Source organism: Gottfriedia acidiceleris, assembly GCF_004138285.1.
Taxonomy (GTDB): domain Bacteria; phylum Bacillota; class Bacilli; order Bacillales; family Bacillaceae_G; genus Gottfriedia; species Gottfriedia acidiceleris_A.
Genome location: NZ_SCFN01000005.1, coordinates 115,343 through 173,013 on the forward strand (window position 1 = coordinate 115,343; position 57,671 = coordinate 173,013).

Consider the following 57,671-nt stretch of genomic DNA (forward strand, 5'->3'; position numbering starts at 1 on the left):
GTTTATCCTGAAGGATTTGCTGCTTTTATTAACTTAGTTATGGACAATCATTTAAACATAATTAATAAAGAGCTTATAGATAAAAAAATCCTTATTCAAGACATCGGAGGGTTATCAACTGATATTGCGGTCATTAGGAATCGAAAGGTAGATGACGATAAAGCTCAAGGTTTTAATCTTGGCGTGGCGGAATCCCTAGAAGCAATTCGTGAAGAGATACGTTCTAGACATGGAGTTGAACTTGATAGCCGAAGAGATGTTGTAGAGATCATTACTAAGAAAAGTGATCGAAATCATATAATGGTTAAAGGTAGTCGGACAAGCGTTCATGATATTGTAGACCGAATTCTATTAGAATTAGCAAAAAAACAATATCGCCATTTAAGAAATATTTGGCAGAAGAACTCTCAAACTGAAATATGCTATTTCATTGGTGGAGGATCGCTAATCTTAAAAGAATATCTTAAGACACTTAATAATAACCTAGATGGCTATAATATTGATTTCTTTGAGGATGAGAAGGAAAGTATCTGGATGATGGCGAATGCTTATTATAAGCTAATCGCTGATTTCGAAATAAAAAGAGTAAGAGAATCTAGAAGAGAAACACAACAAACTCAAAGAGAAGAACAAAAAATGTCTAAAGCAAAATAAGGTGATTCCATGAAGGAAAAAGAATTGACGAGGGGACAACCTATTACATTTCGTATCCCTTCCGACACGCCTGATCAGATTATAAAACATTTGCAACAGCTTAAACAAAGCGAAAGGCGAAACTTTTCAAGTAAGATTGCTGAGTACGTAATAAGCGGGGTTAATGACTCATTATCAAAGCAAAGGCAAACAATAACGATTCCACTTCCGAAAAGCCTAGATAAAGCTCAAAGAGATTGGTTAAAACATGAACATTCTGAGGCACTATTAGGTAGTATTGTGTACCAACTATTATCGAACCCAATTCGAACTGCTTCTCTTATTACATCGCTAAATAGTAATAGTCTAGCGATTGAAGAAGCTCTATATCTTCAAGAAGAAATGAATGAGCTAGAGCCAGAATTGGAACCAGTTCAGACAAGCGAACGGAATGTACCGAGTTTGGATACTATTAGAAGAAAATCCGACCGTGATGATGATTTAGATAACTTTAATTGGGAAGCTGCAAGCAAAGGCGAAATCTCTGCAGCTAAAGAAGAAATTGAAGAGGAAGATATGGATAGTCTACTCGGAGATTTTCTTGCACAAATGAATAAGTAAAAAAGAAAAATGGGACCGAATACCATATAGTTCGGTCCCGTTTTTCTAGTTATTGAATATCATTTTGAGAGATTTGTGAAAGTGCTTCGCCAGCACTCTCATCAGACTGCTCATGTACTGCTAAGTCACCCAGTGAAAGCATTCCAACGAGGTTCCCATTTTCTACGACCGGTAATCTTCTTATTTGATGCTGCGCCATTAAATTTGATGCTTCTTGAAGACTAGCATTGCAATCAATCGTCACAATATTATTAGACATTACTTGGGAAGCATTCGCGTTTCCACCTTGACTAATACCACGTAAAGCTAAATCTCGGTCTGTAATCATTCCAACAACTTGACCATTTTCAACAACTGGGATTGCACCAACATTTAAAGATTCCATTTTACTTGCAACTGATTGTAAAGAATCTTGATTTGAACAACATTCAACACTACTCGACATAACGTCTTTTACTCTCATAAAAACACCTCCATTAAAATAACAAAGATAGTACTTGAAATATCTTTGTTTGTATAAAAGGTCCAAAAATATTGATTTCAGACTGATTGCTAGCGCTTTGCTTGCAGTCTAAAATATTATTTGGAATATCTATTTAATTATTCGGAGCATTAGCAGATTTATGTTGCATAATGTATCTTTACGAGTTTAGGGTAAGAAAATATTTTTATGCTGATTGGAATGATCTTCTTTTAAGGAATTCAGGTAAAATGATACCGATTAAAATTAAAATGATACCAAAATATTGTGGTGCACCAACCGTTTCCTTTAATACAATCGCTGACATTAATGTAGCAGTCGGTAACTCTGCTGCCCCTAAAATAGAAGCAAGACCAGAACCTGTTAAAGGAACCCCTTTTGAAAACATTAAAGTAGAGAAAAATGGACCTAGAAAGCCAAGAATCAAGCCATACTTTATTGATAGTTCCGCAAATAAGTGCCAATTTGTGAAAAATGTAGGCGGGAGGAAAATCGCACAAATTATAAAACCACCTGTTATCATCAATGCCGTTTTTGTTATTGGGTTGGCTTTTAAAGCGATTCTACCGCTAAGTAATATAAAAGTACTGTACGAAACCGCGGACAACGACCCAAATAAAACTCCTAACCAATTCATTGAGCCAATTCCATTGGTTAAAACATTTGTCGCAAAGATCGTTCCAATAACGAGTGGAATCAATGAGAGTAATTTACTTTTTTCTGGAAGTTTTCGATTGACTACTGATTCTAATAAAACGCCAATCCAAGTGAACTGGAACAACAGCACAATTGCTAATGATGCAGTAATATATTGCAAAGCCAAATAATAAAACATCCCTGTTAAGCCAGTGGAAGACCCTAATACAACAAGTAATAAAACATCCTTCTTTGTAGGCTTTAAATATTGTTCGTTATTTAACTTAACGGATCTACTTTTATTGACAAATACGATGGACCATAACAAAATTGCCCCAACAAACATTTGAATACCGACTACATCATTTACAATAAAACCATCACCATAAGCCAATTTTACAAAGGTAGACAAAACGCCATAACAAACTGAACCGATAATGATATATAGAATACCTTTCAAAATAACACCCCGTTTTAATAAAAAGAAGTAAAGAGGGAATACCTCTTTACTTATATCTAATTTCATATTTTGTTGTCTCACCTGAGTGAGATATTTCTCCGGTAATACTCCATCCAGAGCCACTCAAACGCCTTGCGCATTGTCTAGCTCCAGGCGTTAGCCCCTCGAGGTCATAAGCCAAAGCTCAATAAAGGTAAAAACCAACCTTTATCGTTCTTCGTCTTATGCTTGTCGGGGCTGATCAAACGCCTTGCGCATTTCGTATTACATTCCTTCTAAAATGCCCTTAACTAAGTTAACGAATTTCGTTCTAACCATGCTTGCTACTTCAATTACTTCTTCGTGGTTTAATGGTTGGTCTAGGATGCCACAAGCCATGTTTGTTAGGCAAGAGATACCTAAAACTTTCATACTTCCGTGAACAGCTACGATAGCTTCAGGAACCGTTGACATCCCAACAGAATCAGCACCAAGTGTACGGATCATACGGATTTCAGCAGGAGTTTCGTATGAAGGGCCACTCCACCAAGCATATACACCTTGTTGTAATTTAAGATCTTGTTTCGCAGCAACATCTAAAGCAAGGCTACGTAATTCTTTATTATATACTTCAGAAACGTCAGGGAAGCGAGTACCTAGTTCTGGGTTATTTGGTCCAATTAAAGGATTTGTTCCTACTAAATTAATATGATCAGTAATTAACATTAAATCGCCTGGATTAAAGCTTGTATTAACAGCGCCACAAGCATTTGTTACGATTAATTTTTCTACTCCAAGTGCTTTCATTACACGCACAGGGAACGTTACCTCATCTAAAGTAAAGCCTTCATAATAGTGGAAACGGCCTTTCATTGCAACCACAGCTTGGCCTTTTAATTCACCGATTACTAATTCATTTGCGTGTCCAACTGCTTCGGACTTTGCAAAGTGAGGAATTTCACTGTAAGGAATTACAACAGAGTTTTCGATTTCATCTGCAAGAGTACCTAAGCCAGAACCTAATATTAACCCAACCGTTGGACGGTAGTTTGTTTTACTTAATATAAAATCTCTTGTTTCTAAAATATGTTCAGTTTTATGCATTTATTTTTCCTCCTAAAATGAGCGATAGGGATTGTAATAAGAAATCTAATAAATAATAATGCTTTCACTATAAGTCTAATGGATAATTCCTTACTTGTAAACAGACTAAAAACCATTTTGGTAAAAAGTTTATTCTTTTCCACTGAAAATGCTGTAAATATAGTGTATAAATAGCTATACTTAATTCATAAAATATAAAAAGCTAAATGAATGTAAAATAAGATTAGAGTTTTGGAGGAGTCAATGATCAGGCAATTTATAGGCTATCAGTCGCCTAAAATCAAAAGTTTAAAGCTTTTATATAGCTTAATAAGAAAATTAGGGCCAATTAAAGTTAGTACATTAACTGAAATGACAGGGTATAAGCATACTACTTGTGTTCGGTTATTAGATGAATTAGTACAAGAAGGACTTATATACGATAGTGGTGTAGGGGTTTCAAGCGGTGGAAGAAGACCGGCAATGTATGTGATTAACCCAACTGCATTCTACTTAATCGGTGTCGAAATCACGAATTTATATACAACGGTACTACTGCTTGACTTAAATCTAACAATTGTCGAATCAAAAAAATTAAAAATGAGCAACGTGAGTACTGGAGAATATACTTTAAATTTTGTAACAAAAAGTGTAAGTGAATTATTAGATCAAAATAAAGTTAATAGAGAACTATTATTAGGTATTGGTATTGGAGTATTGGACCCAATTGATCAAGCAAAGGGTGTAATGATTAAATCGGGATCATTTTTAGCAGATGGATGGGACGATTTAAATATTGTTAAGCACTTAGAAGAAGCTAATCAGTGCCCAGTATTTCTAAATAACGGCACAAATTTAGCTGCCTTAGCAGAGTATAGACTAAATTTCAGTAAAGAAAACGAAAATATTGTTTTTGTTTCGAGTGATATGGGGATACGTTGTGGAATTATTCAACAAGGTAAATTAATAAGCAATAAGAACGAAATGGACGATGCTTTTGGACATATGATCGTTGATATTCATGGAAAACTTTGTTCATGTGGTTCATATGGTTGTCTACAAGCGTACAGTAGTTTACCTGCGATTCGAGAAGAGGTTATCAAACGTGTTAAGCGCGGTGAGATTACTTCTTTGATGAGTGAATTAAACGATGTCGAAAATATTAGCTACCATCAAATTCTTGAAGCTTTAGAGAAGAAAGACCCACTTTGTTTAGAAGTCATAAAAGAGGCGGCTAATTACTTTGGAATTGGATTGACTAATCTTATTTATATCGTACGTCCTGATATTGTAATTTGTGGAGGTACATTGGTACCTAAGCCATTATTCTTTGATGTAGCATGCGAAACAGCACAAGGAAGATTGAAGAATTATCCAAACAGTCCTGTTCAAATCATTAAATCATCAACAGCGTATAATATCGTTGCACAAGGAGCGGGTTGTATTGTATTTGATTACTTCACAGAGGAAACAATGTAATAAAAGCTAAAAACCGTTAATGCTCTACCTGGGGACAGATAGAGGTTAACGGTTTTTTTAACAATTTTTTTATTTTTTGTTTATAGATGGTGATAAAAGTGTGTAAATTTTTAGTTAATTAAACTGTTCATTCTTAAAAAAATTGCGTTATTAGACTAGTAAATTGATTAACGATTTCCATGGAAATGAATAAGAAGTGAGAACGTTTACAAAAAAACGCTTGCAATCCTGTACGTACAAGAATATACTTATCTTGTACGTACAGGATGAATTTAAAAATTATAAAATAAATAATAGATTGCTCAAGGAGGGGATATCATGAGCCGATTTAGTGATGAAGCAAAACAATTACTTCAATACATTGGTGGTAAAGAAAACATCGCTACAGTAACTCATTGTGCAACACGAATGCGTTTTGTGCTGAAAGATGTTAAAAAAGCTGATGAAAAAATGATTCAAGAAATTAAAATTGTTAAAGGTACATTTACGCAAGCCGGGCAATTTCAAGTAATAATCGGTAATGAAGTATCTATTTTTTATAATGATTTTGTAAAATTAGCTGGGGTAGAGGAAACTTCAAAAGATGAAGCTAAAATAGCTGCAAGGCAAAATATGACATGGATTCAAAGAATACTTGCTCACTTAGCGGAAATCTTTTCACCATTAATTCCAGCCATCGTTGTAGGGGGACTAATCTTAGGGTTCCGTAACATAATTGGGGATATTAAACTACTAGATCATGGCACAAAGACGCTTGTCGAATCCTCTCAATTTTGGGCAGGTACACATTCTTTTTTATGGTTGATCGGTGAAGCCATTTTTCATTTCTTACCAGTAGGTATTACATGGTCAATTACAAAGAAAATGGGTACGACTCAAATTCTGGGGATTGTTTTAGGTATTACACTTGTTTCACCACAATTACTAAATGCATACGCAGTAGCAGGAGGGGCTGTACCGCCAGTTTGGGATTTTGGTTTTGCTAAAATCGATATGATTGGTTATCAAGCCCAAGTTATTCCAGCTATTTTAGCCGGTTTCACTTTAGCAATATTAGAAACAAACATTCGAAAAATCGTTCCAAGTGCAATTTCAATGATTGTGGTACCGTTCTTTGCACTAGTACCAACGGTTTTAATTGCACATGTAGTATTAGGTCCGATCGGTTGGAAAATCGGCTCCGTTATCTCACATTTAGTTTATTCAGGATTAACGTCTTCATTTGGATGGCTATTTGCCTTAGTTTTTGGATTCTTCTATGCACCACTAGTTATAACTGGATTGCATCATATGACTAATGCAATCGATCTTCAACTAATGAGTCAGCTTCACGGAACAAATTTGTGGCCGATGATCGCTTTATCGAATATCGCACAAGGCTCAGCTGTTTTAGCAATCATTTATTTGAATAGAAAGAATGAAGAAGAAAAGCAAGTATCAATTCCTGCTGCTATCTCTTGTTTCTTAGGGGTAACAGAGCCAGCAATGTTTGGTATTAACTTAAAGTATGCTTATCCATTCCTAGCTGCCATGATTGGCTCTGGTATAGCTGCTATTGTTTCAGTTGGTACAGGTGTAATGGCGAATTCAATTGGTGTTGGGGGTCTTCCTGCAATTTTATCTATTCAGCCTAAACATATTGGAATGTTCTCAATCGCTATGCTAGTTGCAGTCGTTGTCCCATTCATTTTAACGATTATCTTTAACAAGAAAAAACTGCTAGTGAAAAACTCATAATTATTTAAGGGGAAGGAAATCTATTTTCCTTCCTTTCGAATTTATTTATAAATCAAGGAGATTATCAAAATGAAGGATTTTAAGAACAGTGTCGTATACCAAATTTATCCTAAGTCTTTTTATGATTCGAACGGAGATGGTTTTGGAGACTTAAGAGGAGTTACAAAAAAGCTTGATTATTTAAAAGAATTAGGTGTTGACTACATTTGGCTTACTCCATTTTATGTATCTCCTCAAAATGATAATGGTTATGATGTCGCAGATTATCGAAAGATTGATCCAGCATACGGAACAATGGAAGATTTTGATGAATTGGTGAAGACTGCAAAACGTTGTGATATAGAAATAATGCTGGATATGGTTTTTAATCATACATCATCAGAACATGAGTGGTTTAAGAAAGCTCTTGATGGAGATGAAAAATATAAAAATTACTATATTTTTAGGGAAGAAAAGGACGGAAAAGAGCCAACGAATTGGATCTCCAAATTTGGTGGTTCAACTTGGGAAAAAATTGAGAATTCGAATGAATATTATCTGCATCTATTCGATAAAACCCAACCAGATTTAAACTGGGAAAATAGTGAGGTACAAAACGAAATATTCGATATCGTTAATTTCTGGATTGAAAAAGGAGTAAAAGGGTTTCGTTTGGATGTAATTAATCTGATTTCTAAGCCAGAAGTTATGGTTGATGACGAAACAGGTGACGGCAGAAAATACTATACAGACGGACCTAGAATTCATAAGTATTTAAAGAAATTGAATAAAGAGACGTTTGGTAAGAGTGAAGAAATCATTACTGTTGGTGAAATGTCTTCAACTTCAATCGACCATTGTATTCGATACTCAAATCCGTCTGAGAATGAGTTATCGATGGTTTTTAGCTTCCATCATCTAAAAATTGACTATAAAGATGGGCAAAAATGGTCATTAATGGATTTTGATTTTATGTCACTTAAGTCAATTCTGGATCAGTGGCAAAAAGGTATGCAATCAGGAAATGGATGGAACGCCTTATTTTGGTGTAACCATGACCAACCGCGCATTGTTTCACGAATTGGAAACGATCAAAAATATCATAAAGAATCAGCCAAAATGCTTGCTACTTCAATGCATTTATTAAGGGGAACTCCATATATTTACCAGGGTGAAGAAATTGGAATGCCTAATCCTAAATTTGATGCAATTGAAGACTATCGAGATGTAGAAAGCTTAAATTATTATAAGATATTAAAAGAAAATGGGGTTCCAGAAAGAGAAATAATAGCCATTTTAAAGAGCAAATCAAGGGATAATTCTCGTACACCTATGCAATGGAATGATTCAATACATGCAGGATTCACAACTGGAACACCTTGGATTTCAACAGGAAAAGATTACGAACTAGTAAATGTCGAAAGGTCTCTAGCTGATGAAGATTCAGTGTTTCATCATTATAAAAAACTAATTAATTTAAGAAAAGAATTCGACATTATTTCGACAGGTACGTATGATTCTTTATTACTAAATCATGAGCAAATTTTTGCATATACTCGTAAACTGGGTAATCAAATGTTGTTAGTAGTTAATAATTTTTATGGCGAGGATACTCTTTTTAAATTACCAGAAGATATTGCTATTGGAGAGTATAACAAGCAGATATTAATTTCAAATTATAATGATTCTAGTCAGGAATTAACCGAATTTACGTTGCGTCCATATGAGTCTATTTGTTACCTTCTTGAGAAAAATGTGAGAATATAATAAAATTTTTCTAGGTGATGAAAATGAACGCAAAGTATATTTCAATCTACCATAAGTTAATTGAACAGATTGAAAAAGGGGCTTTTACTGTTGGTAGTAAGATACCTTCTGAAAAGTCATTAATGGAGCAATTTGATGTTTCTAGAGATACAATTAGAAAATCATTACAAATGCTTGAGCAAAACGGTTATATAAATAAAGTCAAAGGTAAAGGTTCGTTTATTTTAGACACTGCAAAATTAAATTTCCCGGTAACGGGTTTAATTAGTTTTAAAGAATTATCAAACCAAATCGGTAGAGAAGCAGAAACGATTGTAGAAATTCTTGAAAAGAAGTGGCCTAGTAAATTTATAAGAGAACAACTAGAAATAGATGACCAAACAGCGATTTGGAAAGTAGTTAGAGCTAGAAAAATCGACGGGAAAAAAATAATTTTAGACAAAGAGTACTACAATAGTGCATATGTCGAAAAACTTTCAAGGTCAATCTGCGAAGGTTCAATTTTTGACTATATAGAAAATACTCTTCACTTAAATATTGGCTTTGCGAAAAAAGAAATTGTAGTACAAGCTTGTACAGAAGATGACCAAAAATATTTAGATTTAGATGGCTATGATATGGTAGTAGTTGTAAATACTTTCGTCTATTTAGACGATGGTTCTCTATTACAATACGGTCAATCTAGACATCGGCCTGATAAGTTCAAATTTGTCGATTTTGCTAGAAGAATTCAACAGGTTAATGAATGATATAAAGAACCTTATTCAATCGGATAAGGTTTTTTGTATTATTTCTAAGCTATAAATTGCTATAAATTCAAGTGTATACTATGCTTAATCAGGCTTATAAAGGAAATAAACGAAAAACTCATTGGTATCATAAGAAAACGAGTGAACTAGGTTTACACTTGCCTTCTATAGTGTTTTTTAGATAAAATTCGCGATCTTCATCTGGAAATAAAGTCTACAAACAAGCTTTTCCAGAAAAATAAAGAAGAATACTCAAAACAACAATTTGTCTAAAAGGGTCACAATATAAAAAATATGGAAATAATGAGTAAAAAAGAAAATGAATGGATGGGCTTATGGATAAAGAAATGAATCTAAAAATTAAACAAAAATTTGTAAGAGATTATAAAACGGGGTATCCACTAATTTCAAAAGAATCGATCGTAAATAGTAAAGATTTAAAAAATGAAGGTACAATAATTAATCTAGTAGATGAGCGTAATGTTTTTATCGGAAAAGGCTACTATGGAAAGCAAAATAAGGGTTTAGGTTGGATTCTTAGCTTGAAAGAGCATGAAAAGATTAGTCCTAGGTTTTTTGAAGATAAAATTAAACAAGCAATCGAAGACCGCCAACAATTTTATAATAGCTCTGATACGACAGCATTTAGAGTATTTAATGGAGAAGGCGATGGGATTGGTGGATTAACGATTGATTTTTTTGACGGATTTTATTTAATTAGTTGGTATAGCGAAGGAATCTATCAATTCAAAGATTGGGTTATTCAAGCATTAAAAAATATTGTCGAATTCAAAGGGATTTATCAGAAAAAGCGCTTCGATACAAAAGGTCAGTATATTGAAGAAGATGACTTTGTGATGGGGGAAAGAGGTCAATTTCCTATTATCGTAAAGGAAAATGGAGTTAATTTTGCTATTTATTTAAACGATGGAGCAATGGTAGGCGTATTTTTGGATCAACGCGAAGTTAGAAAACTAATTCGAGATAAATATGCTTACGAGAAAACAGTTTTAAATACTTTCTCATATACAGGCGCATTCTCTGTCTTTGCAGCAGTTGGAGGAGCAAGTAAGACTACTAGTGTTGACTTAGCTAATCGAAGTTTAGATAAAACAAAAGAACAATTTAAAATTAACGGAATCGATCCTGCAACACAGAGCATAATCGTTGAAGATGTATTTCATTACTTTAAATATGCAGTTAAAAAGAACCTTTCATTTGATATGGTTATATTAGATCCTCCAAGCTTTGCAAGATCTAAAAAACATACCTTCAGTGCCGAAAAGGACTATAAGAACCTGTTGAAAGAAGCGATTACGATTACAGAAAATGATGGTGTAATTGTTGCTTCAACGAATTGTAGTACTTTTGGAATGAATAAATTTAAAGGGTTTATTGACACAGCGTTTAAAGAATTAGGAGGGCAATATAAATTAATGGAAGAAATCAGCCTACCTAATGATTTTAAAACAAATAAACAGTTTAAAGAAGGTAACTATTTAAAGGTCGTATTTATTCGTAAAATTAAGTAAAAAAATGGACTGACAAATATGTCAGTCCTACTTTTTTACTTTGAAGTTGCTTTTTGTTCATATAATTTGATCACTTCAATCATAACATTCGTTGCTTTAATCATATTGTCGATTGAGATGTATTCAAATTTACCATGGTAGTTTTCTCCACCAGTAAAAATATTTGGAGTAGGTAGTCCCATATATGAAAGCTGTGAACCATCTGTACCACCACGAATTGGTTCTACAATTGGTGTAATTTCAAGGTTTGTCATTGCCTCGTGAGCAATATCAACAACCTCTTTAACAGGTAAGATTTTCTCACCCATATTATAGTACTGGTCTTTTAACTCTAAAACTATGCTGTTTTCACCATGTGTTTCTTTTAATTGATTTACAAGATTCGACAGTGTCTCTTTTCGATTAGCAAATTTTGTTTTATCATGATCTCTAATAATGTAGTGCATTTTTGTTAGCTCTACATCACCTTCAATTGATACTAGATGATAAAAGCCTTCGTAACCTTCAGTTGATTCTGGCGCTTCTTCAACAGGTAATAAATTATTTATTTCCATGGCAATTTTCATAGAGTTAATCATTTTACCTTTAGCAGTACCTGGGTGCACATTTTTACCTTTTACCGTAATCATTGCACCTGCAGCATTAAAGCTCTCGTATTGTAGCTCCCCTAGTGGACCACCGTCCATTGTATAAGCATATTTAGCATCAAATGCTTTTACATCAAATTTATGTGGGCCTCTACCAATCTCTTCATCTGGAGTGAATGCGACTCTTATTTTACCGTGTTTGATTTCCGAATGTTGAACTAAATACTCCATCGCAGTCATAATTTCAGCGATTCCAGCCTTATTATCTGCACCAAGTAATGTTGTCCCATCAGTTGTCATTAAAGTGTGACCTTTATACTTACTTAACTCTGGTGAATGACTTGGAGATAATACAACATTTAAACTTTCATTTAAGACGATGTCATTTCCGTCGTAATTTTCAACTAGCTTTGGGTTAACATTTTTTCCAGTAAAGTCTGTCGCTGTGTCTAAATGTGCTAAAAATCCAATTGTCGGAATATCTTTGTCGGAATTTGCCGGAAGAGTAGCCATTACATAACCATTGTCATCCATTGTTACGTCAACTAATCCAATTTTGTTTAACTCTTCCACTAACATGCGGCCCAAAGTTAATTGGCCAGGTGTAGAAGGGCATGTTTCACTACTTGCATTTGATTGTGTATCAACTTTTGCATAACTAATTAAACGATTAATTAACTCATTTTTCATATGAAAATCTCCTTTTTTACATTTCATAATCCATAGGTGATGCGCTTTCATTTTTATTGTAGTTCTTTCTTTAATTGAAAGTAAAATATTACGCAACTCTCTTTATATTTAAAATGCTTTTAGAAATTAAAAACTGTGCTAAGTAGTAGGTGATCATGATTAATTCGTGACCATATTTAACGCTTTCTATAAATAGATCCCACGATAATATAGAATCTGAAATAATAAATAATAGGCTCCCCAAAATAGCCCATTTGTTTCCAGTCATTATGGCTGTAAATACCATCAAGGAAATTGCTACTGAATATGCTATTACCGGAATAACTAAGCTTTCCTTCCCACTTTCGTTTAAAGAGTTTACTAAATTAGAGCATAGAAAAAACGTATAAATTGCAATTGGAACGATCGCTAGCATGCGATAAATTGAATATTTCCATCCTGATATAAAACCGGTAGCGTAAAACAAATGCCCAATTAGAAAAGCACTTAAACCGACAACAAACCATATTAACGTTCCGTCACCAATCATACAAAAGATAAGACCTAAAAGTATAAGAGTGCGATATTTAGTTGAATGATAAGGAATTTGTGAAAAGGCATAGCTGATAATCAACACCATTGGAACTACCTTAAATAGTATTTTTATGCTGACAGGCTCTGAAGGAATAAAAAAGATATAGAGAATACCAAAAAACAAAATAAGTATAGGTAAGTACCTCTTCAAAATAAAATGACCCCTTTCTAACTATTTCCTTTTTACTAAATATTATCAGTGAAAAATGAAAAGAATGCTATTAGAAATAAAGATAGCAGTCTATTAAACTATAAAAAAAAGCAAACCATAAATGGTTTGCTTTTATGCGATGGAAATACCATATGAGTGAGCAATTTGCCCATTTGTATTAGGAGATTTTGCAATAATAACTGTCGTTCCAATATTTATTTGATCGAATAACCATTGAATTTCACTGTTATGCATTCGGATACAACCTGAACTAACCGATTTTCCGATTGAGCTTTCATTAGCATTTCCATGTATCCCATATGAGCTTCCAGGCGAGCTACCCATACTCAAGCCCATCCATCTTTTACCTAGTGGATTATTTGGTGCTCCGCCAGGAATATTTCCCTTATACCAAGGTCTATTTTTAATCTTATTTAAGATTTTAAACTTACCAGTAGGTGTAGGAGTAGAAGCTTTTCCTGTTGCTACACTAAATGATTTTACTAATTTTCCTTTATTGTAATAAGAAAGTTTATTTGTTTTTGTATTAACAATAATTAACTGCCCATTCGAAAGGGGCTGGGAGCTCTTTGCCTCGGTAAAAGAAGGCTTACTTTGATTTCCAGCAGCGTCAATTGATTGTACTTTTATAGGAGTAAATACTTTTAATTTACTGACCTTAAAAGTATAACTACCATTCTTTGATGCAGACGTTTTAGCCGTATATTTCCCGTTTAGATACAGTTTAACGGAAGCATTTGCTTCTGTTTTTCCACTAATGACTGTTGCATTTTCTTTAACTGTTTGGATTGTAGGTGTTGAAGGTGCAGTACGATCTAATACACGAATTGAAACAGGTTTACTTTGATTTTTACTCTTATCAACTGCAACAACTTGAAGAACTGTGTTTGCCTTTTGCTTCGCCATTTTAATAGTAAATTTACCTGCCGAGTTAACTTTACCTTTTGCTAATACTTTCTTGTTTAAGTAAATGAGAACATCAGCATTCGGCTCCGATTTACCTGAAATACTTTGAGATTGATCTGAAATTGAAGGTATTGAAGTGATAGAAGGTGCGATTACATCTGAAACATATGATGTAGCGATTTTACTTTTTAATCCAATTGAAACACCAACTGCATTTATTTTAGTAAATTCTTTTAGAGGTTTAGTATTGAATTGAAAATTTCCTTTTGCATCCGTTTGTACAGTGCTGACCAGTTTATTGTTGATGTGAATTTGGACACTGCTTTTTTCTAAAAATGCTCCTGTCACGGAAGTAGATTTATTAGTAATTGGATTGATTTTCGGAGTTGGTAAATCTTTAATCATAAATTTAATATTCTGGTCTGAAACAGCTAGAGTTTGATCATCTAATGTAATTGAACTTAGCTGATAAGTACCTTTTGTAAAAGAAGCAGTAACTCCTACTTTTCCAGAATAGTAAAGATCTGAAGAGGATGGATTTTTTAGTAAAACTTCCGTCAAATTAGTCCCGTTTTTAAATGTGAGAGCTACATTATCGAAATGTTTTTTAGTCGTTAATCCAATTTCAATAGATTGTCCAAAGGTAGCTTCAGTAGTGTTTAGATTTAGATTATCTATATAATTTGATAACTCATCATCACTAAAACTTTGGGAAAAAGTAGTCGCGTTGGCCGTGGGTAATAGGAATAAAAATACCCCTAAAAGTACAGATACAATCTTATTTATCATTGTCTCTCTCCTTAATATATGGAATTAATTACTAAATTTGCCATATAGAGAGTGAATTCCTTTGTTTTCTTAATAAAATAAAACGTCAAGTTTCAGCAAAAAAAAGAACATTTGTTGAAAAAACAGGAAGAGCAGAAAATATAGTAAAATTAGGTAGAATAAAAGAGAAAATGGAAATTTTTGTAGAATTAATGTATTTTTTAAATCTTATATTGTCATAACTTAACCTCTTTCTTTAATCCTGTAATTTAGGTTTTCTTTGATTATATTCCGTTCACTTCCCTTTCCCCTGTCCTTAATGTTAAAGTTAGTTAATAAGAAAATTGTAAATAAACTAAGGAGTATTATATGAGCAAAACGGTAGTATTAGCGGAGAAGCCTTCAGTTGCTAGAGATATAGCTAAAGTGCTAGGGTGCAATCAAAAAGGTAATGGTTTTTTAGAAGGTAAAAAGTATATTGTGACCTGGGCATTAGGGCATCTTGTGACTTTGGCTGATCCAGAGGGATATGATAATAAGTATAAGTCATGGAATTTAGAAGATTTACCAATGATTCCGGAAAAATTAAAGCTTGTTGTTATTAAAAAGACAGGCAAGCAATTTCAGGCTGTAAAAACTCAATTATTAAGAAAAGATGTTTCAGATATCATTATCGCAACGGATGCAGGGCGAGAAGGTGAGCTTGTTGCAAGATGGATTCTTCAATTGGCAAAGGTTAATAAACCAATTAAAAGACTGTGGATTTCTTCTGCAACAGATCAGGCAGTAAAAAAAGGCTTTGAAAATTTACGTAGTGGTAAGGAATATGAAAATTTATATCTATCTGCTGTAGCAAGAGCTGAGGCAGATTGGATCGTGGGGATTAATGCAACAAGAGCACTTACTTGTAAGCATAATGCTCAACTTTCATGTGGTAGGGTTCAAACTCCGACACTTTCGATGATTTTAGAGCGTGAAAAGGAAATAAAAGAATTTAAGCAACAAACCTATTACGGGTTACAAGTATTAGCAAATAATGTTACCTTTACGTGGCAAAATCGTAAGTCTAATGACCAGAAAATTAAAACGTCCGATGAATTACAAAAAATTATTGGAGCGATAAAAGGAAAACAGCTAAAGATTAAGGAAGTTTCGACTACTGAAAAAAAATCTTTTGCTCCGCAGCTTTATGATTTAACTGAGCTTCAAAGAGAAGCGAATAAAAGATTTAACTTTTCACCTAAAGAAACCTTATCCATTATGCAAAAGCTATATGAGCACCATAAAGTTGTTACGTATCCACGAACTGATTCTAGATACTTATCATCGGATTTAGTTGATACATTAAAGGAACGTTTATCAGCATGTAACATAAAACCTTATGGGAAAATCATTATGAAGTTAACGAATCAACCGATTAAAGTAAATAAGTCATTTGTAGATGATAATAAGGTTTCAGATCACCATGCGATTATACCAACAGAGCAAGCACCTATAATAAGTGAACTTTCTTCAAAAGAATTTAAAATATATGATCTTATCGTAAGAAGATTTTTAGCAGTCTTACTACCTCCGTACGTATATGAACAAGAAAAAGTTATCGCAGAAATTGATAATGAGATATTTGTTGCGAAAGGTAAAAGGGTTATATCACTGGGCTGGAAAGAAGTCTTTAAAGACGAAGATGATCTTGATAGTACAGAGGATCAACGATTACCAATTATTAATGAGAATGAGCGTATTCAAGTAGCTAAAGTTATTGAAACTAAAGGGCATACGAAACCACCAGCATACTTTAATGAAGCCACACTTTTAAGTGCAATGGAAAATCCAGTCCATTTTATGTCTGGTAATAGTAATGATTTAAAGAAGATGATAGGCGAAACAGGCGGATTGGGAACAGTTGCAACAAGAGCGGATATTATTGAAAAACTTTTCAGTAGCTTTTTAATTGAAAAAAAGGGAAAAGATATTTTCATCACAAATAAAGGTAAACAATTATTAAACCTTGTTCCAGAAGCCTTAAAGTCACCAGCACTAACGGCCGAGTGGGAGCAGAAACTTCAAGCCATCTCCAAAGGTAAATTAGCTAAATCTAAATTTATGAGTGAAATGATTAGTTTTTCTTCAGATGCTGTGAAAGAAATAAAACAAACTGAACAAAAATTTAAGCATGATAACATGACTAGCACTAAATGTCCCGACTGCGGAAAGCTTATGTTAGAAGTTAACGGTAAACGTGGAAAAATGTTAGTTTGCCAGGATAGGGAATGTGGTCATCGTAAAACAATTTCACAGTCTACTAACGCGAGATGTCCTAATTGCTTCAAACGTTTAGAGCTAAAAGGCGAAGGGGAAGGTCAAATTTTTGTATGTGCATGTGGACATAGAGAAAAACTTTCTACTTTTAAAGATCGACGTTCGAAAGAAAAAAATAGTAAAGTTTCTAAACGAGATGTTCAAAAATATTTAAAGCAACAGAACAAACAAGATGATGAACCATTTAATAACCCATTTGCAGAAGCCTTAGCAAAGCTGAAAAAACAATAAAGGTAGGGACCCTGCACTTAGAACCAGTCATATGAGTTTACTCGATGACTGGTTTTTTTCGATCAATTGCATATTCATTTACGACTTCACTATAATGATCGTCAAAATAAGTGTCTAGTTCCTTTTTTATCTTTTTTGATAGGACTGGACTTTTACCTGAAGTTGATACTGATACGATAAGGTCTCCTCTACGAACCACAGCTGGTGTATGGAAATCACTATTATTTTGATCACTTACATCATTAAACCATTGAAAATCTGATATACAATCTTTGACGAATTTATTTATATTTTTATCATCTGTAGCTGCAATAACAATATGAGCTCCAGTTAGATCAGCTGCTTCAAAATACTTATTTATCCATTTTATTTTAGGCAACTGTTTAAATTCATCACATAGTTGAGGGCTAATAATCGTAATTGTAGCACCACTTTTTATAAATGCTTTTGCTTTTCGAAAAGCGATTTTTCCTCCACCGATGATCGTTATCTTTTTGTTTTGAAGTGAGAAAACTAATGGAACCATTTCAGTCATCTAATCGCTCCTATCTATTAATTGTATGGACAAATATTTATGCATCATCATTTTATCATATGTATTGCCAATTTTTAGAACTAGCTAATAAATGATTCATGAGAGGATTTTTATGTCTTTTATTGTAAAAATGATACAGTTTGGTTAATAATTCAATAAAAGTTCATCTTTTCTTTAGCATAAAAGTATTTTTTCTGTTAGGATAATTAGTATTATTTTTTTTGAAAAGATAATGATAAGACTGGAATCTAATTTAAAGAAAAGGTGAGTATTATGTTTAACAAATTAAAAAAAATGTTCGGTTTAGAGGAAGAACAACAACAACAAGGATCTGCACCTGTAACTAAAGAAGCAGCTAAGGAAGTTGTCATTAAAGCGCCATTAACTGGAGAGATACATCCACTATCTGAAGTACCAGATCCTGTATTTGCAGAAAAAATGATGGGTGATGGTTTTGCTATTACACCTTCAGAAGGTGTTGTAGTAGCTCCTTTTGATGGAGAAATCGTACAAGTATTCCACACTAAACATGCTATTGGAATTCGTTCAAAAGAAGGTGTTGAAATCTTAATTCACGTTGGCCTAGAAACAGTAAAACTAAATGGTGAAGGTTTCGATGCTCATGTAACAGAGGGTCAAAATGTTAATGCTGGAGATCATTTATTAACATTCAATATCGACTATATAAAAGAAAATGCAAAAAGCACAATTACTCCAGTTATCTTTACAAATGGAGATGCGCTAGAAAATATTAAAGTTACAGCAACTGGCCCAATTCAAAAAGGTTCAGACGCAGCTGTTGCTACATTAAAATAAAAAAATAGCCCTAGGGCTATTTTTTTTATGCAGTTCTTACTTTTAAATGTTGTTTTCGTTTTACATTTAAACCAATGAACAACGGTTTTATAGTAGGTTGTGATTCAATAATAAATTTCTTCGCGATCATAGGCACAGCTAAACCAATCATTGTGTACAATAACGGTCCATAATCGAAAAACTGTGAAAAAACAGCATTTGCAAAAATATGGATGTACATAATTGTTAATGATTCTTTACCAAATATTGTGCAAGGCTGAATAAATTGTAGTTTTGCTAGCTTTTGACATAAATAAAGTACGGCAATCGTCATTGTTATTGGAATTAAAGCATCTAAAAATAGATGGTTATATCTTAAATATTTAAGACTTAGATGATAGTCTAATTTATTCAATTCATATAAGGTCATATAACCGATGCTAAGCGTAATACATGATATTCCAAGGATGTTAGAAATTGACGTAATCAATTTTTTTGTAAAGAATCCTAACCCTAAAAAGAAAATAGCTAGTAGAGCAACATCCATATTCCAAGGAATCGAAATTTGATTAAAGGTATTTTTACCAATTTGTGGAATTAATTTAATTGTTTCAAAATGTGCAAGCAAATAGCATGCAATTACGATGCATAGACGGGTACTATTCTTTTTAAAGTATAAACAGATTAACGCAAATAATATTTGTGTAATAAATAAACATGTCACATACCAAAATACGCCATGGACTCCTGTAATAAATCTACCACCAATTAACAATGAAAAGACTTCTTTTGATAAATTTGATTGGTTAATGGTTCCGTCTATTACCTCAATTGTCACGTTATATAAACTAAATAAAACTAAATACGTACAGTAGGGTACAAGCAATCTACATGTTAGTTTTTTTATAAAAAATTTGAGTTCATTTATTGAATTGACCGGTTTAAATAAATAGCCACTAATAATAAAAAATAGAGGCATATGGAACCAGTAAATAAATGTAATAGAATTCGGACCTTCTGTAGAATGACCATAAACAACCAAAAAAATGCCGATCATTTTGGCAACATCCAACCATTTTTCACGTTCTATTTTCATTTTATCACCTTGTTTTTATGGCTCGCTTAAAGTAAAAAACTTCAAATCATAGCCAATTTTTTTTAATAGTGTCCAACATATTGTAACTGATGAGTATTACAAAGTGACAACATGGACGTTACAATCAAGTTATAAAATGTAAATGAATATTTCATAAATGCTACAAATAAGTTCGGACATTAAGTGTAGCACCGGATGATACGTGTTGGTAAAAAATGTAAATTTTTATTAAAAATTATTAATAATCAGTTCTTTCGACAAATAAATTATGTTTAGCATTATATACTTAGCAGGCTGAAATATAAAAGATAATACACTTTTTAAATAATCATTTAATTAGTCGAGGTGAAGGAAAAACAATGGGCTCAATTATTAAAGTTGAAAATCTTAAAAAGAGATATGGAGATTTTTACGCTGTAAATGGAATTAGTTTTGAAGTTGAAAAAGGTGAAGTATTTGGATTACTCGGTCCAAATGGAGCTGGTAAATCTACGACAATGGAAATGCTTGTAGGATTAAGAAAACCAGATGAAGGTACGGCTACTATTGCAGGACATGTGATCGGTAAAGACTCATATAAAATCAAACAAGAGATTGGAATACAACTCCAATCAACATCGTTATTTGAACTGTTAAAAGTAAAGGAAATCATTGAAATGTATGCAAGCTTTTATCCAAGTCATATTCCGATTCAACCGTTAATCGATGAAATGCTTTTATCTGAAAAACAAAATAGTCTAGTAAAAGGATTATCAGGGGGACAAAAGCAGCGTTTAGCGATTGCGTTAGCATTAATTCATGATCCACAAATCATATTTTTAGATGAGCCAACTACAGGACTTGATCCACAAGCTCGTAGAACGTTGTGGGATATCATTTTAAAACTAAAAGAACGAGGTAAAACAGTAGTTTTATCAACCCACTACATGGATGAGGCTCATGTACTAGCTGATCGCATAGGTATCATGGATAAAGGCAAATTAATTGCGCTTGATACACCGAACAACCTAGTTAGTTCAATTTCTGCAGAGAGTGCGATTGAATTTAAGACAAAACTACCAGAGCAAGAAGAAAAGTTCTCACATTTAGACAATGTAATGAATGTCGTGATTAATCATGATTTCGTAACATTATATACTCGTAACTTACAAGCTTCATTAATGGCCTTACTTGAGTATACAAAAGAACAAGATATGAAGATTTCGGATTTATCGACTAGAACTGCGACTCTTGAGGACGTATTTTTACATATGACTGGAAGGGGGTTACGTGAAGAATGAAGGCTTATTATCAATTGACTTTAGCGCAACTCCGGATTTATGTACGTAATCGTCAAGCACTAATTTGGACACTATTATTTCCTTTTTTCTTTATGATTATTTTTGGATTAATGTTTAATGATGGGAATACAACTAGTTATTCAGTAAACCTAATTGATTATGACAACAGTCAAGTAAGTAAACAAATTACAACTGTTTTAGATAAACAAAAATCGCTTAAAATTCATAAAAAAACAAATGAATTAAAGTCTAGGAAATTATTATCTGATGGTAAAACTGATTTTGTAATCGTCATTAACAAAGGATTTCAAAATCAAGTTACATCCAAACAACAATCCGCTCCTGCACAAATAAAAGTACTTTATAATGAAAGTAATGCGGGCCAGCTTCAAGGTGGAATAGCAACGATTACAGCATATGTTGATGCCGCTAGTAAACAAATGGCAGGGTATACACCTAAAATCGTAACAGACTTTAAAGGTGTAGCTGGAATTACTCTTTCATATTTAGATTTTTTAGTGCCTGGGATTATTGCAATGCAAATTATGAATAATAATATGAATGGTGTCGCAGGACAAATTGCGTCTTGGAGAGAACGAGGCGTTTTAAGACGAATGCAAGGCACCACATTAAGAGCATCAACGTTTATTGCCGCGCAAATTACAGCAAGGCTAATCTTGAATAGCTTACAAGCCATCTTAACAATCCTAATTGGCTATTTTGGATTCGATGTAAGTATTCGCGGATCATTCCTATTAGTAGTATTGTTTGTAGTATTAGGTACATTAACATTTATGAGCATTGGATTTATAATAGCAAGTTTAGCGAAAAGTCCAGAAAGTGCTGGACCAATTGCAGGCTTCATTTCATTCCCACTTATGTTTTTAGGTGGAGTATTTTTCCCTGTAAATAATATGCCCGAATATTTACAACCGATTATAAAGACGATTCCAATTACGCACTTATCAACTGCAATGCGTGACATCATGAATGTCGGAGCATCATTTGGAGATTTACTTCCAGATTTCGGCTGGTTATGTGTCTGGATGGTCGTAAGCTTCTTAATCGCTGCACGTACTTTTAGATGGGAGTAAGGGCAGAAACTAGATAATGAATTTTGCAGAAAAAACTTTCGCTAATTTGGTGAAAGTCTTTTTTATTTTCCCAGTTCTTTATCCCGACTCTTCCATTCCTGCCTTTAAGAATAGTTATGCATTATTTATTGCATACTATTTAAAAATTAAGATTAGGTGAGTTATAGGTGAGTTCAATATTTGAAATCTATTTTCGTGATATAAAGCGGGTTATAACAAATTGGGCTGCATTGATGATTATCATTGGATTAATTATCATGCCCTCAATGTATGCATGGTTTAATATAAAGGCTTCTTGGGATCCGTACGGCAATACAAAGGGCTTAAAAATCGCAATAGTAAATGAGGATCGTGGTGCTACTGTCTTAAACAATAAAATTAATATCGGAAACGAAGTAATACATTCTTTAAAACAAAATCCTTCTTTAGGCTGGAGATTTACAAGTAAGCAAGTCGCAAATGAAGGGGTTAAACAAGGAAAATATTACGCTAGTATTTTAATACCGAATGATTTTTCAAATAAAATTAGCACAGTTTTAACAGATCATCCTCAAAAACCTGAACTAGTTTATCAAGTTAATGAAAAGCTAAATATTGTTGCGCCGAATTATACTGAAAAAGGTGCAACAAGTATTGCGAGTGAGATTACAAAGAAATTTGAAAAGACCGTAAGTAAGGAAGTATTGCAGGAGTTTAATAAAATAGGAATTGATTTACAAGCAAATTTACCTGAAATAAAAAAATTTGAGCAAATGGTTTTTAAGCTTGAAAAAGATTTACCCGAAATAAAAACAACTGTGAATACAGCCTTAAATGACTATAAAAAAGTACAAAGCGTTATTCAAACTACAAAAAAAGACATGGAATTGATTAATAACATCGTAGCAAATGGTGAAAAATTAACGGCTAGTTTAAGTGGGTTTTTTAATCAAATTAACCAAGCAGTTCAAGATTCAACTCCACTTATTAAAGAGACACTTAACCTACTCCAGAACCAGTCTGCTGTGATACAAAGCACATTATCACAATTACAGAATCAAACGATTAGTCAAGACGAATCCATGAGGCTATCAAATGAAATCGGAAAAATACTACCGAATTTAAGAAATATGGTTTCTTCTTTAAATCAAGTTCTTCAATCGTTTAATAGCTTAGGTACTACAGCAGATTTTAGTAAAAATATTAGTGCAATAAAAGATCTAGAAGCAGATTTAATCACAATTCAAAATGAGAATGCTCAATTGAAAAGTGCAATACAAAGCGGAAACGACCTACCGAATGATTTACTTCAAAAAATGAATGAGAGCGCGGCAAGTATAAATAACAAGATAAACAGTTTAACTGGAAATTTTGATCAAGATTTAGCGCCAAAAATAAGTGAAGCTTCAAGATTGGTGAATGAATCAATAAAAAATACCCAGACTGTTTTAGCTGATGCAAAAACGAGTATACCTACAATAAAAGGTGTACTCCAAGACACATCAAATTTATTAGCAACGAAGAAGGGGGATATACAACAATTAGTAAATGAGTTACCAATAATGGAAGCGAAAATAAAAAAAATAGCTAATGAGATTAGAAAGGCTAAAGAAAAAGGAAGCATAGAAGATCTAATTAATTTTCTACGAACAGATATAGAAAAGGTAAGTGACTTTTATTCCAGCCCAATCGCAATAAAAAAGGAGCGGATGTTTCCAATACCGAATTATGGTACAGGTTTGACCCCTTTTTATACAACATTGTCGTTATGGGTAGGAGCTTTATTAATGGTATCGTTATTAACTACAGAAGTTCATGAAGAAAAGCCATATAAAAGTAGAGAAGTTTATTTTGGAAGACTATTGACCTTTATTACTATTGGGGTATTACAGACATTAGTGGTGACTATTGGTAACTTCCTGATACTAGGTACTTATGCAGCAAGTAAAGGTTATTTTATCTTATTTGCACTATTGATTAGCATTGTATTTACGTTTATTGTTTATACGCTTGTTTCGGTTTTCGGAAATATTGGGAAAGGCATCAGTATTATCTTTTTGGTTCTCCAAATTTCTGGGGCGGGAGGAGTTTATCCGATTCAAGTAACTCCGCCATTTTTCCAAAAAATAAACCCGTTTTTACCTTTTACATATGCATTAAGCTTGTTAAGGGAGGCGACTGGCGGAATCGTTTGGGAAACCATTTATAAGGACCTACCAATACTAGTTCTTTTTGTCATCATTGCAATCATAGTGGGGGTTATTCTTAAAGCACCTATTAATAAAAGAGCAAGTAAAATTGTGGAGCTTTCCAAGAAGAGTAGACTTATCCATTAGTCGTTTGAATAAATAAATTCATATAAAAATCATTGAACTGTTTTGCCAAGTGCTATAACATAGATAAAAGTTATATCTTCATAGCTATTAGGAGAAGTAGGTGTTTTGTATGAAATTATCAGTTGTTGTATATTGTTATAACAATGGAGAAAATTTTGAGAGATTTCACGTTAATTTATCAAATACAGTAAAGTTACTTAAAGAAGATTATGAAATTATCTATATAAACGACGGAAGTGATGATGATACACTACTAGCACTTCAAGTTGTTGCAAATCATAGCAGTCATTTGAAATATATCTCGTTTACTCGCCGCTTCGGAAGAGAGGGAGCAATTTGTGCTGGACTTGAGCATGCAAAAGGCGATGTAGTCATCCTAATGGATGGAAACTTTGTACATCCACCAAATGTTATTTTAGAGATGATGGATGAATACAAAAAAGGACATAACCATGTAGTTGCATCAAAAAAATTAGAGAATTCAGTTCTAAAAAAAGCGAAAAAAGGCATTTTGGAGAAGGTCATTAAAAAATTTGTGGATCCTGATATTTTGCAAAACGAATCAGACTTTCGTTTGTTAAGTAGAAAAGTAGTGAATGCTATTTTAAGCATGCCAGAATCAAACCGTTATTCAAAAGGTATTTTTAACTGGATTGGTTACAAAGTAAAAACGATTGAGTATGAAATAACATCAAGAATCATTAACAAAGAGTCAGAAGTAAAGAGACTAGATTCGATAAAAAGATCCATTGAATATATATTGTGTTTCAATACAAGGCCATTGAGGTTGTTAACGAAAGTCGGATTATTATTAATTGGTATAAGTCTTGTAATCTTTATTATTATGAGCTTTAAAGTTCTTTTAGTTGGAATTAGAATTCCTGGATTATATACGATTTCCAATTTCATTATGTTATTTGGCGGAGTTCAAATCTTGATGATTGGAGTATTAGGCGAATATTTAGGTAAGATATATTACGAAACAAAAAGAAGACCCCAATACATTATTGAGGCTTCAAGCTTTGATGAAGATTAAATTTTGCGATATGATAAATTTGGAAATTCGACAAGAATCTTGTCGAATTTCTTTTTTCGTTACATAATATTTAAAGATAGAATAATATTTTAATGAAAGCTTGGAGAATAATATGGGGAATATATATAAAGCTATTCCGGGGGTAGTTCTTTGCCTTATTATTGCACTTATTAGTGAAACACTTTCTTATATATTGCCGGTTGGAGCAGCTACATTTTCAATATTAATCGGGTTGATTGTCGGTAATACAATACACTTAAAGTCTTATTTTGAAGGCGGTAGAAAGTTTGCAGAAAGTAAATTATTAGAGGTCTCAATATTTTTATTAGGAGCAACGATCAGCATTCAAATGATTAGCTTACTAGGATTAAAAGGAATTTTGTTAATCGTGATACAAATGTGTTTAGTCATTATTTTTACGATTTGGTTAGGCGAAAAATTAGGTTTTGGTTTGAATTTTAGCTATTTAATGGCAAGTGGAAATGCAGTTTGTGGTTCGTCAGCAATTGGCGCAACGGCCCCAGCTATACAAGCCACTCAAGAAGAAAAGGGACTGGCTGTGACGCTTGTAAATATGATGGGAACAGTCTTAATGTTTATACTGCCTTTAATAGCATCTGTATTATATCACTCAGAAACATTGCCGACCTCTGCACTAATCGGAAGTACATTACAATCAGTGGGACAAGTAGTTGCTAGTGGTAGTTTAGTGAATGATGAAGTAAAGAATTATGCCACTTTATTTAAACTGATTCGCGTAGTTTTTCTAGTTTTTGTAGTTTTTAGCTTATCTACTATAAAAAGAAGACACTTAGCGGAAGATTCTATTGAAAAAGTAAAAATCCAATTTCCTTGGTATGTAATTGGATTTGTCATCCTTTGTGTTTTTTATAGTTTAGGAGTGCTACCAAGTTGGGCTGCGAATATTTCAAATAAGACTAGTCACTTATTTGAAATTATTGCACTCGATGCAATTGGATTAAATGTAAATATAAAAATGATCATTAAACAAGGGAAGTCTCTTTCACTTTATGCATTAAGCATCGTAGGTTTTCAAATCATTATCGCAATTTTACTAATTCAAGTAATCTATTAATAGACGCGAACAACGACAAAAAACAACAAATCATATCTATTTCTCGGGAAATTTCGTCAGGAAAGGTGGTATTTCATTGCTTCAACTATCATCAAATTGGAGAGAAAAATTAAAACCAGAGTTTGAAAAACCGTATTTTAAAGATTTATTGCAATTTCTTGAGAAAGAATACAAGGAACAAACAATATACCCTGCCAAAGAGCATTTATTTCAGGCTTTAAACGAGTGTTCATATGAAAATTGTAAAGTAGTGATTATTGGACAAGATCCTTATCATCAGCCAGGTCAAGCGCATGGGTTAAGTTTTTCTGTATTACCGGGAGTAAAAATACCGCCTTCTTTAAGAAATATTTATAAGGAGTTAAATAGTGATTTAGGGTTAGAAATACCAACGAGCGGATATTTAAATAATTGGGCAAAGCAGGGGATTTTATTATTAAATACTGTTTTAACTGTTCGTGAAGGGGAACCAAATTCCCATAAAAATAAAGGATGGGAACTATTTACGAATACAATCTTATCCGAGTTAAATAAGCAAGATCGTCCGATTATTTTTGTTCTATGGGGTAAACATGCCCAAGCTAAAGAAGAATTGATTACGAGTAACCACCATGTAATATTAAAAGCTCACCATCCAAGTCCATTGTCAGCTAGTAGAGGATTCTTTGGAAGTAAACCATTTTCACAAATTAACCAAAAACTAGTAGAACTTCAACTAGAACCGATTGACTGGACAGTAGAGTAGTCAATAAATGAGTTTTAAAAAAGGGTTGTCTTTTTGGACAACCCTTTTTTGTATTTATTAATTACTCAATATAAACTCTTCAACAACTTTAGCCACGCCATCTTCGTTATTTGTAGCAGTGACATAATCTGCTTGTTGTTTAATTTCTTCTGGAGCATTTCCCATCGCAACGCCTAGTCCTGCAAATTTAATCATCGGTAGGTCATTATATCCATCTCCTACAGCGATTACTTCGTCCTGTCGAATTCCTAAAATTTGAATTAAGTGATTTAGACTTTTACCTTTATCTACTTCACTGTTCGTTAGTTCTAAAAAGAATGGCTTCGAGCGCATGACACTAATTTTACCTTCAAGCTCTTTTTGGAGAATTTTTTCAACTTGTGCTAGCTTTTCTGGATCCTCTAACATTAACAATTTCACAACGTCATTTTGCACGTGCTCGGTAAAACTACTTACTTCTTTAATCGGCATGCCTGTGAGCTGGCCTTCAATATCAGTATATTGATTCCCTTTTTCTGTAATAATATCATTTTCTACATATGTATGAACGAAGACATTATGTTTCTTACTAATCTCATAAAGTTCATGTGCTTGCTCTTTTGTTAGTGTACATTCATAAACATTATTTTTTGTTCGATAGTCAGTAATGATTCCTCCGTTAAATGATAGGACATAGCTACCATAATCATGTAGTAATAGTTCCTCAGCTAACTTATGCATTGCAAAGGTTGGTCTACCGGAAGCTAACACTACTTTTATACCCATATCTTGAGCTTTGAGTAAAGCTTCCTTCGTTCTTTGCGAAATAACATGTTGATCTGTTAAAAGTGTGTCATCGATATCCAAAACGATCATTTTATAGTTCAAATTTCATTACCTCCTAAAAATTAACTTTTTTAGTATACCACCGTTCGATTAAAATAGTGCTTAATTTGGTTGGTATTCGCTTTCAGAAAAAAGCCATAGTATAATAGGGTTTATTGGATTGTGTTAATAAAGTTTGGTGGTGATTTATCTGAATATCAGTGTAGAAAAAGTAATCCAGCAAATTGAAAATGAGTTACATAAGGCAAAAGTAAGTACGCAAAAACCTGGACAATTTCGAGAAAGAATTGCCAGTATTCGTTCTTTATGTGAGTTACTTCTTGAAGACGAGAGCAGTGTAGAAGTTCCAAAGAGTATAGTAACTAGTAGTATCGTTCAATCAATACCAAGTCAGCCTATTATGTCCGGACCTTCTGTTATGCCTATATTGGATGACTCGGAACAAAGTGGATCATTATTAGATTTTTAAGATAAAGGGGGAGAAGAAGTGAAACTATTTTTCTTATTCGGTAGTATTTTTGCATTTTTATCGATCGCATTAGGTGCATTTGGAGCACATGGACTTGAGGGGAAAATTTCCGAAAGATCACTTCAAATTTGGCAAAAAGCTGTTCAATATCAAATGTTCCAAACAGGTGGACTATTTATTATTGCATTTTTAATTGATAAATTTGGTTCAACAACTCAATTAATGTGGGGTGGATGGTTATCAATAATTGGGATTATCTTATTCTCAGGGAGCTTGTACATATTAAGTGTATCTGGAATTAAAATACTAGGTGCGATTACTCCATTAGGTGGTTTAGCTTTTCTAATTGCTTGGATTTTAGTGGGAATTTCAGTAATGAAATAAAAAAAGTGTTCAATAAAAGTGCAATTATTGCACTATATTGAACACTTTTTTTAAAGTTGATAAGGCAAAGCTATTTCTTCGTCAAACGTAACGTAATCTAAGTAAATTGTCAACAGTATGAAAGTTTTGGTTGTATTTACATCTCTGAGTACAATATGATCACGTCCAGCTCCCATAATATACCCTACAAATACTTGTTGTTGGTGGCCAGTGAAAGTCATATAAACCGTAGCAACTTTCCCACGATTGGCTCTAAGTATATTTTCTACATAGGATTGTTCAAAAAGACCAGAGGGGGTGGTAACTTGACCTTGTTGGGTAATCATACCACCTGATGGGGCTGCAAATCCTTGCCCCTGTCCGGTTTGTTGTCCTTGCCCTTGGGCAGGTTGCGCCGCACGATAAAGATTTGGATAATATTCGTAAGGATTACTCAAAGAAAAAACCTCCCTTAGTTAAATCATTTTAAACACTGTAAACTTTAGGACAATCTTCAGCAGTCGGTTGATAAAAGCAATGCGACTTAAATCTTCCCGCTAGTTTTTGGTTAAACCAAGTTCCTGGGCATGAACCTGCAGGTCTGAAGAACCATAGGCCATAAGTAGCTGGCCAAAAACGTTGAGCCGCTATTACTCTTCTAGATAGTTCAATATCTTGGTCCCTGGCACGTTGGTAAAAGTAAGATTTTTGAACAGCTTCAAATCCACCAGGATTTTGATAAACCATATCTGTTATACTTCGAATGTCTCTAAAATCTAAGCAATCACATAAAACCCTATTTACACAGACATTTCCAACCATTAACATACCTTCTTTACCTTCGCCTTCAGCTTCAGCACGCATTAATCTTGCAAGCAAAGAAACCTCGGCATCGGTATAACGAATTACAGCCATAAAAAAGCCTCCTCATCCGAATTAAATATTCTGCATGAATCCCATTGGTGATCGGAAAGCGAGGACTAATTAGTTCGTTCACTACTGTAACTATATTAAAATTGAAAGAAACATATGACTTCTTTTCCAACAGGAAAATAAAAAAACTTCTCAAAAAAGAGAAGTCTTTTAATTTATATACTATGACTGATCGTATACAATGGATACCCTCAAGCGTTCAATTATACGTAAAGATATTTTGAGAATGCGTCCTCTTTTAGGATCGTTCCAACAAAGAATGAACCAAATACTCCATAACGAGCACTTACTTCATCAAAGCGCATTTCATAGATTAATTTTTTGAATTGAAGTACGTCTTCAGAGAATAAAGTAACGCCCCATTCATAATCATCAAAACCTACAGAACCAGTAATAATTTGTTTAACCTTACCAGCGTAAGTGCGACCAATTTTTCCGTGGCTGTACATCATTTCTTTACGAGCACCTGAAGGAAGCATGTACCAATTATCTTCGCCTTCACGTTTTTTATCCATTGGATAGAAGCATACGTATTGAGATTTTGGTAAAGCAGGGTAAAGTCTAGCGCGAACATGCGGATTTTGATATGGATCACCATCTTCTTCGCTTAAGTAATTACTTAATTCAACTACAGAAACGTATGAATAAGTTGGAATCATATATTGAGATAATGTAGTTTTATTAATTTCTGTTTCAATATGTAATAACTCATCCATTGTAGGTCGTAAAACCATAAACATAATGTCTGCTTTTTGACCTAAAATATTGTAAATAGCATGGCTACCTTCACCAGAATCAGCAACTTGATTCCATTTTGAGAAAACTTGTTGGAACTCTGTAATTGCTAGTTGACGCTCATCACTACCTAATTGTTTAAAAGCATGCCAATCCATACTTCTAAAATCATGTAAACAATACCAGCCATCTAAAGTTTTTGCAGCTTCACTCATTTTAAATCCCCCAAACGTTATCGTATTGATTTTCATTTATATAGCATACTACAAATAAAAGTATTTTGTAAAAACATACAAAATTATACAATATCCAAATTTAGTTAGAAAATTAGGAATTAATTTACTTTAAATGATAGCGCTTTATTAAATATATTATATTTTTCATTATTCTAAAAAGGTTTTATTCTAATTATGTACAAATAAAATAATTTTAAAGATTTTGGAGGCTATTATGAGCAATCTATTTGAAAGCATTAAACAAAAAATATCAGGTAAAGGTATTTCGATTGTTTTACCAGAAGGTACAGATGAGAGAATCTTAACTGCAGCTGACAGACTAGCGAAAGAAGATGTATTAAAACCGATTTTAATAGGTAACGTAGAAAGCGTAAAAGAAAAAGCAAGTAGCTTAGGTTTAGAACTTCAAGGAGTAGAAATTTTAGACCCATCTAATTATGAAGAAATGGAGCAATTAGTTGCATCATTTGTTGAACGCCGTAAAGGAAAAGCAACAGAAGAGCAAGCTCATAAAGCATTATTAGATCCAAACTACTTTGGAACGATGTTAGTATATGCTAACAAAGCTCATGGTTTAGTTAGTGGTGCTACACATTCAACAGCAGATACAGTACGACCAGCGCTTCAAATCATTAAAACAAAACCAGGCGTTACAAAAACATCTGGTGTATTTATCATGGTTCGTGAGGATGAGAAATACGTATTCGCAGATTGCGCGATTAATATTGCTCCAAATAGCCAAGACATAGCTGAAATTGCAATTGAAAGTGCAAAAACTGCTAAACTATTTGACATTGACCCTAAAATTGCAATGTTAAGCTTTTCAACTAAAGGATCTGCAAAATCGCCTGAAACTGAAAAGGTTGCTGAAGCAGTTAAAATTGCAAAAGAGCTTGCTCCTGAATTAACTTTAGATGGCGAGTTCCAATTTGATGCAGCATTTGTACCATCTGTTGCAAAAAGCAAAGCTCCTGATTCAGTTATTCAAGGTGATGCTAATACATTCGTATTTCCAAGCTTAGAAGCAGGTAACATTGGTTACAAAATTGCTCAACGCTTAGGTAACTTTGAAGCAATCGGACCGATCCTACAAGGCTTAAATATGCCTGTTAATGACCTATCACGTGGTTGTAACAGTGAAGACGTTTATAAATTATCAATCATCACAGCTGCTCAGTCACTATAATTAAGACAGAGTTAAGAAAAAAGAGTGCCCTAAAGTCAATGAACTTTAGAGCACTCTTTTTTTATTGGAACACTTTGTGAAATCAGTTTACTTATTAATAAAACCTAAATTTAAGAAAAACCAAAAGGAATACTAAATTACCTTTTGGTTCAGAGTGTTGAAATATATTGTAGTCAATATTGAAAAATACTAACATTAAAGAAATTCTATGAAAAAAGAGTATATTTATTATTGTTTTATCTGCCATCTTATTGATAAACAAGTGATTTTGGTTGCTATATAAATGTTTTAACTAACTTGCAAAAATTAAAATGTCTTCTTTTTTGACGGCCAATATATGTAAAGATGTGTAAGTGTTATCATAAGTTACCATTTGATTATAAAGGATAATTCATTATTTCAATTAACTATTCTATTATTTTTAAGATTATTCTTTTTTTTATAAAGAGCTTGATTGGAACGAAAGGGTGCTCGACTCCTATGGGAGAAGCGGGAAGGCTGAGACCCCACAGGCGGCGCCGAGGAGGCTCAGGTCTCGCCCCTGGAAAGCGAGCACCCTGTAGTGGAAATCAATATGACACAACTTACTTATCAAAGATCAATCCAACATTTATTTGACAAATTCTTTTTTCAACAGTAAAAACCAAAAGGAATATTAAATTACCTTTTGGTTTTTCATTTTAAAGAATCCTTTTGTTCTTACGATTCTTGCATAGAACTTATTTCCGAATTACGATCAATCATTCGTTGCAAATGGTAATTATATAATTCTATTTCATCATCAAGTAAGGAGTTAGGCGATAATTTTGGAGTTAATTTTATTAATGATTGAAGTAGTCTTGTCATTACATCCGTCACTGTAAGATTTAATGATAGTAGTTCGGAAAGAGATGCCATTGTTTCAGGAATAATTGTAGGATATTTAAATGAAGTTTCTTTGTTATCAATCGCAATTTCATAAAAATCTTTAATAATAGAAGCACGTTTTGATCCACTTTCGTTAATACATAAATAAATTTGAACAGCAACCCCTTTACGTATCCGACGTTGAGAGATTCCCGCAAATTTCTTGTCATCAATACTTAAATCAAAATCTCCTGGACAATATGATCCGACTATCTCTTTTGCAACTATTTTATCTGTTAAATCCTTAAACATATCTTGAATTAGTGCATACATCGTTTCATAGCCATCATTAATTTGCAGCTTATGTTCAGCCTCTGGAAAGAGGATAGATATATTTAGAACACCTTCATCTAAAACGACAGCAAGCCCACCTGAATTTCGTACGATTGCTTTGTATCCATGGTTATTAAGAAATTTAATTCCATTTGTAAGATTCGGTAGTCTAGTATCTTGTATTCCTAGAACTATTGTATTGTGGTGTACCCAAGTTCGAATTGTTGTTGGAGACTCCATTTTCCCAATTTTTGTACATAATGTGTCATCTAATGCAAAAGATTGGATCGCCTCAAAGGATGGCCCTAAAGTTGATCCATCTATAAAACGTATTTCATCTGTTTGTAACCGATTCAAATGTTGATTCATTAAATAAGCCCCTTGCGTTTTGCGTTTGTTTTCCTATTTTAGCATGATTTTAAACTAAATAAAAAAACTTCATATTCTGAATAGTAAATATAATTTGACAATAATTTGAATCAAACTTATAGTAAATAAAGTAGTGAAAATGATAATCGTTATCAATTGAATATGGAATTGATAATAATTGTAAAAAAGGAGATTCAAATGAAAAAGTTATTATTACCGTTTATTCTTATTTTTGTAATAATCGCGAGTGCATGTAGTCACAATTCGTCAGATAAGAAGGCGAGCACTTCAAATATGGATGATCAACCTAAAACATTTACATATCAATCGGAAACTGGCCTTGTTGAAGTACCAACACATCCAAAACGCGTTATCTTACTTTCAGGTTTTACTGGTAATGTCATTTCTTTAGGAGTAAATGTTGTTGGGGTAGATGTTTGGTCAAAGAATAATCCAACTTTTAAGAAAGAATTAAAAGATGTAGCGGAAGTATCGGATGAGAATCTTGAAAAAATAATTGAATTAAATATAATTGGATTATCAAATATTAAAAATATAGATAAATTGAAAGAGATTGCTCCAACGGTTACATACACATGGGGTAAGTTAGATTATTTAGCACAGCATATCGAAATTGGTAAATTGTTAAACAAAGAGAAGGAAGCCAAGGAATGGATTGATGACTTTAAACAACGTGCGGAAAAAGCCGGAGATGAAATTCGCGCTAAAATCGGTGAAGATGCAACTGTATCAGTATTTGAATCATATGATAAACAGCTATATGTATTCGGCAATAATTGGGCTCGCGGAACTGAAATACTATACCAAGCAATGAAATTAAAAATGCCTGAGAAAGTAAAAGAAGTGGCTCTAAAAGATGGTTATTATACACTTTCTACAGAAGTGCTACCGCAATATGCAGGAGATTACATTATTTTAAGTAAATACGCAGATGCAGATATATCGTTCCAGAAAACAGATACATATAAATCTATTCCAGCTGTAAAAAATAATCGTGTATATGAAATGCTTGGCAATGGCGCTTCGTTCAGTGACCCAGTTACACTTGAGAAACAGCTAGCATTCTTTAAAAAATCGTTTTTAGAAAATTAATAGATTGTAGAGGGACTTTCAAATTTAATATGCATAAAAATAGAGGAACTAAATCAAAATTAAGATTTAGTTCCTCTATATTGTAACCGACAATGTTATTCTGCAATTTTTTCTAAATTTCCGTTTTTATCCATTCTAAAAGATGTTGCTGCTGGTTTCTCTTCCTCTTCAAATAATACTAATTTTCTAGCGCGGTTCATTATTTTCATCATTGTTTCATAGTCTTCTTGAACAGTAGTAGCGTCTTTTTCAAGCTTTTCTACCTGTCTCTGTAACTGTGAATTTCGTTCCTGTAATTGCATAAGCTCTCTTTTTAGTTGATCATTTTCACGGACTAAACGGTCGCTACCAATTTGATTACTTGAAAGACCTTGTAAGAACTGGATGACATCAAACATTGTAATTGAACTTTTTCTTGTATTCACTGGTGAAGCTGACGAAGTCTGTGATTGATACTGATTTTGAACTGAAGGAATACTTGAAAATATCTCAGTCGTTGGTTCCTCATTATGCGTTACTTCAACGCTTGTGTCATTTTCATTATCAGTTTCCACAAAAGACCCAAATTCCTGATCGAGATCAACACCATATTCTAAATCTTGTTCATCATTTAAATAACGATCAAAATTACTAGATACATCTGTTTGTATATAACTAGATTCAGAAGGTGTATATAATAATTTTTTCTTAGCATCTTCACCTTTAGCGTGACGAAGCTTTTCTTTACGGAATTTCTTAGCTAATTGAAGTGCTTTTTCATAATTATAGCGAACTACAGCATTCCAACGAAAACCACATGCAGCCGAGGTACGTTCTAAAACATCGCCTACTTCTTCAAAGGCATTTAATTGGGTACTACCTTCTCGTACATGACGTAAAACGGTTTCCGCTAAAAGTAAATCATTTTCTTCAGTCCATGCATCCTGTCTTAATTTCATCATAGAAATTTCCCCTCAACTTTCTTTTATTCAATTAATCGATTTAATTTCCTAGCTGATTAATAGAAGTTTGGACAAAAAAATAGAAAACTATACAAAAAATAGAAAATAGTAGAATACTATTTGGAGTGATTTATTTGGAAAACTTGCATGTCCTTTTTGGAACGAGTAAAATTACTGCTGAGTATGTTCAATTTAGAACAGAAAGGATTGTAAAAAAATGTCAAATGAATTTAGAATATGTGATGACTGCCAGGCGACAAATATTAAAACATTAGTCCCTCGCTTAAAAAGAATAGATGATGAAGCAGAGATTAAAATTGGTTGTCAATCTTACTGTGGACCTGGACGAAAAAAATCATTTTGTTTCGTAAATAATCGTCCTTTATCTGCACCAAACGAAGATGATCTACTTGTAAAGATAAAGTCAAAACTAGGTAAGAATTAAACGTTCCTTCATCTTTAGGAGCGTTTTTTTGATATAATAGATTGAAATGTGGAGAAAGCTTGCCCAGCTCTGAAGGGAATATCTCCATTCAGCTGAAGAAGTGGCGATTTTTCCACTTCGAAGATGGATGGAATATTACCGAAGAGCTAGCTTTCGGAACTAGACACCATGAAATACCTATTTTAACTTTGATATTTAAGGATTAAGGGATAAAAATTAATAATAAATGTAGAAGGTTGGTTTTTAACCTTTATTGGGCTTTGGCTTATGACCTCTAGGGGCTAACGCCTTGTGCTACAAAGGGAAAGATAGAAGAGTCCTGTTCAGAAAGTAAATTAAATAGCATATAAAGAATTAGTATACATATTGAAAGGGGGCCAAGATATGTCATATCGTTTCCAAAAGCTTTATGAGGAAAAAGTATTTAAAGATCCCGTACATCGTTATATTCACGTAAGAGATCAAGTTATTTGGGATTTAATAGGAACGAAAGAATTTCAGAGACTACGCAGAATTAAACAGCTTGGTACTACATATTTGACGTTTCATGGAGCTGAGCATAGTCGATTTACTCATTCGCTTGGCGTTTATGAAATAATAAGACGTATGGTAGATGATGTTTTTTCTGGTCGTCCTGAATGGAATGATGACGACCGCTTATTAGCTCTTTGTGCTGGATTATTACATGATGTTGGTCATGGTCCTTTTTCGCATACATTTGAGAAGATATTTAATTTAGATCATGAAGAACTAACGAGAGAAATTATTGAGGGTTCAACGGAAATTAATGCAGTTCTAAGAAAAGTAGGGGATGACTTTCCTAAGAAAGTATCGGAAGTCATTGAGAAAACATCAGCGAATAAGTTAGTTACGAGCATGATTTCAAGCCAAATTGATGCAGATCGAATGGATTATCTTCTTAGAGATGCATACTACACTGGTGTAAGTTACGGTAATTTTGATATGGAACGTATTTTGAGAATTATGCGTCCCAGACCCGACGGTGTCGTTATAAAACAATCAGGTATGCATGCTGTTGAACATTACTTAATTAGTCGTTACCAGATGTACTGGCAAGTTTATTTTCATCCTGTGTCTAGAAGCGCTGAAGCAATTTTACAGAAAATATTACAAAGAGCTAAACATTTGCATGAAACAGGTTACCATTTTAATTATGTACCGGTGCATTTCGGTCATTTATTTGAAGGTAAAATTGACTTGGTTGAATATATCAAATTAGACGAATCAGTTCTTCTATATTATTTCCAAGTATGGCAGGAGGAATCTGACCAAATCTTAAGTGATCTATGTCAACGTTTCTTAGATCGAAATTTATTTCAATATGCAGACTTTGATACACAAAAACATACTGAAAAGTTTGCTGAATTAAAGGAGTTATTTTTAGAGATAGATATAGACCCGGAATACTATTTAGTAATTGATACAATTTCAGATGAGGCTTATGATTATTTTAGATACGGTGAGGAAGATGGAAAGAAACCGATTTTATTATTACAAACGAACGGTGAATTAAAAGAAATCTCGCGTAAATCTGAACTAGTAGATGGAATAACTGGTAAAAAGTTATTTGATTCTAAGTTATATTTTCCGCATGATTTAATCTATAAAAATCCTGATGAAAAGAAAAAGAAAGTAATCGAAATGATTGAAGAAATAGCGGGTGCTAAAAGAAGATAAAAACAGTAAACGGAAGATACTCCCGTTTACTGTTAATGTATGTAAGGAATTCTATTCGTCACTAAGGCGTTTACCTGCAACTGCATAGTGGTTTTTTGTCATTTCTTCTATGAAAACAACTATCTTTTCGGTTGGAGCACCTGTTGTTTCACTTACTGCATCAGTAACTTTTTCAACTAATGCTTTCTTTTGTTCTTCAGTGCGACCTTCTAGCATTTTTACTGTAACGTATGGCATATTATGACCTCCTTCATTTTGTCATTTTTATTATAACTCAGGAAGTCAGAATAATAACGATTAAATCGATTAACATTGAAGAAATCATAAAGAATAATTTAAACTATTAATAAATTAACCGTTTAGTTACATAAAACAGCAATTTCTCGAGAGGAGCAAAGAATGGGATCATTTTTTCAATATCCATTAAAAGATATACCTTTAATATTATTAGTTGTTGCAATTTCGTTATCAGTTCACGAATTTGCGCATGCTTATGTAGCTTATAAATTTGGAGATGACACGGCAAAAAGACAAGGCAGATTAACGCTTTCTCCATTTAGACATTTAGATATTTTCGGAACAATTGCGATTATTATTTTAGGCTTTGGTTGGGCAAGACCAGTTCCTGTAAATCGCCATAACTTTAAACATCCGAGATTAGCAGGAATTTTAACCACTGCAGCGGGTCCGATTAGTAATCTAATACTGGCGACGCTTGGTTTAATCGCTTATTCACTAATATATAAGTACGGATTTTTTCATTCTTTCCCACAAGCACTATCACTTACTTTAGATTCTTTCTTTAATATTTTCATTCAAATGAATATTGTATTATTTGTGTTTAACTTAATTCCTCTTCCGCCATTAGATGGATACCGAATTTTAGAGGATTTGGCTCCTAATGATCTTCGTGCAAAAATGTCACAATATGAGCAATATGGAGCATTTATATTTTTAGTTTTAGTTTTAACTCCTTTAGATAACTATACAATACAACCAATTTTCCAGGTTGCTATACCTTCAGTTTTCCACTGGATTAATTCAATCGTTACACCATTAATTTTTTAGGAGGGGCACAATGTCTGATCAACCAAAAAAGAAATCACTAGGTTTTAATATATTAAAAAATGATTCAACGAGTGGGCATGGCGGATTTGGTGTTGGAGCAATTAGTTTAGAAAATATTTCGCCAGTTTTTATTGATATACAAGAAAATGACGTATTTGTAGATATCGGTGCAATGCATGCAAGAAGTTCAGTTGAAAAAGGGATCAAGTTTTTAACAAATGAGGATGAAGTTCCTAATGGAAAACCATATTGGTTAGTGTGGGTCGCAACTGAGCGAACTGAAAGTGGTCCTTATTATGCTGGAGTAACAGGTTGCTACATGACTGTTGATCGTGAAGCTAGAAGGGGATATAAGCTTCTTCCTGACCACGTAAATAAAATGGATAAAGCGATGAAACGTAAAATAATGGTTGAACAGATGGATGAAAAGTCTCGTAAATTATTAGCCAATTACTTAAAATCGCACAATGAAGAGATGTGGAATAATTCATCTGACCAATTAAAAAGTGAACTTTTAGGTTAGTATACTTTTTTGCACATTAAGTAAGTATAAATTGGCAGCGGAGAAGGAAAATCGACGTAGTTTCCAATTTTAGGTATTAAGTATAAGTGCAACTACGTCTCTGTCTTCGCCCTAGGGCTCGCCAATCGACGAGTTTTCTTTAGGTAAATTATATAAAAAATTTGAAGAAATCGTCGAATAATCTTTTTACATTTAAGACTAAATAAAGTAAACTATTAATAGCTTGGACAAAGCTAGGACTAGGACAAACAAAGGACCTTACCAATTTGGTGAGGTCTTTTGTTTTTAAAGTAAATATTGTGAATACCAGGGCTTACTGTCTTTATTTTCCTTTTTATGTTTTTGGTTTATTTTTTTATTCATACAAGGTTTTGTAGGTTGTGTCCCTCTACGAAAATAAAGTGAAACCTTATCGCCGCAGCCTTCTTTATATAAAAGGCCAGTCTTTTCATCTACAGCAACTTTAACTAGGTCATCAGGTAGTTTAGAGTCTACATTTTTATCCAATAAATTTGTCATTACTGATGCCCATACCTTCTTGGAAAGTGAACTTTCCTCTACGCTTAATATTTTTGAATGATCATACCCAACCCATACTCCAACAATAAGATTCGAATGGAATCCAATCATCCAGCTGTCCGTTTTTGTAGTGCCGGTTTTACCATAATAATCTTTTGATAGTTCAGGAATAATACTAGTACCTGTTACTGGTAAGTAGCTTGAAAAATTTGTGTTAAACATTCCGTTCATTAGTTGCTTAAGAATAATGGTTTGATCTTTATCCAATCTTTGTTTTTTATCAAACTTTTCTTTATAGATCATCTTTCCAGATTGAGTTTTAATCTCTTTGATGAAATGAGGAATAACTTCTTTACCATTATTCGCAATTAAAGCATAAGCTCTTGTCATATCGAGCAGTGAAGCATCTTGAGTGCCAAGTGCCATAGAAGGTAGTTTATTATTTGGTGTGGTTAAATGGAATAACTTCTGTGCTTTAATAAATTCGTCAGTACCAACTGCCTGTTGGGTTTTTACAGCGTATATATTGTCAGAAACAGCAATAGCTTTAGCTAGAGTAATTGAATCATGTGCGTATAAATTGCCACTATTTTTAGGACTATATGAATCTCCATTTTCAAAGTGAAAAATAGTAGGCTTACTTTGAAGTCTTGTAGATGGAGTAAATCCGTTTTCAAGTGCACTGTAATATAGAATTGGTTTTATAGTACTTCCTACCTGTCTTTTCGACGCTATTGCACGATTAAATAAAAACTGTCCTTTCTCACGGCCTCCAGTCATACCTAATACTTCACCAGTTTGACTATTTAATACGACCACACTAGCCTGTAAATCAGGAATTGGCCTAATATATTTATCAAATGCTTGATCAATGTGCTTTTGAATAGCGGGATTAAATGTTGTATAAATTTGGCTACCATTGTTATTGATCGATTGTCCAATTGAAGCCGTAATCTCTTTTTGAACGCTTTGTTGAAAATAGGATGTAAAAGAAGAATTTGAAGTATGTTTAATCGGTTTTAACTTAATCGTTTCATCAATTGCATTTTTAACGCTTTTTGAGTTGATTAATTTATTCTGTTCAAGTGCTGTTAAAATTCGTAGTTGTCTTTTCTTTACAGATGAAAAATGAACGTAAGGGTCATATTTTGAAGGATTAGCTGGAATACTTAATAAAAATGTAGATTCACCAATTGTAAGCTCGTTTGTCTCTTTTCCTAAGAAGGTATTCGCCGCAGTTTCTAGACCATAAATACCATGTCCAAAATAAATGGTGTTTAAATATGCTTCTAATATTTTATTTTTACTGTAAGCAGACTCAAGTCTCATAGTTAAAAAAGCCTCTTTTAACTTACGATTAATCGTTTTTTCTTGTGAAAGATATAAATTTTTTGCAAGTTGCTGAGTTATTGTACTTGCCCCTTGTGCGTATTGTCCCTTCGTTATATTAATTAAAATAGCAGAACCCAACCTTTTTAAGTCGAAGCCATGATGATGAAAAAAATTACGATCCTCAGAAACTAAAATACTATTGATGGCAATCGGAGGCACATCTGCAATTTTAAGTGTTTTACGATTTTGAAGTAGCTTAGTTTTACTAATTAATTTTTGATTGTGATCATAATAACTTGAATTTGACTCAATAAATAATGAAGGTTTTGTAGATGTAATTGCAAACAGATAGACACACGATAAAAATAGTGTACCTGAAATTGAAATAATAGTAAGTAAAATGCCGATCTTTTGAAGTGTACGCCAATGAAAAGAGTAGTTGATATTATACAAAAATGTATCCTCCTCTCGATTCGTTTCTCTAATTTAATACTAGTATGGTAGATTAAGAGAAATTTTATTCAAATTACTGTATTAAAAAATATCAAATAATTTAGCTTTAAAAATCTTGCATTTCACAAAAATTACTCTATACTTTTCTTTTGTACGGCAAAAAATTGTCGTAACAACACAAATCCGATAGGAATTAGGAAGAGTGGGGATAATACGAAACATAATCGAAAAGTGGAGGCGCCTAGGCCAGCCCCGACAAGCATAAGGCGAAGCCTGAGGGAAGTTGGTTTCATTTGGATTTGGCTTATGACCTTTGGGGGCTAGGCGTCGGAACTGGATAAAACGATACATGTTTCAGACTAAATCTTGATAAAGAAGGGTAGATGCATTAAATGGAATTATGGTTTACTGAAAAACAAACAAAAAACTTTGGAATTACTGCTAAAATTAATAAAACTTTACATACAGAGCAAACTGAGTTTCAAAAGCTTGACATGGTAGAGACAGAAGAGTTCGGAAACATGCTTATTTTAGATGGTATGGTTATGACAACTCAAAAAGATGAGTTCGTTTACCACGAAATGGTTGCGCATGTACCTTTATTCACACACCCAAATCCTGAAAACGTATTAGTTGTAGGTGGCGGTGACGGTGGTGTTATTCGCGAAGTATTAAAACACCCAAGCGTAAAGAAAGCAACTCTAGTTGAAATCGATGGAAAAGTAATTGAATACTCTAAAATATACTTACCTGAAATTGCAGGAAAATTAGAAGACCCACGTGTAGAAGTAAAAGTAGACGATGGATTTATGCATATTGCAAATAGTGAAAATGTATACGACGTAATTATGGTAGACTCAACTGAACCAGTTGGTCCTGCAGTTAACTTATTTACAAAAGGCTTCTATGCTGGTATCTCTAAAGCGTTAAAAGAAGATGGTATTTTTGTAGCTCAAACGGACAACCCATGGTTTACGCCAGAGTTAATCACACAAGTTCAACGTGATGTAAGAGAAATCTTCCCAATCACTCGTTTATACATTGCAAATATTCCAACATATCCAAGTGGAATGTGGACATTTACAATCGGTTCGAAAAAACATGATCCACTTGAAGTAGAAGAGAATCGTTTCTTCGATATTGAGACAAAATATTATACAAAAGAGCTACACAAAGCAGCGTTCGTATTACCAAAATTTGTAGCTGATCTTACTAAATAAGGGGGCTTTATTATGCGTTTTGATGAAGCTTATTCTGGAAATGTATTCATAAAGAGTCATCCAAGCTTTGAAGAAAGTAAAGCAGTTATTTATGGTATGCCTATGGATTGGACTGTAAGTTTCAGACCAGGTTCTCGTTTTGGTCCTGCGCGTATTCGTGAAGTTTCAATTGGATTAGAGGAATATAGTCCATATCAAGATAAAGAACTAGAAGAAGTTAAGTATTTTGACGCAGGGGATATTCCATTACCATTTGGTAATGCTCAAAGAAGCCTTGATATGATTGAAGATTATATTGACGGCTTATTAGCTGAAGGTAAATTTCCTCTAGGAATGGGTGGGGAGCATCTTGTATCATGGCCGGTAATGAAAGCTATGTACAAGAAATACCCAGATTTAGCCATTATTCATTTTGATGCTCATACTGATTTACGTGATTCATATGAAGGTGAGCCATTATCTCACTCAACACCAATTAAAAAAGTTTGTGATTTAATTGGACCAAAAAATGTTTATTCATTTGGAATTCGTTCGGGTATGAAGGAAGAATTTGAGTGGGCTAAAGAAGTTGGAATGAATTTATTCAAATTCGAAGTGCTTGAGCCGTTAAAGAAAGTACTTCCAACGCTAGCTGGACGTCCAGTATATGTAACGATTGATATCGATGTATTAGATCCTGCACATGCTCCTGGAACAGGAACACTTGAAGCAGGTGGTATTACATCAAAAGAAATGCTTGATAGCATCTTAGCAATCGCAAACAGTGATATAAACGTTGTTGGGGCAGACTTAGTAGAAGTAGCTCCAGTTTACGATCATGCAGAGCAAACTCAAGTTGCGGCAAGTAAATTTATTCGTGAAATCTTATTAGGTTGGGTTAAATAAAAAGATTTGTAAAAGGCGATTTTTCGTTCATTAGGACGAGAATCGCCTTTTTATATTGAATTTGAAAGTGAAACACTTGAAACTATTTAAGTAAAATTTTACTAAAAATGTAAAAACGTTATTGATAATGATAATCATTACCTTTATAATTGAGAACGATTATTGTTATCAAATTATGGGGGAAGATGAAAATGAAAAAAGGGGTAAGGAAATTTATTTTAACTCTACACTTGGTGTGCAGCTTAGTTTTTGGCCTTTTTATTATTGCTGTTTGTGCAACGGGTAGTGTATTGGTGTTTGGGAATCAGATTGAGCATATATTAAACCCACAGTATTTTAAGCCAGCAAGTAGTGAAAGAAATGTTGGAATTAAAGAAGCAGAAAAGATTTTCCTTGCACATTACAAAGGTTTTCAAATTTCGAGGATGGATGTGCCTTCCAAGTTATCTGATGTATATCATGCAAGTATGTCAAAAGGACATAATGAAATTGATGCATATGTAGATCCTAGCAATGGCAAATTATTAGGCAATTTTGATAGAGAGAAATCAATCGTTTCTTTTGTTAAAGAGTTACACACACATTTATTATTAGATGATATTGGTGAAATAATTATTGGTATCGTTGCAATTGCATTTATTTTAATTCTTATTACAGGTATTTATTTATGGTATCCAGGCATTAAACGAATGTTTAAAAGCCTAAAAATTAAATTGAATAAAAGTCAAATGGCAAAAAATCTATCATTACATAATTTCATAGGGGTTATTACTTTACCATTTTTACTTGTTGTAGCAATTACAGGAATGCTATTTCCATTCCAAGAAAAGATTGAAGAATCTTTGAAATTGAAATTTACATCAAATTACCCTGAAGAACTTAGATCTGTTGATAATGGTAAACATCAAATAAGACTGGATACGATAGTTGCCCAAATTAATAAATTACACCCGGAAGGTGAGCTATACAAGTTGAGACTTCCATCGGATAAAGAAGGTGTTATAGAAGCCCAATTAAGTGATGGCAGTTACGACCCTGAAGGTAAAGGAAATACAAGCGAATTCTTCGATCAATTTTCTGGAAAGCATTTAGGAACTTTTTCAAAAAATACTGAAACAGCCTATGATAAATTTTTTGTTTGGCGAGAAAGTTTGCATAGAGGAACTTTTGGTGGTGTGTTCGTAAAAACAATTTATGCCTTAGTTGGAATAGCTCCACTTGGTTTAGGGATAACTGGGATTACAATGTGGGCGTTAAAACGAAAAAACAAAGTTAAAAAAATGAGAAAATTACAGCAAACAGCTTAAGATGAACAAAATTTTATATGGAAGTAGGATTTAACGACATCAGTTGAATCATTTGTTAGAACCCGAAAGAAAGTACGCTAAAAGCCGTATTTATCTTTCGGGTTTTTTGAATAGGTATCAAATATGATTATTTGTACAGTTTTTATAGTAAAACAACAATTTTGTAGAAAGATAAAAATAGAAAAATGCACAAAGTTAACGTTGACGTTAACGATATATTAGGAGTAAGATAGATAAGTGATATAAAAAAGATAAATTCATTTCGAAAGGAGGAAATGATTTGCTCTACAAGATAGATGAAGTAGCAAAAGAATGTGGGTTAACAAAACGTTCGATTCGTTATTATGAAGAAATCGGTCTAATCTCTCCGCCTGAAAGAAGTGAAGGAGGATTTCGACTTTATTCAGATCTTCATATCGAACGTTTAAAGAAAATAATGAATGTTCGTGATGTTCTTGGTTTTTCTTTGCAGGAGGTTCAGGAGTATATGGCAATCAGTGAGGCGTTTGAAGAATTCCGATTGCAATATAGAGAAAACAAGGAAAAGATGAATGAAGATGAAAGAAAGAAAAGTCTATTAGGAGCTGAAGAAGTACTCGCTCAACAATTAAAAATGATTGATGAAAAGCTTAAAAAAATGAACGACATTCGAGATGAAATGAACGAGATGTATCAGAGGGTGCGTAAAGCATTAGAACAATAAATAATATAGGAGATGGTTGAAACATGTCAAACTTGGCAAAAAGTAAAAATCAAAAGACAAATGTAAATCAAAAGTCAGGTCTTTTGAATCAACCAAAAGCTATTTGGGCTGTTGGTTTTGCATGTATTATCGCATTTATGGGAATTGGTTTAGTTGACCCAATCTTACCAGCAATCGCTGAAAAGATGCATGCTTCTAAAAGTGATGTAACGCTTCTTTTTACAAGTTACAATTTAGTAATGGCAATCGCGATGTTAATAACAGGTTTTATTTCTTCACGTATCGGAATTAAATGGACACTACTTTTAGGCATACTAATTATTGCAGTTTTCGCAGGTCTCGGAGGAAATTCAAGCAGTATATGGGAATTAGTATGGTTACGTGGAGGTTGGGGACTAGGTAACGCACTATTCGTTGCGACTGCATTATCGGCAATTGTTTCATTATCTAGATCAGGTGTTGCACAATCAATCATTTTATATGAAACTGCGATTGGTCTTGGTATATCAGTTGGTCCACTGTTAGGTGGAGAATTAGGTTCGATCTCTTGGAGAGGTCCATTTTTCGGCGTTGCTTGCTTAATGGTAATAGCATTTTTATCTCTATCCTTTATGATGCCAAAAACACCTATAACACAAAATACGAAAAAAGCGTCATTTCTTGATCCATTCCGTGCCCTTAAACATAGATCTTTATTAACATTAGGTATTACAGCATTTTTATATAATTTTGGATTCTTTACTTTATTAGCATTCTCACCATTCTTTATGGGATTAAAGGAACATGGTTTAGGATTCGTTTTCTTAGGTTGGGGACTTTTATTAGCAATTACATCTGTATTTATGGCACCGAAATTACAAAAAAAATTCGGTACACTTAAATCGATGTATGCTATGTTAACTCTTTTCGCTATCACACTTATCGTTATGGGAATTGGAACAGATACAAGTAGTGTCATTATTGTATGTGTAATAATTGCTGGTGCATTTTTAGGTAATAACAACACATTAATTACAACAGCAGTAATGCAAGCAGCTCCAGTTGAACGTTCAACAGCATCAGCTGCATATAGCTTTTTACGTTTCCTTGGTGGAGCAATTGCACCATATTTAGCAGGTAAACTGGCTGAATGGTATAATCCACATGTACCTTTCTATGTAGGTGGATGTTTTGTATTACTATCGGTACTTTTCTTGTTTATTAATAAAAAGCATTTAATTCATATTGATAAAGCAGAATCTGCACATTAATATTATCGGGTATTTCTCGATAATTGGTGAAAACCCGCTAGGAATTACGCATTCCTGGCGGGTTTTGTGTTTTTTTGAATATGAAAAAACAATAAACAGCCCTTTACGAGCTGTTTATTATGGTCCAAAATGACCGAACAACGACAAATAAACGATGAAGCCGATCAGTGCGAGTAACCCGATTAGTGCAGCTGTAAAACTGCCGAACATGATCGCTTTCCGTTTGAAAATGAACCACAAGATGAGTCCCACAACGAATGGAACGAAAAAGACGTACAAATAAATGAGAAAAATACTCGATAACGAAATGATTCCAATCCCTAGTCCAATGAAAAATAGTTTGCTAGAAGATAGTTGTGCGATTGTTTTCATAAAGTCCCCTTTAATTCATCATATGTTCTTTATTGTCTCACAAACGGTTTTCAATTGAAAACAAAAATCCTCCTTACTGGCAAGGTTGTTTTGTTAGTTTATGGACAATTGAAAATGGTAATTACATCTTAATGAATGCTTATTAGATCGCTCCCACAAATTTTATGAATGAAAGACATCGTTATAAAGAACAAAGCTACGGACTTTATACAAAAAATCTCTATGAAATCTTTTAGAAACAAGAAAGTACTTCAACTTTTGAGATAGAACTATTATTTCGTTCATTTTAATGAATATTTTTCACAATTTTTTTCTTACCTATTTTATTTTTTTTATTAGATTATGCTAAAATGGGAAAAGATGATTTTTGGATGTGATTCGTTACGTTCATTGGGAGAAAAGGACGTGTAAAAGTGAAAGGACAACAAGGCATACCTGTCTCAATTGATTTTGAGACATTGATAAAAGATCCACACGGGCGCGATAAAATCAGTTTTCAAGCAAATGGCTTATACTATAAAAAAGATGATGTTTCATATTTATTGTTTGATGAAAATCATGAGGACCGAAAAGTAAAGGCTACTATGAAAATAGGTAAAGGGGAAGTAACAATTATTCGTAATGGCGGAGTTATGATGCGCCATCAATACCGAGTAAATGAAACAACTGAAGGTACTTTCTCAAATGAATTAGGAGTATTTCAAACTAAGGCATATACAAAGAAACTACAATTTCTAGTATCTGAAGGACCTTTAAAAGGAGTACTTCAATTAGGATATAAGTTATTCGTGGGTGATGAAAATGCTGGGTCGTATAACATTACAGTATCAATTAAGGAGGCAACGATATGAATACATTAGAACAAGTAAAAAGTCGTTTGAAAAATGAAATCGAAGCTGCTGTATTAAAAGCAGGATTAGCAACAGAGGAACAATTACCACAAGTCGTATTAGAAACACCAAAAGATAAAGCGCACGGAGATTTTTCAACAAATATGGCGATGCAATTAGCACGTGTTGCTAAAAAGGCTCCTAGAATGATTGCAGAGGAGCTAATTAATTCTTTTGACCAAAGTAAGGCAAGCATTCAAAAAGTAGAAATTGCAGGACCAGGTTTCATCAATTTTTATATGGATAATAGTTACCTAACTGATTTAATCCCAACAATTATTAAATCAGGAAATGAATATGGCCAAACAAACTTTGGTAACGGTGAAAAGATTTTAGTTGAGTTTGTTTCAGCGAATCCGACTGGAGATTTACATTTAGGTCATGCACGTGGAGCAGCGTTTGGAGATTCACTATGTAATATTTTAGACAAAGCAGGTTATGAAGTAACTCGCGAATATTATATTAACGATGCTGGGAACCAAATTAATAATTTAGCATTATCAGTAGAAGCTCGTTATATGCAAGCTCTTGGAATGGATAAAGAAATGCCTGCGGATGGCTACCATGGTGCAGATATTATTGAGATTGGTAAAACATTAGCTGCTGAATTCGGTGACCGTTATATGAATGAACCAGAAGATACTCGCTACAAATTCTTCCGTGAATATGGTTTAAAACTAGAAATGGAAAAACTACAACGAGATCTACGTAATTTCAGAGTAGACTTTGATGTTTGGTATTCAGAAACTTCATTATATGAAAATGGCAAAGTATTAGAAGCTCTTGATGATTTAAATCAACGTGGTGAAACATATGAAGAAGAAGGTGCGACTTGGTTCCGTTCTACAACATATGGAGATGATAAAAACCGTGTACTAATTAAAAGCGATGGCTCTTATACTTATTTAACGCCGGATATCGCTTATCACCGAGATAAACTTAGTCGCGGAGCAGATAAACTAATTGATATTCTTGGAGCAGACCATCACGGTTACATTCCTCGAATGAAAGCAGCAATTCAAGCATTAGGATATAATGCTGATACGCTAGAAGTAGAAATAATCCAAATGGTTCAGTTATATCAAGACGGTCAAAAAGTAAAAATGAGTAAACGTACAGGTAAAGCAGTAACTCTACGTGATCTAATGGAAGAAGTAGGTATTGATGCGACACGTTACTTCTTTGCAATGCGTGGTTGTGACTCACATTTAGACTTTGACATGGACTTAGCTGTTTCTAAATCAAATGAAAACCCTGTGTATTATTCACAATACGCTCACGCTCGTGTATGTAGTATTCTTCGTCAAGGAGAAGAAATGGGTATTGTTTACAATGGAGAAGCTGATTACAGCCTTGTTTCGTCTGAAAAAGAATATGAGTTATTAAAGAAACTAGGAGAATTCCCAGCAGCGGTTTCATTAGCTGCTTCAAAACGTACTCCTCATCATATTACAAACTATGTGTTTGAATTAGCGGGTACATTCCACAGCTTTTATAATGCAGAAAAAGTGTTAGATGCTGAAAATGTTGAAAAATCAACAGCTAGATTGGCTTTAATGAAAGCAGTTCAAGTTACATTACAAAATGCATTAGCTTTAGTTGGAGTTTCTGCACCAGAAAAAATGTAAGAAGTAAATTAGTGAAAGTACCATATCCCAATTTTGGATATGGTACTTTTTTTGTTAGATAAAGTACAAACAATTAATTTTTCAAAAGTATAATTTTGTAATATTTTTGTTTGTTAATTTATAAGAATTTGTCGGTAAATAGGGAAAGAAAACAAGTTTCACCATTTTTTTATTAATTTTTTAAAATTTATTTAAAATGACCCCCTAAAAAATGAAATTCTTTGCGAATAGTTATAGTGAGAATAAATAAGAAATTTATACAAAGGGGAAAAAATTCATGAAAAAGTTATTAGTACATACAACTGCAACAGCATTATTATTATCTCAGTTAGGATTCTCAAGTTCAGTACTTGCTGCTGAAAATGATACAGTTTCAACAACTGACAAAAAGGAAGAAGCACCTGCATTAGTTAAAGGAGATTTCTTCTACTTTGTAAAAACAACTGTAGAAAAAATTCAACTGTTACTAACAACAGACAAAGTTAAAGAAGCAGAACTTTTAGCACAATTCGCACAAGAGCGTATTCATGAAGCAAGAGAATTAATAAAAGAAGGCAAAGAAGATTTAGCAAAAGAAACAATAAAAGAAGCTTTAGGTCAGATGGAAAATGCTCAAGGCCAACTTGACGGTAAACTACCAACTGTTACTGAACCAACGACTTCAGAAAAAACAACAGAAGATTCTGTTACTACAAAACCTACAGATGATTCAACTGAAGTAGAAAAAGAAGATCAAGAAAAAGCTGAAACAGATAAACAAGAAACAGAAGATCAAGATAAAGCTGAGACAGACAAACAAGAAACAGACAAACAAGAAACTGATAAAGAAGATCAAGAAAAAGCTGAAACAGAAAAAGAACATGTTGAAAAACATGAAAAACAAAAATTAACAAAAGAGCAAAAAGAAATTGCAAAAATCCAACATCATTTAAATAACAACCTACTTGTACTGGCAAATGTTTTAGATCAAGTTAAAAATCCAAAAGCAAAAGCTGCGATTGCTAAAAATATTGAAAAGAGCTTTAACAAAATATCTGAAAGATTAGAGAAAGTCTTAAAACATACAGAACAGGATTCAACAGCTCTAAAACCAATTATTACAGTTCAATACCCTGATGCAACTACAGATCAGTCAGCTACTCCAGAAGTTATTACAACAGTAACTAAAATTGAAGACGTAAATGACACAGACGTAAAAAATGTTAATGAAGATGATCAAGGTGAAAATGATGACAAAGATGATTCTACTGAAGTTGCTACAAAACCTGTAAAAGTAGAGCATAAGGAAGAGCACCAACATAAGTCAAAAGAAGTAAAACCAGTTAAAGTAAAAAAAGTAAAAGTTGAAAAAGAAGAAAAACATGAAGTAAAACACGAAAATGGTACAAACCATAGAAATCAAGGTGAACATGAAAATCGTGGAAACCATAAGGGAAATGAAAAGCAAGAGTGGAAAAAAAATGAGAATTCAAATAACCAAGGTGAAAACCATGGAAATGGACATGGTAAAAATTAATAAGTAATTATTTCCATTCACCTTTCAATAAAATCATATGAAACATTTCATAAGATGCGATATGCTTAAGTTTAACCGATTAAATTAAAATGGTGCCTCATACATTCATTTGATTATATAATGAGTGGAGGCGCCTTTAAGTTTTAATGGCTAAGCAATCCTCTTTTGAAAGGAGATCGGGTCTTGTTACTTACAATTTTTCAGACGCTTTATAAAAGAAAAGAAAAAATTGAAGATATTGTATTAACAATACAACAGTCTTCATCAAAAGAACTAGATGATTTTATAGTTCAATATACTCCTTTTATAAACAAAACTGTTTCTACTATTTGTGGAAGATATATTTCTAATCAAGAAGATGAATTTAGTATCGGTTTAAATGCATTTCATGAAGCTATTAAACTATATTCATATAAAAAAGGAGCTTCATTTCTATCTTTTGCTAAATTGATTATAAAACGGGAATTAATCGATTTTTTTCGGAAGGAATCTAAATACCAATCGTTGACTTCAGATCAATCCGATTCAGATGATATACATAAACAATATGATGACCATGTGTATAGCTCTTATATAAAGAACTTTGATGAAATAAACCGTAAAGAAGAAATTATTCATTTTAGTGAGATGCTTAAACAATTTGGAATTTCATTAGAAACTTTAGTAGAGGTTTCACCTAAACATGAAGATACAAGGGAGCATATTTTTTCAGTTGTAGACATTATTACATCTGATGAAGAAATGCTAACTTTTCTATATAAAAAGAAAAAATTACCGATGAAAATACTAGAAACTAAAGTTAATATAAGCCGAAAATCGCTCGAAAAACATAGAAAATATATAATTGCCATGAGTATAATTAGCGTCAATGAGTATATTTATTTAAAAAACTATTTAAAAAGGGGGAACTGAAGATGAACAATGGTATTGTATTAAAAGTTAATCATTCTTCCGTAGTTGTACTAACTGCTAACGGAGAATACTTAAAATGTAAAAAATTATTGTCATCCTATTCGATTGGTGAAGAAATTCAGTTCCCCAGCAATGCAATCATTTTAAATAAAAAAATAAAAATGAGCATCCCTAAATTGATACCTGTCATAATCGCTAGTGGATTAATTCTTTTTTCTTTTATATTTGTAAATTTGAACAACAATGAAGCATTGGCAGCAGGAAAGGTTACAATTGATTCAGAAGCAAAGGTATCATTAATATTGGACAAACAGTTAAAGGTCATTGCATTAAAGGGTCACAATGAACAAGGTAAACAAGTGATCAATAAAATGGATAACTGGAAACATGAGCCCCTACATTTAGTTATGGATGATTTAGTTGGTGAAATGGAGAAATCTAAGGTAATTGACCCAGATGAAACAATCAACTTAACTGGTGAGATGAGAAAAGAATTTGAAAATAAACAAAGTGAGCTAAATCATGAATTAAAGGATATTCAAGAAAGTAATAATCATATTAATATCCCAAATTCTAAGGAACTAGATCAGCCAAAGGTTAAAATTGAAAATCAAAATCAAAGTCAAAATAAACAAGAAAAAAGTTTTAATTCTAATTCAACGAAAGTGACAAAAGGCGAGACCAATTACAAGGATAAATCTATTTTAAAGTCACCTTCAATCGAAAAAGACAAAAATAATGATAATGGTCATTCAAAAGAAACTAAGAATGATAGTCACCAAGATGAACACTGGGGAAATAAGCAGCGTCAATGGAGTCATAGAAATACGGATGAACATCATGAATCATCGAATCAAAATCAAAAGAAACAATATAACAACTATGAAAAGCATCAAGATAAAAAAAAAAAAATGACTATAATAATGACCGCGAAATAAGAAGAAGTAATAAAAATCAACGAAAAAATATAAATAATGAAGGATGTCATGGGTGCAATACTCGTTATAAAAACAATGGAAACGAGAACAAGCACATTAATGGCTAGTAAAATAGCAGTGAAAAACGCTCAGATTAATAATCTGAGCGTTTTTTATACTAATAACATACTTAACACTCATAAAAGAGTAAAGGCTTAGGAAATGCCGCTCAAATGCTCATGAATAACCTTCCATTCACCAAGTTCATTCTTTTTAAATACATTGGTAGCTCTACCATGACCAACTACAAAGTTCCCTTTCAAATAGCCTTCATATCGAAATTGATAAGTACATGTTGCAGAATTTTGATCGGTAGTTAACCACTTTACATTTGTAGCTGTATAAACTTCATCCTGAATTACATTCCATGCATTTTCAAAATACTGCTGAATTTCTAGTAAAGAAGTACAGGTTTTGTCTGAAAACCAATAAATGGCATCCTTGTGAATAAAATTTTTTACTTGATTAAAATCATGTGTATTTGTTGCTTTTATGTATTGTTGTAGCGCATTTTGATAGTTCATTTACAAACCACCTTTATAGTAAAGTTTAAGTAAGACTTGTAGGTGAATATCTATAAACTATCATATCATTACTATTCCATATTAATCAGTTATTTTAAAGCCATTGCTAAATAAAATAAACCCTCAAGGTAAGTTAAACTTCCTTAAGGGCTACGTTAGTAATAATTGAACTTTTTAAATGCTTCTTTAGTACTCAACTTAAGTAACTTCGATCATACCACCACTTATTCGCTTATAACCTCTCCATTTCGTCATATCTTCCATTAATTGCAATAGAGCTAAATCCTTTTTTTTCGATTCAATCATTATATCGATATCACTTCCAATTGATCTGACCATGTCAAAAAAAGGCTTAATAAAATCAAGGTCAATTAAATCTGAATGCGCTCTAAACTCTTTATCGGATTTCGGAGATGAAATATGAATTTTAGGCTTCAAATATATATGCTCCCAAGTAGAGAATATAAGGGGTAATAATTTCTCTAACGGCTCTTCACATAAGTTTGCCATATGATGATGATAGTCAAATACGAGTGGAATACCTTCATTTTTACAAACCATTAGTGTTTCAGTGGTATTATACGTTTTATCGTCATTTTCTAGAGTCATTTGTTTTTTGATATGAGTAGGGAGCTTTTTTATATTTTCATAAAAACGCTGGATAGCAAGTTCTTTATTTCCATAGGCGCCCCCGATGTGTATATTAATGACGCTTTTGTCTGCAATACCCATTGCTTCAAGAACTTTATAATGATACTCCATATCAATCACAGCATTATCAGTTATATGGGGTTTATCACTTGTAAAAAGCGTGAATTGATTAGGATGAAAACTAACTCTTAATTCATGCTTTTTGATAAAATCACCTATTTCTTTAAATTGTTTGTGAAAAATATTTATATAATCAAATTCAACATCTGGATGAGTCGCCAAAGGGACCATTGATGAGGACATTCTATATAAGGGAATTTGTTGTCCCACATTATAATGAAGTGCTCTATACGTATTTTCGATATTTTGCGATGTAACATACATTAATTTCTCTAAACGTTCGTTTCTATCAAGGGCTTTATAACGTGTAAATGTAAGAGTTTTTGCAGGTGAACAATTATATAATGATAATGCATGTGATACATATCCAAATCGAATGATCATATTTTGTTCACCTCTACTTCGTTTATGTATATGTACAAAACATTACATTAATGGAGAAAGGAGCTTAGATAAAAGCTTGCGACACTTCCATAAGAATGCTGTATTTTTATAATGCCCAATAGGATATGATTTTGAGCGTTCTAAGTCCTTTATAAATATTTCCTTGATCTTCAATATGAAAGACTCACTTGAAAAAATACAGCTCCATTCATCATTTATGCAAAGACTTCTACGGTCAAAGTTAACGGATCCTACATCACAGCAACAATCATCGATGAGTAGTACCTTAGCATGAAAGAAACCCTTTTGATAATGAAAAACTTCCCCACCACCTTCTAAAATTAAAAGGAGATGTGGAAAACTCGCCTCTTTAACTAGTCTATGGTCTTCTTTTTCTGGAATCATTACACATATGTGGACGCCTCGATTAAGAGCGGCTAGAAGTGCGTCCATCAGTTTTTTTGTTGGAATAAAATAAGGTGTACCAATATAAATATGTTTTTTTGCCTGATCTATTAAATCTTTATATAGGTTCTCAATGCGCACAAAGTCTGACGAATAGAAGTGATGCTCGATTTTCCCTTTTACTAATTCATCGTCATTAATTAGCGTAAAAGATTCTCCACCACTTCTAACCCAGTCTATTAAAAATTGTACGTGCAAATCTTTTACACCCTCACCAGTCATTCGAATATGATAATCTCTCCAGTAACCTAATTCTTCATCAAAACCAATATATTCTTTACCAATATTAAAACCACCAAAATAGCCGGTTTTTTGATCTATTACTGTAATCTTCCGATGGTTACGGTGTTGAAATCGATAGAGAGTATATGGAAATCCGGTTCGACGATTAAAAAGTACTTCTACGCCATTTTCTTTTAGTTTTTTTATTCTTTTACGCTTAAGTCTAAAACTGCCGATCCAATCAACAAGCAGACGTACTTGTAATCCTTCCCGAGCTTTTCTTTCGAGTAGTGATAAGAATTTTTCAGATGTTTCATCGTTTCGAACAATATAAAAAAGCATAGAAATGCTACTATTCGCCTTTTTTATATCGTCTAGAAGATGCTTGTATAAGTCATTACCATCCGTTATTAACATTGTTTCACTATATCTTTTTTTAAATGGACAAGTTTCATCATATTTATGAAAGGCTTTATAACCAAAATAAAGATCTAAGCTAGCAAGGAGTATAAGAAAGAGTAGAGCAATTAAGCAAATGCAAAGAATCATATAATTAAACTCCTTTACCTTTTACGTGTTGATAGTATGACCATATACATTGAAGAATATGAAAAAGAGCCAATTTAAAATGAAAAAGTATTTGACTGAATAGTCATTCATTATATAATTGAAGTATATATTTTCTGAATATTATTATGGTTATAAATTTTTAAAAAGTAAGCGTTTTATTTATAGCCGAGAAAATTGGGGGAGGAATACATCATGGATCATGCACTTTTGTATTTGAACGCACTGGGGTTTGTGGCAATTACAGTTTATGCAATTTATTTATTCATTTACCTAATTAAAACAAGAATTGCCTACATTAAACTTGGTAAAAAAGAAGAATTTGAAAGAAATTTGAAAGATCGCTTTCAAAAAATTTGGGTGAATGTTTTCGGACAAAAAAAGCTATTGAAAGATAAGAAAAGTGGATTTATTCATTTGTTATTCTTTTATGGATTCATTTTAGTTCAAGCGGGAGCTTTAGACTTTATTTTAAGAGGTCTTGTTCCTGGAGTACATTTACCACTTGGACCATTATATGGTGCATTTACATTTTTTGAAGAAATCGTTGCGTTACTAATATTGGTGGCAGTTGTTTGGGCCTTCCATAGACGATATATTGAAAAATTGGTTCGATTAAAAAGAGGTTGGAAAAGCGGGTTAGTTTTAATCTTCATTGGTTTATTAATGTTATCAACACTGTTTGGTAATGGTATGGGAATCATTTGGAGTGGGGAAGGAACGAGCTTTCACGAACCAATCGCATCCTTAGTTGCCACAATTTTTAACGGCATTAGTAAGCCTTTAGCCATTTCATTCTTTTATGTTGCTTGGTGGACTCACTTAATTTCGCTTTTAACGTTCTTAGTGTATGTACCTCAATCAAAACACGCACATTTACTTGCTGGTCCAGCGAACGTTTATTTTAATCGTTTAACGAAAGCAGGAAAATTAGAAAAAATAGATTTTGAAGATGAAACACAAGAGACATTTGGTGTTGGAAAAATTAGCGACTTCCGTCAGTCACAATTAATTGACTTATATGCTTGTGTAGAATGTGGTCGTTGTACAAATGTCTGTCCAGCAACTGCAACTGGAAAAATGCTGTCACCAATGGATTTAATATTAAAACTTCGTGACCATCTAACTGAAACCGGTGCTGTTGTAACGTCTCGTGCACCTTGGGTTCCAACTGTTGCATTTTCAAAGACAAAAGGAAATCAATTAGCATTTGCTTCACAAGGAAACCAAGAAACAGCAGCAACATTGGAATATAGTCCAAGTTTAATTGGTGACGTAATTACTGAAGAAGAGATTTGGGCATGTACAACTTGTCGT

The 57,671-nt window shown here is 33.1% G+C and carries 53 protein-coding genes (2 of these 53 running past the window's edge); 34 read left to right on the forward strand and 19 right to left on the reverse strand.

Annotation, left to right across the window (positions count from 1 at the left end; all coding sequences use genetic code 11):
• On the forward strand, positions 1 to 654 hold the 3' portion of the coding sequence (locus EP747_RS09280; RefSeq protein ID WP_129689628.1) for a ParM/StbA family protein. 549 nt of this gene lie to the left of the window's left edge; the window shows 654 of its 1,203 coding nt (coding positions 550-1,203); the start codon falls outside the window, past its left edge; the stop codon is at positions 652 to 654.
• A gap of 9 nt (positions 655 to 663) precedes the next feature.
• Positions 664 to 1,254 (forward strand): hypothetical protein, encoded by a 591-nt coding sequence (locus EP747_RS09285; RefSeq protein ID WP_129689629.1) that lies wholly within the window; start codon positions 664 to 666, stop codon positions 1,252 to 1,254.
• A gap of 49 nt (positions 1,255 to 1,303) precedes the next feature.
• On the opposite strand, the gene EP747_RS09290 is transcribed toward EP747_RS09285, so the two are convergent.
• The 3 genes from EP747_RS09290 to EP747_RS09300 form a co-directional block, all read right to left on the reverse strand.
• Positions 1,304 to 1,717 carry a CBS domain-containing protein gene (locus tag EP747_RS09290; RefSeq protein ID WP_235832806.1) on the reverse strand — a complete coding sequence of 138 codons (414 nt, stop codon included), beginning with the start codon at positions 1,715 to 1,717 and terminating at the stop codon, positions 1,304 to 1,306.
• A gap of 205 nt (positions 1,718 to 1,922) precedes the next feature.
• The gene (locus tag EP747_RS09295; RefSeq protein WP_129689630.1) at positions 1,923 to 2,831 is read right to left on the reverse strand and encodes an EamA family transporter; all 909 of its coding nucleotides are present in this window, start codon (positions 2,829 to 2,831) and stop codon (positions 1,923 to 1,925) included.
• 264 nt (positions 2,832 to 3,095) lie between these two features.
• Positions 3,096 to 3,914: a purine-nucleoside phosphorylase gene (locus tag EP747_RS09300; RefSeq protein WP_129689631.1), complete on the reverse strand. Its 819-nt coding sequence runs from the start codon at positions 3,912 to 3,914 to the stop codon at positions 3,096 to 3,098.
• Positions 3,915 to 4,157: 243 nt separating this feature from the next.
• On the opposite strand from EP747_RS09300, the gene EP747_RS09305 reads away from it, so the two are divergent.
• The 5 genes from EP747_RS09305 to EP747_RS09325 all read left to right on the forward strand — a co-directional run bounded on the left by EP747_RS09305 (position 4,158) and on the right by EP747_RS09325 (position 11,136).
• Positions 4,158 to 5,372: an ROK family transcriptional regulator gene (locus EP747_RS09305; protein WP_129689632.1), complete on the forward strand. Its 1,215-nt coding sequence runs from the start codon at positions 4,158 to 4,160 to the stop codon at positions 5,370 to 5,372.
• Positions 5,373 to 5,690: 318 nt separating this feature from the next.
• Positions 5,691 to 7,109 (forward strand): PTS system trehalose-specific EIIBC component, encoded by a 1,419-nt coding sequence (gene treP / locus EP747_RS09310; protein ID WP_129689633.1) that lies wholly within the window; start codon positions 5,691 to 5,693, stop codon positions 7,107 to 7,109.
• A gap of 69 nt (positions 7,110 to 7,178) precedes the next feature.
• Entirely contained in the window at positions 7,179 to 8,855 is a 1,677-nt protein-coding gene (gene treC, locus EP747_RS09315; protein WP_129689634.1) for an alpha,alpha-phosphotrehalase, read from the forward strand.
• Positions 8,856 to 8,878: 23 nt separating this feature from the next.
• Positions 8,879 to 9,604 carry a trehalose operon repressor gene (gene treR, locus EP747_RS09320; RefSeq protein ID WP_129689635.1) on the forward strand — a complete coding sequence of 242 codons (726 nt, stop codon included), beginning with the start codon at positions 8,879 to 8,881 and terminating at the stop codon, positions 9,602 to 9,604.
• Between the two features lie 335 nt (positions 9,605 to 9,939).
• On the forward strand, positions 9,940 to 11,136 hold the full coding sequence (locus EP747_RS09325; protein WP_129689636.1) for a class I SAM-dependent rRNA methyltransferase: 1,197 nt from the start codon (positions 9,940 to 9,942) through the stop codon (positions 11,134 to 11,136).
• Positions 11,137 to 11,171: 35 nt separating this feature from the next.
• On the opposite strand, the gene pepT is transcribed toward EP747_RS09325, so the two are convergent.
• The 3 genes from pepT to EP747_RS24200 all read right to left on the reverse strand — a co-directional run bounded on the left by pepT (position 11,172) and on the right by EP747_RS24200 (position 14,853).
• Positions 11,172 to 12,413, reverse strand: a complete 1,242-nt coding sequence (pepT, locus tag EP747_RS09330; protein ID WP_129689637.1) for a peptidase T — start codon at positions 12,411 to 12,413, stop codon at positions 11,172 to 11,174.
• Between the two features lie 88 nt (positions 12,414 to 12,501).
• Positions 12,502 to 13,137, reverse strand: coding sequence for a lysoplasmalogenase (locus EP747_RS09335; protein ID WP_129689638.1), 636 nt, complete (start codon positions 13,135 to 13,137; stop codon positions 12,502 to 12,504).
• Between the two features lie 132 nt (positions 13,138 to 13,269).
• Positions 13,270 to 14,853 carry a L,D-transpeptidase gene (locus EP747_RS24200; RefSeq protein ID WP_165346946.1) on the reverse strand — a complete coding sequence of 528 codons (1,584 nt, stop codon included), beginning with the start codon at positions 14,851 to 14,853 and terminating at the stop codon, positions 13,270 to 13,272.
• A gap of 348 nt (positions 14,854 to 15,201) precedes the next feature.
• Between EP747_RS24200 and EP747_RS09345 the strand changes: the two genes are divergently transcribed.
• Positions 15,202 to 17,382, forward strand: coding sequence for a DNA topoisomerase III (locus EP747_RS09345; protein ID WP_129689639.1), 2,181 nt, complete (start codon positions 15,202 to 15,204; stop codon positions 17,380 to 17,382).
• Positions 17,383 to 17,419: 37 nt separating this feature from the next.
• Here EP747_RS09345 and EP747_RS09350 read toward each other — a convergent pair whose 3' ends face one another.
• Positions 17,420 to 17,917, reverse strand: coding sequence for a precorrin-2 dehydrogenase/sirohydrochlorin ferrochelatase family protein (locus tag EP747_RS09350; RefSeq protein ID WP_129689640.1), 498 nt, complete (start codon positions 17,915 to 17,917; stop codon positions 17,420 to 17,422).
• 273 nt (positions 17,918 to 18,190) lie between these two features.
• Between EP747_RS09350 and EP747_RS09355 the strand changes: the two genes are divergently transcribed.
• A complete protein-coding gene (locus EP747_RS09355) occupies positions 18,191 to 18,733 on the forward strand; it encodes a PTS sugar transporter subunit IIA (RefSeq protein WP_235832807.1) in 543 nt (180 codons plus the stop codon).
• A gap of 25 nt (positions 18,734 to 18,758) precedes the next feature.
• Here the strand turns inward: EP747_RS09355 and EP747_RS09360 are convergent, their stop codons facing one another.
• Positions 18,759 to 19,808: an acyltransferase family protein gene (locus EP747_RS09360; RefSeq protein WP_129689641.1), complete on the reverse strand. Its 1,050-nt coding sequence runs from the start codon at positions 19,806 to 19,808 to the stop codon at positions 18,759 to 18,761.
• A gap of 359 nt (positions 19,809 to 20,167) precedes the next feature.
• On the opposite strand from EP747_RS09360, the gene EP747_RS09365 reads away from it, so the two are divergent.
• The 6 genes from EP747_RS09365 to EP747_RS09390 all read left to right on the forward strand — a co-directional run bounded on the left by EP747_RS09365 (position 20,168) and on the right by EP747_RS09390 (position 27,374).
• Complete coding sequence (locus EP747_RS09365; RefSeq protein ID WP_129689642.1) at positions 20,168 to 21,088, forward strand: ABC transporter ATP-binding protein; 921 nt, start codon at positions 20,168 to 20,170, stop codon at positions 21,086 to 21,088.
• On the forward strand, positions 21,085 to 22,182 hold the full coding sequence (locus EP747_RS09370; protein WP_129689643.1) for an ABC transporter permease: 1,098 nt from the start codon (positions 21,085 to 21,087) through the stop codon (positions 22,180 to 22,182). The genes EP747_RS09365 and EP747_RS09370 overlap by 4 nt, the downstream gene beginning before the upstream one ends.
• A 167-nt stretch (positions 22,183 to 22,349) precedes the next feature.
• Positions 22,350 to 24,497, forward strand: a complete 2,148-nt coding sequence (locus EP747_RS09375) for a YhgE/Pip domain-containing protein (protein ID WP_129689644.1) — start codon at positions 22,350 to 22,352, stop codon at positions 24,495 to 24,497.
• 109 nt (positions 24,498 to 24,606) lie between these two features.
• The gene (locus tag EP747_RS09380) at positions 24,607 to 25,533 is read left to right on the forward strand and encodes a glycosyltransferase family 2 protein (RefSeq protein ID WP_129689645.1); all 927 of its coding nucleotides are present in this window, start codon (positions 24,607 to 24,609) and stop codon (positions 25,531 to 25,533) included.
• Between the two features lie 112 nt (positions 25,534 to 25,645).
• A complete protein-coding gene (locus EP747_RS09385; RefSeq protein WP_129689646.1) occupies positions 25,646 to 26,629 on the forward strand; it encodes a YeiH family protein in 984 nt (327 codons plus the stop codon).
• 76 nt (positions 26,630 to 26,705) lie between these two features.
• A complete protein-coding gene (locus EP747_RS09390; RefSeq protein ID WP_129689647.1) occupies positions 26,706 to 27,374 on the forward strand; it encodes a uracil-DNA glycosylase in 669 nt (222 codons plus the stop codon).
• 57 nt (positions 27,375 to 27,431) lie between these two features.
• Here the strand turns inward: EP747_RS09390 and EP747_RS09395 are convergent, their stop codons facing one another.
• Positions 27,432 to 28,241, reverse strand: coding sequence for a Cof-type HAD-IIB family hydrolase (locus EP747_RS09395; protein WP_129689648.1), 810 nt, complete (start codon positions 28,239 to 28,241; stop codon positions 27,432 to 27,434).
• Positions 28,242 to 28,380: 139 nt separating this feature from the next.
• Here EP747_RS09395 and EP747_RS09400 point away from each other — a divergent pair, with 139 nt between their 5' ends.
• Both EP747_RS09400 and EP747_RS09405 read left to right on the forward strand, forming a co-directional pair.
• Complete coding sequence (locus EP747_RS09400) at positions 28,381 to 28,668, forward strand: YwdI family protein (protein ID WP_129689649.1); 288 nt, start codon at positions 28,381 to 28,383, stop codon at positions 28,666 to 28,668.
• An 18-nt stretch (positions 28,669 to 28,686) separates the two neighbouring features.
• On the forward strand, positions 28,687 to 29,052 hold the full coding sequence (locus EP747_RS09405; protein WP_129689650.1) for a DUF423 domain-containing protein: 366 nt from the start codon (positions 28,687 to 28,689) through the stop codon (positions 29,050 to 29,052).
• A gap of 50 nt (positions 29,053 to 29,102) precedes the next feature.
• On the opposite strand, the gene gerQ is transcribed toward EP747_RS09405, so the two are convergent.
• The 3 genes from gerQ to hemQ form a co-directional block, all read right to left on the reverse strand.
• A complete protein-coding gene (gene gerQ, locus EP747_RS09410; protein ID WP_235832808.1) occupies positions 29,103 to 29,489 on the reverse strand; it encodes a spore coat protein GerQ in 387 nt (128 codons plus the stop codon).
• Between the two features lie 28 nt (positions 29,490 to 29,517).
• Positions 29,518 to 29,946 carry a cell wall hydrolase gene (locus EP747_RS09415; RefSeq protein ID WP_129689651.1) on the reverse strand — a complete coding sequence of 143 codons (429 nt, stop codon included), beginning with the start codon at positions 29,944 to 29,946 and terminating at the stop codon, positions 29,518 to 29,520.
• Positions 29,947 to 30,167: 221 nt separating this feature from the next.
• Positions 30,168 to 30,914 (reverse strand): hydrogen peroxide-dependent heme synthase, encoded by a 747-nt coding sequence (hemQ, locus tag EP747_RS09420; protein ID WP_129689652.1) that lies wholly within the window; start codon positions 30,912 to 30,914, stop codon positions 30,168 to 30,170.
• 235 nt (positions 30,915 to 31,149) lie between these two features.
• On the opposite strand from hemQ, the gene pta reads away from it, so the two are divergent.
• Positions 31,150 to 32,121 carry a phosphate acetyltransferase gene (gene pta, locus EP747_RS09425; protein ID WP_129689653.1) on the forward strand — a complete coding sequence of 324 codons (972 nt, stop codon included), beginning with the start codon at positions 31,150 to 31,152 and terminating at the stop codon, positions 32,119 to 32,121.
• A gap of 699 nt (positions 32,122 to 32,820) precedes the next feature.
• On the opposite strand, the gene EP747_RS09430 is transcribed toward pta, so the two are convergent.
• Complete coding sequence (locus EP747_RS09430; protein WP_129689654.1) at positions 32,821 to 33,669, reverse strand: lipoate--protein ligase family protein; 849 nt, start codon at positions 33,667 to 33,669, stop codon at positions 32,821 to 32,823.
• Positions 33,670 to 33,867: 198 nt separating this feature from the next.
• Between EP747_RS09430 and EP747_RS09435 the strand changes: the two genes are divergently transcribed.
• Positions 33,868 to 34,782 carry an iron-hydroxamate ABC transporter substrate-binding protein gene (locus EP747_RS09435; protein ID WP_129689655.1) on the forward strand — a complete coding sequence of 305 codons (915 nt, stop codon included), beginning with the start codon at positions 33,868 to 33,870 and terminating at the stop codon, positions 34,780 to 34,782.
• Between the two features lie 95 nt (positions 34,783 to 34,877).
• Here EP747_RS09435 and EP747_RS09440 read toward each other — a convergent pair whose 3' ends face one another.
• The gene (locus EP747_RS09440; protein ID WP_129690160.1) at positions 34,878 to 35,720 is read right to left on the reverse strand and encodes an RsfA family transcriptional regulator; all 843 of its coding nucleotides are present in this window, start codon (positions 35,718 to 35,720) and stop codon (positions 34,878 to 34,880) included.
• Between the two features lie 220 nt (positions 35,721 to 35,940).
• On the opposite strand from EP747_RS09440, the gene EP747_RS09445 reads away from it, so the two are divergent.
• On the forward strand, positions 35,941 to 36,168 hold the full coding sequence (locus EP747_RS09445) for a DUF1450 domain-containing protein (RefSeq protein WP_025671004.1): 228 nt from the start codon (positions 35,941 to 35,943) through the stop codon (positions 36,166 to 36,168).
• Between the two features lie 384 nt (positions 36,169 to 36,552).
• Positions 36,553 to 37,866 (forward strand): HD domain-containing protein, encoded by a 1,314-nt coding sequence (locus EP747_RS09450; RefSeq protein ID WP_129689656.1) that lies wholly within the window; start codon positions 36,553 to 36,555, stop codon positions 37,864 to 37,866.
• A 51-nt stretch (positions 37,867 to 37,917) separates the two neighbouring features.
• On the opposite strand, the gene EP747_RS09455 is transcribed toward EP747_RS09450, so the two are convergent.
• Positions 37,918 to 38,103 carry a 2-hydroxymuconate tautomerase gene (locus tag EP747_RS09455; protein WP_025671006.1) on the reverse strand — a complete coding sequence of 62 codons (186 nt, stop codon included), beginning with the start codon at positions 38,101 to 38,103 and terminating at the stop codon, positions 37,918 to 37,920.
• A gap of 162 nt (positions 38,104 to 38,265) precedes the next feature.
• Here EP747_RS09455 and EP747_RS09460 point away from each other — a divergent pair, with 162 nt between their 5' ends.
• Both EP747_RS09460 and EP747_RS09465 read left to right on the forward strand, forming a co-directional pair.
• A complete protein-coding gene (locus EP747_RS09460) occupies positions 38,266 to 38,934 on the forward strand; it encodes a site-2 protease family protein (protein ID WP_129689657.1) in 669 nt (222 codons plus the stop codon).
• 10 nt (positions 38,935 to 38,944) lie between these two features.
• Positions 38,945 to 39,457: a YwhD family protein gene (locus EP747_RS09465; protein ID WP_129689658.1), complete on the forward strand. Its 513-nt coding sequence runs from the start codon at positions 38,945 to 38,947 to the stop codon at positions 39,455 to 39,457.
• A 285-nt stretch (positions 39,458 to 39,742) separates the two neighbouring features.
• Here EP747_RS09465 and EP747_RS09470 read toward each other — a convergent pair whose 3' ends face one another.
• Positions 39,743 to 41,761 carry a transglycosylase domain-containing protein gene (locus EP747_RS09470; RefSeq protein ID WP_165346948.1) on the reverse strand — a complete coding sequence of 673 codons (2,019 nt, stop codon included), beginning with the start codon at positions 41,759 to 41,761 and terminating at the stop codon, positions 39,743 to 39,745.
• Between the two features lie 392 nt (positions 41,762 to 42,153).
• Between EP747_RS09470 and speE the strand changes: the two genes are divergently transcribed.
• The 10 genes from speE (at position 42,154) to EP747_RS09520 (ending at position 53,382) form a co-directional block, all read left to right on the forward strand.
• A complete protein-coding gene (speE, locus tag EP747_RS09475; RefSeq protein ID WP_025671010.1) occupies positions 42,154 to 42,981 on the forward strand; it encodes a spermidine synthase in 828 nt (275 codons plus the stop codon).
• Positions 42,982 to 42,993: 12 nt separating this feature from the next.
• Positions 42,994 to 43,866, forward strand: a complete 873-nt coding sequence (gene speB / locus EP747_RS09480; RefSeq protein ID WP_069033703.1) for an agmatinase — start codon at positions 42,994 to 42,996, stop codon at positions 43,864 to 43,866.
• 185 nt (positions 43,867 to 44,051) lie between these two features.
• Positions 44,052 to 45,173: a PepSY-associated TM helix domain-containing protein gene (locus EP747_RS09485; RefSeq protein WP_129689660.1), complete on the forward strand. Its 1,122-nt coding sequence runs from the start codon at positions 44,052 to 44,054 to the stop codon at positions 45,171 to 45,173.
• Positions 45,174 to 45,453: 280 nt separating this feature from the next.
• Positions 45,454 to 45,876 carry a MerR family transcriptional regulator gene (locus tag EP747_RS09490; protein WP_129689661.1) on the forward strand — a complete coding sequence of 141 codons (423 nt, stop codon included), beginning with the start codon at positions 45,454 to 45,456 and terminating at the stop codon, positions 45,874 to 45,876.
• 23 nt (positions 45,877 to 45,899) lie between these two features.
• On the forward strand, positions 45,900 to 47,126 hold the full coding sequence (locus tag EP747_RS09495) for an MFS transporter (RefSeq protein WP_129689662.1): 1,227 nt from the start codon (positions 45,900 to 45,902) through the stop codon (positions 47,124 to 47,126).
• 785 nt (positions 47,127 to 47,911) lie between these two features.
• Positions 47,912 to 48,349 (forward strand): DUF1934 domain-containing protein, encoded by a 438-nt coding sequence (locus EP747_RS09500; RefSeq protein WP_165346951.1) that lies wholly within the window; start codon positions 47,912 to 47,914, stop codon positions 48,347 to 48,349.
• Positions 48,346 to 50,016: an arginine--tRNA ligase gene (gene argS, locus EP747_RS09505; RefSeq protein ID WP_129689663.1), complete on the forward strand. Its 1,671-nt coding sequence runs from the start codon at positions 48,346 to 48,348 to the stop codon at positions 50,014 to 50,016. The genes EP747_RS09500 and argS overlap by 4 nt, the downstream gene beginning before the upstream one ends.
• Positions 50,017 to 50,293: 277 nt before the next feature.
• Complete coding sequence (locus EP747_RS09510) at positions 50,294 to 51,532, forward strand: DUF5667 domain-containing protein (protein WP_129689664.1); 1,239 nt, start codon at positions 50,294 to 50,296, stop codon at positions 51,530 to 51,532.
• Between the two features lie 183 nt (positions 51,533 to 51,715).
• Positions 51,716 to 52,444 carry an RNA polymerase sigma-I factor gene (gene sigI / locus EP747_RS09515; RefSeq protein WP_235832809.1) on the forward strand — a complete coding sequence of 243 codons (729 nt, stop codon included), beginning with the start codon at positions 51,716 to 51,718 and terminating at the stop codon, positions 52,442 to 52,444.
• A gap of 2 nt (positions 52,445 to 52,446) precedes the next feature.
• Positions 52,447 to 53,382: an anti-sigma factor domain-containing protein gene (locus EP747_RS09520; RefSeq protein ID WP_129689665.1), complete on the forward strand. Its 936-nt coding sequence runs from the start codon at positions 52,447 to 52,449 to the stop codon at positions 53,380 to 53,382.
• A gap of 194 nt (positions 53,383 to 53,576) precedes the next feature.
• Here EP747_RS09520 and EP747_RS09525 read toward each other — a convergent pair whose 3' ends face one another.
• From EP747_RS09525 to cls, 3 genes are all read right to left on the reverse strand, one after another.
• Positions 53,577 to 53,945 carry a YybH family protein gene (locus tag EP747_RS09525; RefSeq protein ID WP_129689666.1) on the reverse strand — a complete coding sequence of 123 codons (369 nt, stop codon included), beginning with the start codon at positions 53,943 to 53,945 and terminating at the stop codon, positions 53,577 to 53,579.
• Between the two features lie 198 nt (positions 53,946 to 54,143).
• Positions 54,144 to 55,100 (reverse strand): UV DNA damage repair endonuclease UvsE, encoded by a 957-nt coding sequence (gene uvsE / locus EP747_RS09530; RefSeq protein ID WP_129689667.1) that lies wholly within the window; start codon positions 55,098 to 55,100, stop codon positions 54,144 to 54,146.
• 42 nt (positions 55,101 to 55,142) lie between these two features.
• Complete coding sequence (gene cls / locus EP747_RS09535; protein WP_129689668.1) at positions 55,143 to 56,336, reverse strand: cardiolipin synthase; 1,194 nt, start codon at positions 56,334 to 56,336, stop codon at positions 55,143 to 55,145.
• A gap of 213 nt (positions 56,337 to 56,549) precedes the next feature.
• Between cls and EP747_RS09540 the strand changes: the two genes are divergently transcribed.
• A protein-coding gene (locus EP747_RS09540) for a heterodisulfide reductase-related iron-sulfur binding cluster (RefSeq protein ID WP_129689669.1) crosses the window boundary here: on the forward strand, positions 56,550 to 57,671 show its 5' portion. Its footprint extends 987 nt past the window's final position; only the first 1,122 of its 2,109 coding nucleotides appear in the window; its start codon is at positions 56,550 to 56,552; its stop codon lies off the right edge, out of view.

What these genes read in the sequence shown, in the direction of transcription:
- EP747_RS09285 (WP_129689629.1), top strand. Translation starts at nt 664, where the DNA reads ATGAAGGAAAAAGAATTGACGAGGGGACAACCTATTACATTTCGTATC.
- EP747_RS09290 (WP_235832806.1), bottom strand. Translation starts at nt 1,717, where the DNA reads ATGAGAGTAAAAGACGTTATGTCGAGTAGTGTTGAATGTTGTTCAAAT.
- EP747_RS09300 (WP_129689631.1), bottom strand. Translation starts at nt 3,914, where the DNA reads ATGCATAAAACTGAACATATTTTAGAAACAAGAGATTTTATATTAAGT.
- EP747_RS09305 (WP_129689632.1), top strand. Translation starts at nt 4,158, where the DNA reads ATGATCAGGCAATTTATAGGCTATCAGTCGCCTAAAATCAAAAGTTTA.
- treP (WP_129689633.1), top strand. Translation starts at nt 5,691, where the DNA reads ATGAGCCGATTTAGTGATGAAGCAAAACAATTACTTCAATACATTGGT.
- treC (WP_129689634.1), top strand. Translation starts at nt 7,179, where the DNA reads ATGAAGGATTTTAAGAACAGTGTCGTATACCAAATTTATCCTAAGTCT.
- treR (WP_129689635.1), top strand. Translation starts at nt 8,879, where the DNA reads ATGAACGCAAAGTATATTTCAATCTACCATAAGTTAATTGAACAGATT.
- EP747_RS09325 (WP_129689636.1), top strand. Translation starts at nt 9,940, where the DNA reads ATGGATAAAGAAATGAATCTAAAAATTAAACAAAAATTTGTAAGAGAT.
- pepT (WP_129689637.1), bottom strand. Translation starts at nt 12,413, where the DNA reads ATGAAAAATGAGTTAATTAATCGTTTAATTAGTTATGCAAAAGTTGAT.
- EP747_RS24200 (WP_165346946.1), bottom strand. Translation starts at nt 14,853, where the DNA reads ATGATAAATAAGATTGTATCTGTACTTTTAGGGGTATTTTTATTCCTA.
- EP747_RS09345 (WP_129689639.1), top strand. Translation starts at nt 15,202, where the DNA reads ATGAGCAAAACGGTAGTATTAGCGGAGAAGCCTTCAGTTGCTAGAGAT.
- EP747_RS09350 (WP_129689640.1), bottom strand. Translation starts at nt 17,917, where the DNA reads ATGACTGAAATGGTTCCATTAGTTTTCTCACTTCAAAACAAAAAGATA.
- EP747_RS09355 (WP_235832807.1), top strand. Translation starts at nt 18,191, where the DNA reads ATGTTTAACAAATTAAAAAAAATGTTCGGTTTAGAGGAAGAACAACAA.
- EP747_RS09360 (WP_129689641.1), bottom strand. Translation starts at nt 19,808, where the DNA reads ATGAAAATAGAACGTGAAAAATGGTTGGATGTTGCCAAAATGATCGGC.
- EP747_RS09365 (WP_129689642.1), top strand. Translation starts at nt 20,168, where the DNA reads ATGGGCTCAATTATTAAAGTTGAAAATCTTAAAAAGAGATATGGAGAT.
- EP747_RS09370 (WP_129689643.1), top strand. Translation starts at nt 21,085, where the DNA reads ATGAAGGCTTATTATCAATTGACTTTAGCGCAACTCCGGATTTATGTA.
- EP747_RS09380 (WP_129689645.1), top strand. Translation starts at nt 24,607, where the DNA reads ATGAAATTATCAGTTGTTGTATATTGTTATAACAATGGAGAAAATTTT.
- EP747_RS09385 (WP_129689646.1), top strand. Translation starts at nt 25,646, where the DNA reads ATGGGGAATATATATAAAGCTATTCCGGGGGTAGTTCTTTGCCTTATT.
- EP747_RS09415 (WP_129689651.1), bottom strand. Translation starts at nt 29,946, where the DNA reads ATGGCTGTAATTCGTTATACCGATGCCGAGGTTTCTTTGCTTGCAAGA.
- hemQ (WP_129689652.1), bottom strand. Translation starts at nt 30,914, where the DNA reads ATGAGTGAAGCTGCAAAAACTTTAGATGGCTGGTATTGTTTACATGAT.
- pta (WP_129689653.1), top strand. Translation starts at nt 31,150, where the DNA reads ATGAGCAATCTATTTGAAAGCATTAAACAAAAAATATCAGGTAAAGGT.
- EP747_RS09430 (WP_129689654.1), bottom strand. Translation starts at nt 33,669, where the DNA reads ATGAATCAACATTTGAATCGGTTACAAACAGATGAAATACGTTTTATA.
- EP747_RS09435 (WP_129689655.1), top strand. Translation starts at nt 33,868, where the DNA reads ATGAAAAAGTTATTATTACCGTTTATTCTTATTTTTGTAATAATCGCG.
- EP747_RS09440 (WP_129690160.1), bottom strand. Translation starts at nt 35,720, where the DNA reads ATGAAATTAAGACAGGATGCATGGACTGAAGAAAATGATTTACTTTTA.
- EP747_RS09445 (WP_025671004.1), top strand. Translation starts at nt 35,941, where the DNA reads ATGTCAAATGAATTTAGAATATGTGATGACTGCCAGGCGACAAATATT.
- EP747_RS09450 (WP_129689656.1), top strand. Translation starts at nt 36,553, where the DNA reads ATGTCATATCGTTTCCAAAAGCTTTATGAGGAAAAAGTATTTAAAGAT.
- EP747_RS09455 (WP_025671006.1), bottom strand. Translation starts at nt 38,103, where the DNA reads ATGCCATACGTTACAGTAAAAATGCTAGAAGGTCGCACTGAAGAACAA.
- EP747_RS09460 (WP_129689657.1), top strand. Translation starts at nt 38,266, where the DNA reads ATGGGATCATTTTTTCAATATCCATTAAAAGATATACCTTTAATATTA.
- EP747_RS09465 (WP_129689658.1), top strand. Translation starts at nt 38,945, where the DNA reads ATGTCTGATCAACCAAAAAAGAAATCACTAGGTTTTAATATATTAAAA.
- speE (WP_025671010.1), top strand. Translation starts at nt 42,154, where the DNA reads ATGGAATTATGGTTTACTGAAAAACAAACAAAAAACTTTGGAATTACT.
- speB (WP_069033703.1), top strand. Translation starts at nt 42,994, where the DNA reads ATGCGTTTTGATGAAGCTTATTCTGGAAATGTATTCATAAAGAGTCAT.
- EP747_RS09485 (WP_129689660.1), top strand. Translation starts at nt 44,052, where the DNA reads ATGAAAATGAAAAAAGGGGTAAGGAAATTTATTTTAACTCTACACTTG.
- EP747_RS09495 (WP_129689662.1), top strand. Translation starts at nt 45,900, where the DNA reads ATGTCAAACTTGGCAAAAAGTAAAAATCAAAAGACAAATGTAAATCAA.
- argS (WP_129689663.1), top strand. Translation starts at nt 48,346, where the DNA reads ATGAATACATTAGAACAAGTAAAAAGTCGTTTGAAAAATGAAATCGAA.
- EP747_RS09510 (WP_129689664.1), top strand. Translation starts at nt 50,294, where the DNA reads ATGAAAAAGTTATTAGTACATACAACTGCAACAGCATTATTATTATCT.
- EP747_RS09520 (WP_129689665.1), top strand. Translation starts at nt 52,447, where the DNA reads ATGAACAATGGTATTGTATTAAAAGTTAATCATTCTTCCGTAGTTGTA.
- EP747_RS09525 (WP_129689666.1), bottom strand. Translation starts at nt 53,945, where the DNA reads ATGAACTATCAAAATGCGCTACAACAATACATAAAAGCAACAAATACA.
- uvsE (WP_129689667.1), bottom strand. Translation starts at nt 55,100, where the DNA reads ATGATCATTCGATTTGGATATGTATCACATGCATTATCATTATATAAT.
- cls (WP_129689668.1), bottom strand. Translation starts at nt 56,336, where the DNA reads ATGATTCTTTGCATTTGCTTAATTGCTCTACTCTTTCTTATACTCCTT.